Raw genomic sequence first — 56,137 nt, 5'->3', positions numbered from 1 at the left:
CGCCATTGACCAGCTGCGGCTGGACGCCGAAGAAGGGCCGCGTCGCCGAGCCGGCCTTGAGGTCGGTGGCGCCGGGCAGCGGCGTGATCAGGATGCCGCCGGTCTCGGTCTGCCACCAGGTGTCGACGATCGGCACCTTGGCGTTGCCGACGACGTTGTAATACCACTCCCAGGCTTCCGGATTGATCGGCTCGCCGACCGTACCAAGCACGCGCAGCGACTTGCGCGAGGTCTTCTTCACATGGCTGTCGCCGGCGCCCATCAGCGCGCGCAGCGCCGTCGGCGCGGTGTAGAAGATATTGACCTTATGCTTGTCGATCACTTCCCAGAAGCGCGACTGCGAGGGATAGTTAGGCACGCCTTCGAACATCAGCGTGGTGGCGCCGTTGGCCAAGGGCCCGTAGACGATGTAGCTGTGGCCGGTGACCCAGCCGACATCGGCGGTGCACCAGTAGATGTCGCCGTCATGGTAATCGAAGACATATTGGTGCGTCATCGAGACATAGACGAGATAGCCGGCGGTGGTGTGCAGCACGCCCTTCGGCTTGCCGGTCGAGCCCGAGGTGTAGAGGATGAACAGCGGGTCTTCCGCCTTCATCTTTTCCGGCTTGCAGTCGGCCTTAACGGTCGCCGCCTCGTCGTGGTACCAGACGTCGCGCCCTGGAACCCAGTGGACCTTGCCGCCGGTGCGGCGCACGACCACCACCTTCTCGACCTTGGTGCCGGCCCTGGCGGCGATGTCGACCGCCTTGTCGGTGTTGTCCTTGAGCGGGATCGGCTTGCCGCCGCGCAGGCCCTCGTCGGCGGTGATGACGATGGTCGACTTGCAGTCGTCGATGCGGCCGGCCAGCGCGTCGGGCGAGAAGCCGCCGAACACCACCGAATGGATGGCGCCGATGCGCGTGCAGGCCAGCATCGCGTAGGCCGTTTCCGGGATCATCGGCATGTAGATGGTGACGCGGTCGCCCTTCTTGACGCCATGCTTCTTCAGCACGTTGGCGAAGCGGCAGACATGCGCGTGGAGCTCGTTATAGGTGACCTTGCGGTCATCATAGGGATTGTCGCCTTCCCAGATGATGGCGGTCTGGTCGCCGCGCTTCTTCAGGTGGCGGTCGATGCAATTGTAGGAAACATTGGTCTGGCCGTCCTCGAACCACTTGATCGAGACCTTGCCGTCGAAGGAGGTGTTCTTGACCTTGGTGAAAGGCTTGAACCAGTCGATGCGCTTGCCGTGCTTGCCCCAGAACTTGTCCGGATTTTTGACGCTGTCGGCATACCATTTGAGATAGGTATCGTTGTCGATCAACGCGTTCTTCTTCCACGCCGGCTGAACGCGGTGGACATGCACATCGGACATTTCTTGCTTTCCTCCCGAACCATTCCGCCGGCTTGACGACCGGCGGCATCGCGGCGAAGCGGCCACGAATTCGCGGGCATTATTAACAGTTCCGCCGTGACGGCAACATTAGACGTTGGATTCGCGCGGCGGGATGACGCAGGGGCAAGCGCCAACCACTGTCAGCACTCGCCATACGTCGCTGCTAACTAACTGTTTTGGCGAAGGAAATGCCGGGAAGGATCAACAAAAATCAATAGACAGTTAAGCAACTAAGCGCAGAATCGACATCGGGAGGAAGGAGATCGACCCTAAGGGGGCTGCGATGCACGACCATTCCGAAATGGACCTGATGCTCAAAGGCTATGGGCTGACCACGGCCAAGATTCTCTACCATTACCCCGATCACCCGCATTTGCTGCAAAGCTATATCTGGCAGGACTACGACATCGCGCCGACGTTTCCGGTGCTGATCCGCTTCATCGAGTTCTGGAAGACGAAGCTCGACGGACCGCTGCATTCGATCACCTATACGCACCAGAAGCTGATCGCGCCGAATGAGTGGCACAAGGTCGATGGGGAGTTTTTGGTGCATTGAGGGCTGGTACAGCTGATCTCCCCCCTTGCGGGGGGAGATTGGCAGCTTCAGCGCTGGCGCTCACACCGCCGGCGGATTGAGCCGGGCGAAACCTTCCTGGCGTCGAGAAGGGAAATACGGGTAGGGCGCCGTCACCGCGCTTGCGTCATCGAGCGCCTTGATCTGCTCCGGCGTCAACGCCCAGCCGACGGCGCCGAGGTTCTGGCGGAGCTGCTCCTCGTTACGGGCGCCGATGATCACCGACGACACGGTCGGCCGCTGCAATAGCCAGTTGATGGCGACCTGCGGCACGGTCTTGCCGATCTCGGCGGCGACCACTTCCAGCGCGTCGACCACCTTGAAAAGATCTTCGTCCTCGACCGGCGGGCCGAAATCGGCGGTGTCGTGCAGCCGGCTGTTTTCCGGCAAGGGCTGTCCGCGGCGGATCTTGCCGGTCAGCCGGCCCCAGCCGAGCGGGCTCCAGACCAGCGCACCGATGCCCTGGTCGAGGCCGAGCGGCATCAGTTCCCATTCATAGTCGCGGCCGACCAGCGAATAGTAGACCTGATGCGCGACGTAGCGCGGGTAGCCGTGCTTTTCGGCCAGGCCGAGCGATTTCATCACCTGCCAGCCGGAGAAATTGGAGACGCCGACATAGCGCAGCTTGCCTGAGCGCACGAGCTGATCAAACGTCGAGAGCACTTCCTCGATCGGCGTCGAGGCATCGAAGGCGTGAAGCTGCAAGAGGTCGATATAGTCGGTGCCAAGGCGCTTCAGCGCCGCGTCGACGGAGCGGATCAGCCGCGAACGGGACGAACCCCAGTCGGCCGGCCCGTCGCCCATCGGCAGCGCGGTCTTGGTCGAGATCAGCACCGCGTCGCGGCGGCCCTTGATCGCCTCGCCAAGCACCTCCTCCGAGGCGCCGTTGGAATAGACGTCGGCCGTGTCGAACAGATTGACGCCCACTTCCAGGCAGATGTCGACAAGGCGGCGCGCTTCTCTCGCGTCGCTGTTGCCCCAGTGGCCGAACAGCGGGCCAGAGCCGCCGAAGGTTCCGGCGCCGAAGGAGAGTGCGGGCACTTTCAGGCCGGACGCGCCGAGAGGTCTATATTCCATGATTTTTCTCCTTGGGATGCCTAACGCGGAATTCAGCCGGTCAGCACTGCGCCGTGACCGGCTTGCCGATCGAGCGGCCGCGTTCGAGACGCAGCGCCATGAGCACCACAGCGAGCGCGGCGAGCGGCACCAGGGCGGCGACGAGGGGGACGGCACCGAGGCCGGGGCCGTGATCGATGACGAAGCCGCCGAGCCAGGCGCCGATGGCGTTGCCGAGATTGAAGGCGGCGATGTTGAAGGAGGAAGCGAGGCCCTGGCCGGCGCCTTGCGCCTTGTCAAGCACCCACATCTGAAGCGGCGCGACGGTGGCGAAGGCGGCAGCACCCAGCAGGCCGACGGCGACGATCGCGGCGATGGGCTGATGGATCGCGGCTGCCATGACGAACAGGACCGCCGACAGCGCGACCAGAGTGCCGATGACCGTCGGCACCAGATGGCGGTCGGCGAGGCGTCCGCCAAGCAGGTTGCCGGCGACCAGCCCGCCGCCGAAGACGAGCAGGATCGGCGACACTGCGGCCTCGGAAAAGCCGCTGACGCGGGTGAGGATCGGCGCCAGATAGGTGAAGGCGGCAAAGACGCCGACCCAGCTTAGCACCGTGGTCAAAAGGCCGAGCAGCACTGGCCGGCGGCCGAGCACGGCGAGCGTGCCTTCGGAGTTCTCCTCCTCGTCCACTGCTGCCGGCTCGTCGCGCGGCACCAGCAGCGCGATCACGGCAAAGGCGATGACGCCGACCAGCGTGACGGCAAGGAAGGCCGAGCGCCAGCCATAGGCCTGGCCGAGCCAGGTGCCGAAGGGCACGCCGAGGATGTTGGCGACGGTGAGGCCGGTGAACATCAGCGCGATGGCCGAAGCCTTCCTGTTGGGCGCGACAAGGCCGGTGGCGACGACCGAGCCGACACCGAAGAAGGACGCGTGGGCGAAAGCGGTGAGCACGCGCGCGACCATGAGTGTCCAGTAGCCGGGCGCCAGCGCGCAAGCGAGGTTGCCGACCGTGAAGACCACCATCAGGGCAAGCAGCAAAGTCTTGCGCGGCAGGCGGCCGGTCAGCGCGCCAAGCAGCGGCGCGCCGACGACGACGCCCAGCGCATAGCCGGAAATGAGCAGGCCCGCCGCCGAGATCGAGACGCCGAGATCGGCGCTGACATCGAGTAGCAGGCCCATGATGACGAATTCGGTGACACCGATGCCGAAGGCGCCGGCGGTGAGGGCATAAAGGGCAAGAGGCATGGCGATCGTCCGTTGGGTGCTGACGGGCGCTTCGGTCCCGCGACCCGGAAGATCGTGATCCGCCAAGCTGTGAACCAGCCTTGCATCAGGCATATTTTCTGTGAAATAGATTCACGAATGGCGAGACCCGAAACCAACCGTTCCGGCGAGATCGAAGTGTTTGTCCGCGTCGTCGAGGCGGGCAGTTTTTCCGCAGCGGCGCGGGCGTTGCGCATGACGCCGTCGGCGGTGAGCAAGCTGATGGCGCGGCTGGAGGCGCGGCTTGGCGCGCGGCTCATCAGCCGCTCGACGCGCCGGCTGCAACTGACACCCGAGGGAACCGCCTTTTACGACAGTGGCATGCGCATCCTTGCCGACCTCGACGCGGCCGAACGGGAAGCCGCGGCGGGTGCGGCGCCGCGCGGCAGGCTGAGGGTCAATTCCTATGTGCCGTTCGGCCAGCACCGGCTGATGCCGCTGTTGCCGCGCTTCCTCGAGCGCTACCCGGAAATCTCCATCGAGGCGGTGCTGACCGACAGCGTCATCGACCTGATGGAGGAGCGTGCCGACGTTGCGATCCGCGCCGGCCCGCTGCGCGAGTCACGGCTGGTGGCGCGCAAGCTCGGCCAGAGCCGGATGGTGGTCGTCGCCGCGCCCGCCTATCTCGAAGCGCGCGGCACGCCTCGGACGCCTGCCGATCTCAACCGTCACAATCTGCTCGCCTTCGGCTTCGTACGGCATATCGACGGCATGCCGTTCTTGGGTGGGAAAGGCACGTCGCTCATGATTCCGATTGCCGGCAATTCGACGGTGAGCGATGGCGAGGCCATGCGGCTGACCGCGCTGGCCGGCGCGGGCATCGCAAGGCTGGCACGCTGGCATGTCGAGCCCGACATCGCCGCCGGGCGGCTCGTGCAATTGCTGGAAGAGTTCAATCCCGGCGACGAAGAGCAGACGCATGCCGTCTATGTCGGCCAGGGCAAGCATCTGCCGGCCCGGGTGCGCGCCTTTCTCGATTTCCTCGCGGAGACCGTTCGTATTTGAAAGAAAAGCCGCGCGTCCAGGGACGAGCGGCTGTCGAAGGGGGTCGGCTTGCTTGCGAAGACGGATTACGCCTTCGGCACGAATGGCGCCGGACGCCGGCCGGCGTCCTGCCGCTCCAGCATCCAGCCGGGATATTCGGCAGGCAGCGCGCTCACCTCGTCGAGTCTGGCGAGGTCGTCGGCATCGAGCTCCAGACCGGTCGCGGCGAGGTTCTGCTCGAGCTGGTCCATGCGGCTGGCGCCGATGAGGACGCTCATGACAAAAGGTTTTGCGAGCACATAGCCCAGCGCCACGGTGGCGACGCTGACATCGTGTTTCTTCGCGACCTCGCGCATGACGGCGACCGCCGCCCAGGCGCGATCCTCATTGACCGGCGGGAAGTTGAAGGAAGCGCGGCGGCCCTCGCCATTGCCAGGCGCGCCGGGGCCGTATTTACCGGAGAGCAGGCCGCCGGCCATCGGCGACCAGACCATCAGGCCGAGCTTCTCTGCGTTGATGAGCGGCACGATCTCGCGCTCGAGATCGCGGCCGGCGATCGAGTAATAGGACTGGATGGTCTCGAAACGGGCAAACCCCTTGCGCTCGGCGATGCCCAGCGCCTTGGCTATCCGCCAGGCCTGCCAATTGGAGACGCCGACATAGCGCACCTTGCCGCTGGCGACGAGATCGTCGAGCGCGCGCAGTGTCTCGTCGATCGGCGTTACCGTGTCGGTGCCGTGCAACTGGTAGAGGTCGATATGTTCGAGCTGCAGCCGCTTCAGGCTGCCGTCGACCGAATCCATGATATGGCCGCGCGAGGAACCGCGCTCGTTCGGCCCGTTGCCCATGGCGCCATGCACCTTGGTGGCGATGATGACGTCCGAACGCTTGACGCCGAGGTCCCTGAGCGACTGTCCCAGCAGTTGCTCCGACTGGCCGAAGGAATAGACGTTCGCCGTGTCGAAGAAATTGACGCCGGCGGCAATCGAGCGGCCGACGATCTCGTTGACGCCTTTCTGGTCGAGGCTGGCGATGAGGCCCCATTGGGCATTCTCGCCGGCGGCGCCGAAGGTCATGGTGCCGAGGCAGAGTTCGGAAACGAACAAGCCGGTATTGCCAAGCTGGTTGTAGCGCACGTGGATTTCCCCAGGAGAAAGACTGAATGACACGAGGCAAATAGGAACGGCCCGTTTCGTTTCAAGCTTCGGCGAAACACTATTGGCGATTTTGGCAGGGCCGGTAACGGGATCGTGACAACGAGCCCGCGGCCGGATCGCTCAGCTTTCAACCATTGCGAGGATCGCAAATGCCATCATGCCGAAGGCGACAGCCGCCAGCGGCAGCAGGATCTCGATCGTCGCCGTGCTGGCCTTCACCGGGCGGTCGCCGGTGTCGAATTCGCCGGCCATCCAATCGGGAAAAGCCTTGGTTCTGCCAGGAGCGTTAATTCGGTGATGGCGCCAGACGCGACCGGCGATGGCCGGCAAAGCCACCGACATCACGATGAATCCGGTCACGACGAAAAGCAGGTAGTTGTCATAGTCGCTGCCTGCGAAGCCGACCCAGGCAGAGAGCGCATAGCAGACTGCAAGCCCCACCATGGCGAAATAGACCCATCGGTGCAGCCCGCGGGAGACTTGCCGGTTCTGTGAGATATGCTGGTCGTGGCGTGGGACGGTCATAGAGGCCTCCTTTGGCTTGAAGGAGCCGCTCGCTCGCTCGTTTCCTACGCCCGCAGCTAACGCGAAGTCCCTGCACGACAATGCGGTGGGATGACGCGCCCGCCCCAAGGAAAAGAGTGCTTACGCTTCATTGAAGCGTTCTATGTCCGGTTGCCGAAGATCGCCGAGCCGACCCTGACGCTGGTCGCGCCGAAGGCGATGGCGGTTTCGTAGTCGCCGGACATGCCCATCGAGAGTTTCGCGACGCCCGCTTCGCGCGCGATCTTCTCCAGCAGCGCGAAATGCGGGCCGGGGTTTTCATCGGCCGGAGGGATGCACATTAGGCCTTCTATGGCGAGGCCGTGCACGTCGCGGCAGCGTTCGACGAAACGAACCGCCTCGCGCGGCTCGATGCCGGCCTTCTGCGGCTCGGAGCCTGTGTTGACCTGAACATAGAGCTTCAGCGCCCGGCCCTGCCTGGCGATCTCCTTGGCGAGCTCGGCGGCGATCTTCTCGCGGTCTACGGTCTCGATGACATCGAACAGCGCCACCGCTTCCTTGGCCTTGTTGGACTGCAGCGGGCCGATCAGATGCAGCTCCAGATCGGGGAATGCCTGCTTCAGCGCCGGCCATTTGCCCTGCGCTTCCTGCACCCGGTTCTCGCCAAAGACGCGCTGGCCTGCCTCGACGACCGGGCGGATATCGTCTGCCGCGAAGGTTTTTGACACCGCGACCAGCGTGACGGCGCCGGGGTCGCGTTTGGCCTCGCGTTCAGCGCCTGCGATCTTTGCCTTGACCGCGTGAAGCTGCTCTACGGCGCTCGTCATGCCTATATCCTGCCTATAGTTTTCGTGGCCGGGCCGGCTCGCCGCAGTTGACGGGTCCGGCAATCCATGGTGAACACCGCGACGACATTTCCCAGGCTGCCGGCCATGTCCGGCGCCTTGTGCCAGCTTTTAAGTGAAAAACATCCGATGGCAACCGAACGTTACAATCCGCGCACGTCAGAGCCCAAATGGCAGAAGGCCTGGGCCGAAAAGAAGCTGTTCGAAGCCCAGAACGACGACCCGAAGCCGAAATACTACGTGCTCGAGATGTTCCCCTATCCGTCGGGCAAGATCCATATCGGCCACACCCGCAATTACACGATGGGCGACGTGGTGGCGCGCTACAAGCGCGCCAGGGGCTTCAACGTGCTGCACCCGATGGGCTGGGACGCTTTCGGCATGCCGGCTGAAAATGCCGCCATGCAGAACAAGGTCCACCCCAAGGACTGGACCTACGAAAATATCGCCGTCATGCGCGAGCAGCTCAAGATGATGGGCCTGTCGCTCGACTGGGCGCGCGAGTTCGCCACCTGCGACGTCGACTACTACCACCGCCAGCAGATGTTGTTCCTCGACTTCGTCGAGAAGGGGCTGGTGACGCGCAAATCCTCCAAGGTCAACTGGGATCCGGAGGACATGACCGTGCTCGCCAACGAGCAGGTCATCGACGGCCGCGGCTGGCGCTCGGGCGCGCTGGTCGAGCAGCGCGAGCTGACGCAGTGGTTCTTCAAGATCACCGAGTTCGCGCAGGATCTGCTGGACTCGCTCGACCGGCTCGACGAGTGGCCGGAAAAGGTCAAGCTGATGCAGCACAACTGGATCGGCCGCTCGGAAGGGCTGCTGATCCGCTGGCCGCTGGCCGTGGCAAGTTCCGACAAGATTGGTGGCGACACCCGCGAGTTGGAGGTCTACACGACAAGGCCCGACACCATCTTCGGCGCTTCCTTCATGGCGGTCGCGGCTGACCACCCGCTGGCCAGGAAGGCGGCCGAAAGCAATGTCGAGCTGGCGAAGTTCATCGAAGAGGTCCGCCACATGGGCACCTCGGTGGCCGCGCTGGAGACGGCCGAGAAGAAGGGCTTCGACACCGGCATCCGCGTCGTCCATCCGTTCGACGAGACCTGGACGCTGCCGGTCTATGTCGCCAATTTCGTGCTGATGGAATATGGCACCGGCGCCATTTTCGGCTGTCCGTCGGGCGACCAGCGCGACCTCGACTTCGCCAACAAATACGGTCTGCCGGTGATCCCGGTGGTGATGCCGGAGGACGCCGACGCAAAAACCTTCCAGGTCATCGAGGAGGCCTATGTCGACGACGGCGTGATGATCAATTCGCGCTTCCTCGACGGCATGAAGCCGGAGAAGGCCTTCAACGAAGTGGCGAAGCTTCTGGAAGAAAAGACGATCGGCGGCCGGCCGATGGCGGAGCGCAAGGTGAATTTCCGCCTGCGCGACTGGGGCATTTCGCGCCAACGCTACTGGGGCTGTCCGATCCCGATGATCCATTGCGAAGCCTGCGGCGTGGTGCCGGTGCCGAAGGCCGACCTGCCGGTGAAGCTGCCCGACGACATCGAGTTCGACCGTCCGGGCAATCCGCTCGACCGTCATCCGACCTGGCGGCATGTGAAATGCCCGCAATGCGGACGCGATGCGCGGCGCGAGACCGACACGATGGACACGTTCGTCGATTCGTCGTGGTATTTCGCGCGCTTCACCGCGCCGTGGGCGAACGAGCCGACCGAGCCGAAAGCGGCCGACGAATGGCTGGCGGTCGACCAGTATATCGGCGGCATCGAGCACGCGATCCTGCATCTGCTCTATTCGCGCTTCTTCACCCGCGCCATGCGCGAGACCGGTCACCTGAACCTTGCCGAGCCGTTCAAGGGCCTGTTCACGCAAGGCATGGTGGTGCACGAGACCTACCGTGTCGGCGGGCCGTCCAACAATGGACGCTGGCTGTCGCCGAGCGAGGTCAGGCTCGAGGACATCGACGGCAAGCGCCACGCCGTCGAGATCGCCACCGGCGAGGAAGCGACGATCGGCGCGCTGGAGAAGATGTCGAAGTCGAAGAAGAACACGGTGAGCCCTGAAGAAATCACCGACGGCTACGGCGCCGACACGGCGCGCTGGTTCATGCTGTCGGACTCGCCGCCGGAGCGCGACGTCGAATGGACCGACGAAGGCGCCGCCGGCGCGCATCGCTTCGTGCAGCGCGTCTGGCGCCTGGTGCAGATCGCGGCCGAGCAGCTTCCCGGCGTGAAGCCCGTGGCAGCCAAGGACGGCGAGGCGGGTGCCGTTTCCAAGTCCGCGCACAAGATCCTGAAGGCGGTTGGCGAGGACATCGAGAAGCTCGGTTTCAACCGTGCCATCGCCCGCATCTACGAGCTCGCCAATGTGCTGGCGACGCCGCTCAACGACGTTGCCGAAGGCAAGGCCGACGCCGCGCTGAAGGGCGCCTGCCGCGAGGCGGTGGAAATCATGGTGCACATCATCGCGCCGGTCATGCCGCACCTGGCGGAGGAATGCTGGCAGGCGCTGGGCGGCGCCGAGATGGTCGCCGAGCGGCCCTGGCCGGTCTTTGATCCGGCGCTGGTCGTCGACAACGAGATCGTGCTTCCGGTGCAGGTCAACGGCAAGAAGCGCGGGGATTTGACAATTGCCCGCGACGCGGATCAAGGTGCCGTCGAAAAAGCGGTGCTGGCCCTCGACTTCGTGCAAAAAGCACTGGAAGGTAAGGCTCCGCGCAAGGTGATCATCGTCCCGCAGAGGATCGTCAATGTCGTTGCCTGATCCGGTGAAGTCACAAGCGGCCCGCCTGCGCGGCCGCGTGGCGGTTTGCGGCATGGTCGCCGCGCTGGCGCTGGTCTCGGCCTGCACCGTGCGGCCGCTCTATTCCAACCAGCCGCTGTCGCCCGGATCGCAGCTCAGCGCGTCCGCCGAGCTCGCCTCGATCTCGATCAAGCCGGTCGGCACCCGCTACGGGCAACAGGTGCGCAACAACCTGATCTTCGCCTTCGGGCAAGGCTCGGGCGAACCCGCCTCGCCGGCCTACACGCTCGATCTCGGCGTCACCGAGCTGGTCGAATCGGCGGCCATCGTGCAGGTGCAGACCCAGGAAGACGAGCCGACCGCGGGCACGGTCACGCTGACCGCCAATTACGTGCTGCGCGATACCGCGACCAACACGGTGATTGCCGTCGGCAAGCGCTCGATTCCGTCGTCCTTCGACCGGCCGCGCCAGGAATACGCGGCCTACCGGGCGCAGATCGACGCCGAGAACCGCGCGGCGCGCGAACTGGCCGACCTGCTGCGGCTGTCGATAGCCCAGGACTTGGCCAAGCACGGCAAGAAAGCCTGAGGCGTGCCGATATTCAGGTGAGGCCGGCCTGCGAACGGCGGTTTCCTTCGCTTCCGGTGCTCACGTACTTTAAGTACGCTCCGCTCCGGTTCTCGGAAACCACCATTCTCGGCTTCGCCTGACCTGAATCTCGACGCGCCTCCCCGCATTGCTTGCATTCACAGAAAAAGGCCGGTCACCCGGCCTTTTTCTGTTTCTGACGAAGGGGTGTCAGCTGATCTTCTGGCCGGTCTTGGCCCAGTCGGCGAGGAAGGCGGCGAGGCCCTTGTCGGTCAGCGGATGATTGACCAGCGCCTTCAGCGTTGCTGGCGGCGCCGTGATGACGTCGGCGCCGATGAGCGCGGCCTGCTTGACGTGGTTCACCGTGCGCACCGATGCGGTCAGGATCTCGGTCTTGTAATCATAATTGTCGTAGATCTGCCGGATCTCCTGGATCAGCTCCATGCCGTCCGAGCCGGTGTCGTCGATGCGGCCGACGAAGGGCGAGATGAAGGAGGCGCCGGCCTTGGCGGCGAGCAGCGCCTGGTTGGCCGAGAAGCAGAGCGTGACGTTGACCATGCGGTTCATTTCGGTGCGGATCGTCTTGCAGGCCTTCAGGCCGTCCAGCGTGAGCGGCACCTTGATGCAGACGTTCGGTGCGATCTTGGCCAGCACCTCGGCCTCGGCCATCATATCCTTGAACTCGGTCGCCACGACCTCGGCCGAGACCGGGCCTTCGACGATATCGCAGATCTGCTTGGTGACTTCGGAAATCTTGCCGCCCGATTTCAGGATCAGCGACGGGTTGGTGGTGACGCCATCCAGCAGCCCCAAATCGTGCAGCTCCTTAATTTCCTTGATGTCAGCGGTGTCGACAAAAAACTTCATGGCTGTCTCCTTGGGGATCGCCTGGCGCCCGCCAGGCACATAAGAGGGTCCTCTTTGATCTAGAGCAAAGTCGGGGCAAGGTCACGCCTGATGATGGAAGATTCGCCCTTTGTCGCAGCCGCACCCGTGCTGGTGCCGATGCCCGCCGAACGACCCTACACCTATGCCGTGCCGCCCGGCATGCGCGTGGTGCCGGGCTCGATCGTGCGCGTGCCGCTGGGGCCGCGCCAGGTCGCGGGCATCGTCTGGGACGGCGTCGTCGAAACCGTCGATCCGAAGAAATTGCGGCCGATCGAGGAGGTCTTCGACTGCCCGCCGATCGACAGGGTGATGCGCCGCTTCGTCGACTGGATCGCGCAGTACACATTGTCGGCCCCCGGCATGGTTGCGCGCATGCTGTTGCGCGCGCCGGAGGCTTTCGATCCGGAACCCTGGATCGAAGGGCTGCACCGCACACTGGCCGAACCGGATCGGTTGACCGACGCGCGGCGGCGCGTGCTGGAGACGGCGGAAGGCGGGCTCGCCTGGACACGCTCGGGGCTGGCGCATGCGGCGGGCGTATCCTCCACCGTCATCGACGGGCTGCGCGCTCAGGGCGTGTTCGAGACGGTGATGATCCCGCCGCGACCGGTGGTGGCGGCGCCAGACCCCGATCATGCCGTGCCGGAGCTGATGCCCGACCAGAGGACCGCCGCCGAAAAGCTGCGCGCGGCGATTGCCGCCGATGCCTTCAACGTCACCCTGCTCGACGGCATCACCGGATCGGGCAAGACGGAAGTCTATTTCGAGGCGGTGGCGGCGGCGCTCGACAAGGGCAGGCAGGTGCTGATCCTTTTGCCGGAGATCGCGCTCACCCATGCCTTCCTCGAACGTTTCCAGGACCGGTTCGGCGCCAAGCCGGCGGAATGGCATTCCGACCTGCCGCCCCGGATGCGCGAACGCGTCTGGCGGCAGGTGGCCGAAGGCGGCGTGCGCGTCGTTACCGGCGCACGCTCGGCGCTGTTCCTGCCGTTCAAGGAACTCGGCCTGATCGTCGTCGACGAAGAGCATGACCCTGCCTACAAGCAGGAGGACCGCGTCTTCTACAATGCCCGCGACATGGCGGTGGTGCGCGGCCATATTGGCGGCTTCCCGGTCGTGCTCGCCTCGGCGACGCCGTCGGTGGAAAGCCGGGTCAACGCCAGCCAGGGCCGCTACGAGCGGGCCGTGCTGTCGTCGCGTTTCGCCGACGCCGCGCTACCCGACCTGAAGTCGATCGACATGCGGCGCTCGCCGCCGGCGCGCGGCGGCTTCCTGTCGCCGGTCCTGGTGGAACAGATGCAGCGCACGCTGGAGAGAAAAGAGCAGTCGCTGCTCTTCCTCAACCGGCGCGGCTACGCGCCGCTGACGCTGTGCCGCGTCTGCGGCCATCGCTTCGGCTGCCCGGTCTGCTCGGCCTGGCTGGTCGAGCATCGGTTTCGCGGCCAGCTCGTCTGCCATCATTGCGGCCACAATGAGCGACGGCCTGAGGCCTGCCCGGAATGCGGCACGCTCGATCACCTCGTCGCCTGCGGACCCGGCGTCGAGCGCATCGCCGAGGAGGTGGTGGGGCATTTTCCGGATGCCCGTACCATCGTGCTTTCCTCGGACCTCCTGGGCGGCGTGCGCCGGCTTCGACTCGAGCTTGAGGCCGTCGCCAATGGCGAGGCCGACATCGTCATCGGCACGCAACTGGTGGCAAAGGGACACAACTTCCCGGGCATGACGCTGGTCGGCGTGGTCGACGCGGATTTGGGATTGGCCAATGGCGATCCGCGCGCCGCCGAGCGCACCTTCCAACTGCTCAGCCAGGTGACGGGGCGCGCCGGCCGCACCGGCAAGAAGAGCCTCGGCCTCTTGCAGACCTATCAGCCCGACCATCCGGTGATGCGGGCGATCGTATCGGGCGATTCGGAAGCTTTTTACGAGCGCGAGATCACCGAGCGGGAACGAGCGGCGCTGCCGCCCTTCGGCCGACTCGCCGGCATCATCATCAGCGCCGCTACGCGGGGCGAGGCGGAAAGCCATGCGAGGGCCTTAAGGCGCGCGGCGCCGACGGCTTCCGATCTCTTCGTGCTCGGCCCGGCCGAGGCGCCGCTGTCGCTGATCGGCGGTCGCCACCGCTTCCGCCTGCTGGTGCAGGGCGAGCGGCGCGCCGACATGCAGGGCTTCATCCGCGCCATGCTGGCCGATGGGCCGAAGCTGCGCGGCTCGGTGCGGGTCCAGGTCGACATCGATCCGCAGAGCTTCCTATAAGCGTGAGAGACAGTCTCGACGGAGTGCCCACCATGAAAACCCTTGGCCTCATCGGCGGCATGAGCTGGGAATCGACGGCGATCTATTACCGGCTGCTCAACGAGATCGTGCGCGAGCGTCTGGGCGGTTTGCATTCAGCGAAGCTCTTGTTGTGGTCGTTCGATTTCGCCGAGATCGCCGAACGGCAGCACGCGGGCGACTGGGAAGGCGCCGGCGCTCTTCTGGTGGAAGCGGCGCGCAGGCTGGAGTCGGGCGGCGCCGAAGGATTGGTGATCTGCACCAACACCATGCACAAGCTGGCCGATTCGGTGCAGGCGGCCGTCTCTATCCCGCTCATCCACATCGCCGACGCAACCGGGCACGCCGTTGTCGGCGCAGGCGCGAAACGGCCGGCGCTGCTCGCGACACGCTTCACCATGGAGCAGGATTTCTACAAGGGCCGGCTCGCCGACAAATACGGCCTTGAGCCGATAGTGCCGAACCAGGCCGGCCGCGACATGGTGCACAAGGTGATCTATGACGAGCTCTGCCAGGGCATCGTCAAAGGCGAATCGAAATCCGCCTATCTCGATGAAGTCGGCCGGATGCGGCGCGACGAGAACGTGGATAGCGTCATCATGGGCTGCACCGAGATCACCATGCTGATCGGCCAGGACGATTTCGACGTTCCGGTATTCGACACCACGCGCATCCATGCCGAAGCCGCGGTCGATTTCGCGCTCTCCTGATGCGCGATCCCTAATGTGTGCGCCCTCCTCTGGCGAACTGCTTTTCCCTCGCTAGAATGCCGGCGTTTCAGAACAAGAAATAAGAGGGGGATTTTATGGACTTTGCGTTTCCATGGCCCGTGAGCCAGGGCGAATGGCTGGCCTGGTCAAGCGCCGTCGTGACTTTGCTCATCGGCCTGTTCCTGTTCCTGGCGCCGGCGCTTGCCTTTCGCGTGCTGCGCCTGCAGCCAAGGCCGGAGAAAGCGGCGGCGATCGCCGAGGGCCGCGGCCGCATGTCGGGCTTCTATCTCGGCGTCAGTCTGTGCTGCATCCTTTTGGCGCAGCCGCTGCTTTATATGGCGTTGGGCTTCTCCTGGCTGTTCACCGCGTTCGGCCGGCTCTTGTCGATGATGTCGGACGGCGCCAACACCCCTTTCAACTGGGCTTCCATCGTGGTTGAATTGGCGCTGGCGGCGCTGCCGCTGGCCTTTGCCTTCGGCTTCGTGCCGTGAATTCGTGACTAAAGCGCGTCGCGTTGAAACGGATCCCAAGCGACGCGCTTCAGGTCGTTGTTTTGATGCATGTCGTTCTCCCAAAACCGCTGCGCACTTTTGGGCGACATGCATTAATCCTGCGCTTAGGGTTGGTCTTCTTCGCCTGATGCGACAAAAGTGCCTGAAAAGCATGCCGGACGATGCATTGCGGTCTTAAAAAGCCTGTGCTAGACGGCAATCGACTTTCGACCGGGGATAGCGGAAGCCGCGCCTCCGTGCTTGGAAAAATGCAGTAAGGTCAAAGATTTAGCCAGAGTTTTCGCTCGCGCCAACAATCTGCGGCCTGTCAGACAAGAGAAAAGACGGTCCGTGGCCCAATCGTCATCGCCAATCTCAGCTGTCGCAGAGCGCTATGCAGGTTCGCTGTTCGAGCTCGCGCTGCAGGACAATTCGGTCGCCAAGGTCGAGGCCGACCTCGGCAGCTTCGAGGCGATGCTCAACGGCAGCGACGACCTTTCGCGGCTGATCAACAGCCCGGTGTTTTCCAGCGAGGACCAGGCAAGGGCCATCGCTGCCATCGCCGACAAGGCCAAGATCACCGGCCTGGTCGGCAATTTCCTGCGCGTCGTGGCCAAGAACCGCCGCCTGTTCGCGGTGCCCGGCATGATCAAGGCGTTCCGCCAGATCGCCGCCGACCATCGCGGCGAGACATCCGCCGAAGTCACTTCGGCGCATGCGCTGACGGCCGCGCAGCAAACTGAACTCAAGGCGGCGCTGACGGGCATCGCCGGCAAGGACGTGGCCATCGCCATGACCGTCGATCCGTCGCTGCTCGGCGGCCTGATCGTCAAGATGGGCTCGCGCCAGATCGATACGTCGCTCAAAACCAAACTCAATTCGCTCAAGCTTGCACTGAAAGAGGTCGGCTGATGGACATCCGCGCCGCGGAAATTTCCGCAATTCTGAAAGACCAGATCAAGAATTTCGGCAAGGAGGCCGAGGTCTCCGAAGTCGGCCAGGTTCTGTCCGTCGGTGACGGCATCGCCCGCGTCTACGGCCTTGACAATGTCCAGGCCGGCGAGATGGTCGAATTCCCCGGCGGCATCCGCGGCATGGCGCTGAACCTCGAAGCCGACAATGTCGGCGTCGTCATCTTCGGCGCCGACCGCGACATCAAGGAAGGCGACACCGTCAAGCGCACCGGCGCCATCGTCGACGCGCCTGTCGGCATGGGCCTGCTCGGTCGCGTCGTCGATGCCCTCGGCAACCCGATCGACGGCAAGGGTCCGATCAAGGCCACCGAACGCAAGCGCGTCGACGTCAAGGCGCCCGGTATCATCCCGCGCAAGTCGGTGAACGAGCCGATGTCGACGGGCCTCAAGGCTATCGATGCGCTGATCCCGGTCGGACGCGGCCAGCGCGAACTGGTCATCGGCGACCGCCAGACCGGCAAGACCGCCATCATCCTCGACACGATGCTGAACCAGAAGTCGGTGCACGACAACGGCCCGGAGAAGGAGAAGCTCTACTGCGTCTACGTCGCCGTCGGCCAGAAGCGCTCGACCGTCGCGCAGTTCGTGAAGGTGCTGGAAGAGCGCGGCGCGCTCGACTACTCCATCATCGTCGCCGCCACCGCCTCCGATCCGGCGCCGATGCAATTCCTGGCGCCGTTCACGGCGTGCACCATGGGCGAGTATTTCCGCGACAACGGCATGCATGCGCTGATCAGCTATGACGATCTGTCGAAGCAGGCCGTCGCCTATCGCCAGATGTCGCTCTTGCTGCGCCGCCCGCCGGGCCGCGAAGCCTATCCGGGCGACGTCTTCTACCTGCATTCGCGCCTGCTGGAGCGGGCCGCCAAGCTCAATGACGACAATGGAGGCGGCTCGCTGACCGCGCTGCCGATCATCGAGACCCAGGCCAACGACGTGTCGGCCTACATTCCGACCAACGTGATCTCGATCACCGACGGCCAGATCTTCCTGGAAACCAACCTGTTCTTCCAGGGTGTCCGCCCGGCGGTCAACGTCGGCCTGTCGGTGTCGCGCGTCGGCTCGTCGGCGCAGATCAAGGCGATGAAGCAGGTCGCCGGCTCGATCAAGGGCGAGCTCGCGCAGTACCGCGAGATGGCGGCCTTCGCGCAGTTCGGTTCCGATCTCGACGCCGCCACGCAGCGCCTGCTCAATCGCGGCTCGCGCCTGACGGAGCTTCTGAAGCAGCCGCAGTTCTCGCCGCTCAAGGTCGAGGAGCAGGTCGCGGTGATCTTCGCCGGCGTCAACGGCTATCTCGACAAGCTGGCGCTCGGTCAGGTCGGCAAGTTCGAGCATGGCCTGCTCAGCCACATGCGCTCGGCCGGCAAGGACGTGCTCGACGGCATCCGCAAGGAGAAGGCGCTGTCGGACGATTTGCGCGCCAAGCTCAAGGCCGAGATCGACGCCTTCGCCAAGACCTTCGCTTGAACGAAGTCGAACGGGATCGGGTTTGAAGCATGGCTTCGTTAAAAGACCTTCGTAACCGTATCGCCTCGGTCAAGGCGACGCAGAAGATCACCAAGGCGATGCAGATGGTCGCCGCGGCGAAGCTGCGTCGCGCGCAGGAAGCGGCGGAAGCAGCGCGTCCCTATTCCGAGCGCATGGGCGCGGTTCTGGCCAACATCACCCAGGCGATCGGCGGCGGCGGCGATGCCCCGGCGCTGATGACCGGCACCGGCAAGGACGACGTGCATCTGCTCATCGTCTGCACCGCCGAGCGCGGCCTGTGCGGCGGCTTCAACTCGCAGATCGCGCGTCTTGCTCGCGACCACATCCGCAGGCTTCTCGCCGACGGCAAGCAGGTGAAGATCATCTGCGTCGGCAAGAAGGGTTTCGACATCCTGCGCCGCGACTATGCCTCGCTGATCCTTGAGCGTGTCGACCTGCGCGAGGTCAAGACGCTCGGCTTCGTCAACGCCGATGCCATCGCGCGCAAGGTCATCCACCTCTTCAACGAGGGCAGCTTCGACATCTGCACGCTGTTCTATTCGCAGTTCAAGTCGGTGATCAGCCAGATTCCGACGGCGCAGCAGATCATTCCGGCGGGGCAGGCTTCGGCCACTGCCGAGACGGACAACGGCGCCGGCGGCGCTGTCTACGAATACGAGCCGGAGCCGGGCGAAATCCTCTCCGATCTCATCCCGCGCAACATAGCGGTGCAGATCTTCCGCGCGCTGCTGGAAAACGCGGCCGGCGAGATGGGCGCCAAGATGAGCGCGATGGACAATGCGACGCGCAACGCCGGCGACATGATCAACAAGCTGTCGATCACCTACAACCGCCAGCGGCAGGCGCAGATCACCAAGGAACTGATCGAAATCATTTCGGGCGCCGAGGCGCTCTAGGCGCGCCGCACGGGATCTCCCGGCGGGCAGCGTGAACAACGGATAGACGAGAAGGGCAAAGACGATGGCGAAAGCAGCTACCCCGAAGACCGCCGCCAAGGCGGCACCGGCCTCCAAGGCGGCACCGGCCGCGAAGGCCGCCGCTCCGGCGAAGAAGGCTGCGGCTCCGGCCAAGGCGGCGAGCGTTGCGACGAAGCGGGTCGGCGCCGCCGGCAAGGTCCGCCAAGTCATCGGCGCCGTCGTCGACGTGCAGTTCGAAGACCATCTGCCGGCCATTCTGAACGCGCTGGAAACCCAAAATGTCGGCAACCGCCTGGTGCTCGAGGTTGCCCAGCATCTCGGCGAGAACACGGTGCGCTGCATCGCCATGGACTCGACCGAAGGCCTGGTCCGCGGCCAGGACGTCTACGACACCGGCGCGCCGATCACCGTGCCGGTCGGCCCGGGCATGCTCGGCCGCATCATCAACGTCATCGGCGAACCGGTCGACGAGGAAGGCCCGGTCGACGGCATCGAAATGCGCGCCATCCACCAGCCAGCTCCGTCCTATGTCGAGCAGTCGACGGAAGCGCAGATCCTGGTCACCGGCATCAAGGTTCTCGACCTTCTGGCGCCTTACGCTCGCGGCGGCAAGATCGGCCTGTTCGGCGGCGCCGGCGTCGGCAAGACCGTGCTGATCCAGGAACTGATCAACAACGTCGCCAAGGCCCACGGCGGCTTCTCGGTGTTCGCCGGCGTCGGCGAGCGCACCCGCGAAGGCAACGATCTCTATCACGAGTTCATCGAGTCCGGCGTCAACAAGAAGGGCGGCGGCGAAGGCTCCAAGGCGGCACTGGTCTATGGCCAGATGAACGAGCCGCCAGGCGCGCGCGCCCGCGTCGGCCTGACCGGCCTGACGGTCGCCGAATATTTCCGCGACCAGGGCCAGGACGTGCTGTTCTTCGTCGACAACATCTTCCGCTTCACGCAGGCGGGCTCGGAAGTGTCGGCGCTGCTCGGCCGCATCCCCTCCGCCGTGGGCTATCAGCCGACGCTGGCCACCGACATGGGCGCGCTGCAGGAACGCATCACGACGACGACCAAGGGCTCGATCACCTCGGTGCAGGCCATCTACGTTCCGGCCGACGATTTGACCGACCCGGCGCCGGCGACGTCGTTCGCCCACCTCGACGCCACGACGGTGCTCAACCGCGCGATCTCGGAAAAAGGCATCTACCCGGCCGTCGATCCGCTCGATTCCACCTCGCGCATGCTTGACCCGATGGTCGTCGGCGAAGAGCACTACCAGGTCGCCCGCCAGGTGCAGTCGATCCTGCAGCGCTACAAGTCGCTGCAGGACATCATCGCCATCCTGGGCATGGACGAGCTTTCGGAAGAGGACAAGCAGACGGTGGCCCGCGCCCGCAAGATCGAGCGCTTCCTGTCGCAGCCGTTCTTCGTCGCCGAAGTCTTCACCGGCTCGCCGGGCAAGCTGGTCGACCTCGCCGACACGATCAAGGGCTTCAAGGGCCTTTGCGCCGGCGACTACGATCACCTGCCGGAAGCCGCCTTCTACATGGTCGGCGGCATCGACGAAGCGGTCGAAAAGGCGCAGCGCCTGGCGGCTGAAGCGGCGTAACGAAGCGAATAGCGAATAGGGAGTAGCGAATAGGGATCAGTGGGCCGGCCGAGTTTCTTACTACTCGCTACTCGCTATTCCCTACTCGCTAATTTGATCATGGCTGAAGCTTTCAAGTTCGAACTGGTCTCGCCGGAACGGCTGCTCGTTTCCGAGCAGGTCGAGTCTGTCGTCATTCCGGGCGCCGAAGGCGAAATGACGGTGATGGCGCAGCACGCGCCGGTCATGACCACGATCAAGCCCGGTGTCGTCGCAATCAAGGCCGCGTCCGGCAAGGAAGACCGCTATGTCGTGTTCGGCGGCTTCGCCGACATCCTGCCGTCCGGCTGCACGCTGCTCGCCGAATCGGCCGTGCATGTCAACGACATCGACCGCGCCGACCTTGCCCGCCGCATCCAGGACGCCAGGGAAGACGCCGCCGACGCCAAGGACGACGTGGCGCGCAGCCGCGCCGAGCAGTTCCTCAGCCAGCTCACCACGCTGGAAGCCGCGCTGCTGCCGGCCTGAAGTCACTCCTGACGATGGATTGAAAAGGCGGGGCTTGTCCCGCCTTTTTGTTTGCCCGTTTTCGGCTTGGGACAGTCCGCCCCGCTTTGCCAGAGCGCTCGCTGTTTGCGCTGAAAACGGCGAGCCGCTCCGTCTCGTTGTTTGGCCTCAAGTCCTACGGAAACCGCTACTCGGCTGTACCGTTCTTGTCGCCGATCCCTAGGGCCGCAAAGGCAAGCGCCGGGCCGCCCTGCTTGAAGCAAGCGAGGTGAGTGGCGACAAATTCGACCAATCTCTGTCGTTCCGCATGGCCCTTGGCAAAGCCGGCGAGGTCGAACACGGCCGCCGCCATCTCTGCCGTCGGCAGGTTGCGGCCGAGCAGGTCGTTAAGGGCGGCATCGAGCGGGTCGGTGAAGTGGCCCTCGGGCAGGGTTCCGCCGCGCGCGGCGCATGCGGCAATCCAGGCTGCGACAACCAGCGACAGATGTTCCGGCAGCAGGCCCGCCTCCAGCCGGGCAAGGGCGGAGGCAACGATGCGCTGCGGCAATTTCTGGCTGCCGTCATTGGCGATCTGCGCGGTGCGGTGGGCGAGCGCCGTGTTGGAAAAGCGCGCGGCGAGCTCGGCCGTGTAGGCGCTTGTGTCGAGCCCGGCATCCTGCGGCAGCGTTGGAACGGCCTCGGCCCAAAGCCTGTCCACGAACTGCCGGATCAACGGATCGGCAAAGGCACGGTCGACGGTGGCGTGGCCGCTGAGCAGGCCAAGATAGGCGATGCCCGAGTGCGCGCCGTTGAGCAGCCTGAGCTTCATGTCCTCGAAGGGACCGACATCCTCGACCATGGTGACGCCAAATTTTTCCCAGGCCGGCCGTCCGGCGGGAAATCTGTCTTCGACCACCCATTGCCGGAACGGCTCGGTCATCACCGGCCAGGCGTCCTCGATGCCGAGCTGTTGCGCAATGCGCGCCCGGTCGGCATCCGTGGTCGCCGGCACGATGCGGTCGACCATAGAAGACGGGAAGGCTACGTCGTCGGCGACATAGCTGGCTAAAGCCGGGTCGCCGGCGTTGGCAAGGGCGTCGCGCAGCTTCGCGAACTCGATCAGCAGCCGGTGCAGCGTGGCGCCGTTGGCCGGCAGGTTGTCGCAGCAGAGCACGGTGAAGGGGGGCGTGCCGGCAGCGCGGCGCCGCGCAAGCGCTTCGGCGAGAAAGCCATGCGCCGTCTTCGGCGATCCGCGATTGGCGAGGTCGTGGACGATATCGGGATGGGCGCCGTCCAGCGTGCCATCGGCGGCGCGAAGATATGCCTTTTCCGTAATGGTCAGTGTGACGATGCGGATGCGCGGATCGGTCAGGGCGGCGAGCACCGCGCCTGGGTCCTCGGGGGCGACGAGCAAGGACTGGATCGAGCCGACGACCTGCAACTGTTCGCCCGCGCCATCCCTGATTGCCAGCGTGTAGAGCCCATCCTGCGGCGCCAGCGCATCGCGCGTGTCGGGGCTGCGCAGCGACACGCCGATAATGCCCCAATCGGTTTCGTCGTCGGCTAGGCAAGCGTCGACATACGCCGCCTGGTGGGCGCGGTGAAAGGCACCGACGCCGAGATGGACGATGCCGGGCATCACGGTAGTGCGATCGTAGCGCGGTATGGCAATGGTGCCCGGCAGCTTCGCGATCGTGGTGCTGGAAAGACGGCTGTTCATCGGCGTGTGAGTCTCCGGTCGGCGCGTCAAACCGTTAGCCTGGCAGCAACGGGACGGCAGCGGGTTACCATCCGCGGTATTCTCGCACAATGGCCGGAGTTTATGCAAAAGTCATCATACAACAAACTAATTTTTGTATGTTGACATTATTTCGTGTGCAGCTACCAATAACGCAGCCTGGGAGGAGCTGAGTGGCATCACTGACCGATCCGGACCTGCTGTTCGCGCCGGAAACGCGATCATTGGCGCGCGCCCTTTACGCAGGTGTGAAGGATCTGCCGATCGTCAGCCCGCACGGCCACACCGACCCAAGCTGGTATGCTCTGAACGAGCCGTTCCCCGATCCGGCGCATTTGCTGATCGTGCCGGACCATTACATTTTCCGCATGCTGCTCAGCCAGGGCGTGCGGCTGGAAGAACTCGGCGTGCCCACGCAGGATGGGGCGCCGGTCGAAACAGACGGCCGGACGATCTGGCGGCGCTTCGCCGAGCATTATTATCTCTTCCGCGGCACGCCGACACGGCTGTGGCTCGACCATGTGTTCGAGCACCTGTTCGGCATCGAGGAGCCGCTCACCGCTGCGAGCGCCGACCGTACCTACGATACGATCGCGACGCTGCTGCAACGCGACGACTATCGCCCGCGTGCGCTGTTTGAGCGCTTCAACATCGAGGTGATCGCCACCACCGAGGGTGCGCTCGACGATTTGAAATGGCACCGGATCGTCCGCGACAGCGGCTGGAATGGCCGTGTCGTCACCGCTTACCGGCCGGATAGTGTGGTCGATCCCGATTTCGAGGGTTTTTCCGCCAATCTCGATCGCCTCGGCGAAATCACCGGGTACGATACCGGCACATGGGCCGGCTATCTCGAGGCGCATCGGAAGCGTCGCGCCTATTTCAAGGAATTCGGCGCGACTTCCACCGACCACGGCCATCCGACCGCCGAGACCGCCAATCTGTCCGACGCGGCTGCCGAGGAGCTGTTCAACCGCATCCGCCGCGGCTCCGACGATGAGCGCGAGCGGCGGCTGTTCCGCGCCCAGATGCTGACCGAGATGGCCAGGATGAGCCGCGACGACGGCCTGGTGATGCAGATCCATCCGGGCTCCTGGCGCAATCATTCGCCTTCTGTCTTCCAGAAGTTCGGCCGCGACAAGGGTTTCGATATCCCGACCAGGACCGATTATGTGACGGCGCTGAAGCCCCTGCTGGACTGCGTCGGGCTGGAGCGCGATCTTACGGTCATCCTGTTCACGCTGGACGAGACAAGCTATGCCCGCGAGCTGGCGCCGCTCGCCGGCGTCTATCCGGCGCTGAAGCTCGGGCCGGCCTGGTGGTTTCACGACAGCCCGGAAGGCATGCGCCGCTTCCGCGAAATGACCACCGAGACGGCGGGCTTCTACAACACTGTCGGTTTCAACGACGACACGCGCGCCTTTCCGTCGATCCCGGCGCGCCACGACGTCGCGCGCCGGGTCGACTGCGCCTTCCTGGCGCGGCTGGTCGCCGAGCATCGCCTCCGGGAGGAGGAGGCGCATGAAGTGGCGCGGGAGCTTGCCTACACGCTTGCCAAGCAGGCGTACCGGCTCTGAGCCGGGCGCCGTGAATTCAGAAGGGAGGAAGTTATGTTGCATCTTTCAAAGTTGGCGGCAGCCATATTGGCCTTCGGCTCGCTGCTGGTCGGGATCGCCAACGCCGAGACCGTATTGAGGTCGTCGGACACGCATCCCGACGGCTATCCGACCGTCGAGGCGGTCAAATACATGGGCGAACTGATCAAGCAGCGCACCGATGGCCGCTATTCGATCGAAGTCTATCACTCGGCCCAGCTCGGCGAGGAGAAGGACACGATCGAGCAGACGCAGTCGGGCGTCATCGACCTCGATCGCGTGTCGATGGGGCCGTTCAACGGCATCGTTCCGGAGACGGCGGTGCCGTCGCTGCCTTACATCTTCCGGTCGGTCGAGCACATGCGCCATGTCATGGACGGGCCGGTCGGCGACCAGATCCTCAAGGCCTTCGAGGCGCATGACCTCGTCGGGCTCGCCTTCTACGATTCCGGCGCGCGCTCCTTCTACAATACGAAGAAGGACATCACTTCGCTCGCCGACCTGAAGGGCATGAAGTTCCGCGTCATCCAGTCGGACGTGTTCGTCGACATGGTCAACGCGCTCGGCGCCAACGCCACGCCGATGGCTTACGGCGAAGTCTATTCGGCGCTGCAGACCGGCGTCATCGACGGCGCCGAGAACAACTGGCCGAGCTTCGAATCCGCCAAGCACTACGAGGTCGCCAAGCACTACACCATGGACCAGCACCAGATCGTGCCGGAAGTGCTGGTGATGTCGAAGGCAAGCTGGGACAAGCTGTCGCCGGAGGACCAGGCGATCGTGCGCCAGGCGGCCAAGGACAGCGTGGTCAAGATGCGCGAATTGTGGGACGCGCAGGAGAAGAAGTCGCGCGACATCGTCGAGAAGGCCGGCGTCAAGGTCAGCGAAATCGACAAGCAGCCGCTGATCGACGCGATGAAGCCAGTCTACGACAAGTATCTGGCGACGCCGGAGCTCAAGGATCTCGCCGCACGCATCCAGGCCGAGAAATGAGCAGGACGGACGAGACATCGGGTGGCGCGGGCATGTCCGCGCCGCCTGCCAGGGTGCTGAACGCCTTCTGGCGGCGCGTCGAGCGGATGCTGGCGGCTCTCGCCCGGCTGTCTCTATGGATCAGCGGCGCGGGGCTGACGCTGATGACGATCATCATCTTCTGGCAGGTGTTCTCGCGCTATCTGCTCAACCGCTCGCCAAGCTGGACCGAAGCCTTCTCGGTGCTGCTGATGGGCTGGTTCATCTTTCTGGGCGCCGCGGTCGGCGTGCGCGAGCGCACCCATCTCGGCTTCGACGTGCTGCTCTATTTCCTGCCGGGTTCGGCAAAGGCGGTGCTGCGCAGCATCTCCGACATCGTCGTGCTGGCGTTCGGCGCCGGCATGATCGTCTACGGCGTGCAGCTGGCGAGGCTGACCTGGAACACGGTGATGCCTTCGCTCTCGCTGCCCGGCGGCGTCAGCTTCCTGCCGGTCATCCTGGGCGGCGCGCTCGTCTGCCTGTTTTCGCTCGAGCGGCTGGCGGGGCGCTTTGCCGGCCTGCCGGTCGACGCCGACATTTACGCCACGGGCGAGGAGGTTTAGGCGATGGCCCTGATGGTCCTGTTCGGCGTCTTCGTCTTCCTGCTGATCATCGGCACGCCGATCGCCTTCTGCCTCGGCGTAGCGAGTTTCGCGACGATCATCGTGCTCGGCCTGCCGCCGGTGGTCGTGTTCCAGCGGCTGAATTCGGGCGTCAGCGTCTTCTCGCTGATGGCCATCCCGTTCTTCATCTTCGCCGGGGACCTGATGGTGCGCGGCGGTATCGCGGCGCGCCTGGTGGCGCTCGCCGGCTCGCTGGTCGGGCATCTGCGCGGCGGCCTCGGTCAGGTCAACATAGCGGCATCGACCATGTTCGGCGGCATTTCGGGCTCGGCCGTGGCCGATGCGTCCGCCGTCGGCGGGCTGATGATCCCGCAGATGAAAGCGCGCGGCTACGGCATCGACTATGCCGTCAACATCACCTCGGTCGGCGCCATCATCGCCCTGCTGATCCCGCCGTCGCACAACATGATCATCTATTCGATCTCGGCCGGCGGCCGCATCTCGATCGCCGATCTGTTTACCGCCGGCGTCATACCAGGCCTGCTGCTGGCGCTGTCGCTGATGATCACCGCCTACTGGGTTGCCAGCCGGCGCGGCTATCCCACCGAGCCCTTCGCCGGCTTCGGGCGCGCCTTGCAGCTACTCGTTGCCGCCGTTCCCGGTCTTATCCTGATCGCGATCATCTTCGGCGGCGTCCGGTCCGGCATCTTCACCGCCACGGAAAGCTCCTGCATCGCCATCGTCTACGCTTTCCTGGTGACGCTCATCATCTACCGCTCGATGAGCTGGAGCGACTTCGTGGCCGCAACCACCGCGGCCGTTCGCACGACGGCGATGGTGCTGATGATCATCGGTTGCGCGGCGGCCTTCGGCTGGCTGCTCGCCTATCTCAGGGTCCCGGCGGCGCTCGTGGCGTTCCTGCAATCGGTGTCGGACAACAGGCTGGTGATCCTGCTGTTAATCAACATCGTGCTTTTGATTCTCGGCACCTTCATGGACATGTCGCCGCTGATCATCATCACCACGCCTATCTTCCTGCCGGTGGTCATGGCTTATGGCGTCGACCCCGTGCATTTCGGCGTCATCCTGATCCTCAATCTCGGCATCGGCCTGTGCACGCCGCCGGTGGGAGCGGTGCTTTTCGTCAGCTGCGCCATCGGCCGCATTCCGATCTGGACGGCGATGCGATCGATCTGGCCATTTTACGGCGCGGCTTTCGCGGTGCTGATGCTTGTGACCTATGTGCCGGAAATATCATTGTGGCTGCCAAGCCTTTTCCACTAAGGGGCCTTTTCCATCAGGAGACATTCAGGTGGCCGATAGCACAACGGATCTCAGGGTCGAACGAAAGCCGAAACTGTCGGAGACGGTGGTGGCGGCGATCCGCAGGCAGCTGTTGGCGGGCGAGATCCCGCCCGGCAACAAGCTGCCGACCGAGGGCCAGCTGACCGAGACGTTCGGGGTCAGCCGCACCGTCATCCGCGAGGCGCTGGCCAAGCTCGCCGCCGATGGCCTGGTCGAAGCGCGGCAAGGCGCCGGCGTCTTCGTCACCGAGCATATCTCGACCACCTTCGGGGCTTTAGCCGCCGACATGGGCAGCAAGGATTCGATCGCGCTCAACGTGCTCGAGGTGCGGCTCGCCATCGAGATCGAATCGGCAGGGCTTGCCGCCATCCGCCGCAACGCCGCGCAGGAAGCTGCGATCCAGGAGGCCTTCTTCGAGTTCGAGCGGCTCCTGCTCGCCAGCCAGCCGACCGGCCCGGCCGATCTTGCCTTCCACCGGGCGATCGCCAGCGCCACCAACAACCCGTTCTATGTCGAGATGCTCGACGTGCTCGGACGCCGCGCCATTCCCTGCGACGTGACCTCGCCCTGGTCGACCGAGCTCGTCCAGTCGGACGATTACCAGCGCGGCCTGCAGCGCGAGCATCTCGTCATCCTCGATGCGATCTCGGCGGGAGATGCCGGTGCCGCGCGCGAGGCGATGCGCACGCATCTCACCCGCAGCCAGCAGCGCTATCGCGAGCGGCTGCAGGCACGACAGGCCTATTACGCCAAATCGGTGAAAGCCGCGGCGACCGAGTGATCATTCGAGCAAGGTAAAATGGCGAGCAAGGTAAAATGGACCACAAACACACCGAATTTTCGTCGCGCTTCGCCATCGATCCTACCGCCGCCGCAGCCATGGGCACCGACGAACTGCGCCACCATTTCCATATCGAAGGGCTGTTCCAGCCCGATGTCGTCAGCCTGACCTACACCCATTACGACCGCATGATCGTCGGCGGTGCCATGCCGGTCGACAAGGTCCTGCCGCTCGAAGCGATCAAGCCGACCGGCACCGAGGCATTCCTCGACCGCCGCGAGCTGATCGCCGTCAATATAGGCGGCGCGGGAACGGTGACGGCGGATGGCCTGCCTTATGAGATGGCGGCGCGCGACATGGTCTATCTCGGCATGGGCACGAAGGAAGTTTCGTTCGCCTCGGCGGATCCCGACAAGCCGGCAAAATTCTATCTGCTGAGCGCGCCGGCGCATCAGGCCTATCCCAGCCAGCTGATCCGCATCGGCGACGCAAAACGGCTCGACCTCGGCAGCCAGGCGACCAGCAACGAGCGCTCGATCTTCCAGTTCATCCATGCCGATGGCGTCAAGACGTGCCAGCTCGTCGTCGGCATGACGCAACTCGCGCCCGGCTCGGTGTGGAACACCATGCCTTGCCATGTGCATGACCGGCGCATGGAAGCCTATCTCTATTTCGATCTGGCGGAGGGCCAGCGCGTCTTCCATTTCATGGGCGAGCCGGACGAGACGCGGCATATCGTCATGCGCAACGAGGAGGCGGTGCTGTCGCCCGGCTGGTCGATCCATTCGGGCGCCGGCACGTCCAACTACGCCTTCATCTGGGCGATGGCCGGCGACAATGTCGACTACACCGACGTCGACCAAGTGACGATGGACCAGCTCCGGTGAGCGATCTTTCCGCCTTCAGCCTCACCGGAAAGCGCATCCTGGTCACGGGCGCCAACACCGGTATCGGGCAAGGCATCGCCGTGTCGGTTGCGCGCGCCGGCGGCCTGGTCGTCGGTGTCGGCCGCTCGGCGATGGACGATACAGCACAGAAAGTCGTGGCGGCGGGCGGCAGCTTCGAGGCGGTCAAGGCCGATCTTGGCGATCCGGCCGCGGCAGTCGCCATGCTCGACCGGGTCTGGGCGCAGAGCGGCCCGCTCGACGGATTGGTCAACAATGCCGGCATCATCCGACGCGCGGACGCGGTCGACCTTACCGAAGCCGATTGGGACGAGGTGATGGACATCAACCTGAAGACGGTGTTTCGCCTTTGCCAGGGTTTTGCCAGGCGCGTGCTGGCGCAACCAGGGCGGCGCGGCAAGATCGTCAACGTCGCCTCGGTCCTGAGCTTCCAGGGCGGCATCCGCGTCGCCTCCTATACGGCCTCGAAACATGGCGTGCTCGGCCTCACAAGGCTGCTCGCCTGCGAGTGGGCGGCGAAAGGCATCAATGTCAACGGGATCGCGCCGGGCTATATCGAGACCAACAACACCGAAGCCCTGCGCGCCGATCCCGATCGCAGCGCCGCCATCCTCGGGCGCATCCCGGCCGGGCGCTGGGGCCAGCCCGGCGATATAGGCGACGCGGCGGTGTTCCTGCTCGCGCCAGCGTCGGACTACGTGCACGGCACGGTGATACCGGTCGACGGCGGCTGGCTGGCGCGGTGACTGTTTCCCACCAAATCCAAACGGAAGCCAAGCGATGACCGAGATTTTTTCCCATGCAGGCGAGAAGGTCTGGGAGCCGACGCCGGACGGTAACCGACGGCGCGTGCTGGTGCATACAGATGAACTGATGATGGTCGAGTTCGCCTTCGAAAAGGGCGGCGTCGGCGCTCTGCATTCGCATCCGCATGTGCAGGCAAGCTATGTCGCCGAGGGCCGCTTCGAGGTCACTATCGACGGCCGATCGGAGGTGCTGGAAACAGGAAGCAGCTTCATCGTGCCGTCCAATCTCGTGCATGGCGTCAAGGCGCTGGAGGCCGGGCGGCTGGTCGACAGCTTTGCGCCTTGCCGGGTGGACTTCCTCGGTTGAGGGTCAGCCATTCAAAGGAAAACCCGCGCCGTTAAGCGCGGGTTTGTTGCCTGGGCGCTCATCGCGCCGCCGCGGTACTCAAACATCGCCGCCGCAGAAGGGCAACGGTGCCGCAGCAGGGTAAAGATAGGTTTAACGGCGGGGTATCGCCAAGCCGGCAAGATCAGCGGTGCTGCAGGGCAAGCCGAACGCCGAGCCCGCAATAAATGCCGCCGACCACCTTGCCCTGCCATTTCAGCACTGCCGGATTGCGGCGTAGGAAGGAACCCAGGCCGCCCGCGCTGACGGCGAAGACGACTGTGCTGAAGAGCCCGAGCAGGACAAAGATGGTGCCCAGCGCCATCAGCTGCAGCATCACGAAACCGCCTTGCGGGTGCACGAACTGTGGCAGGAAGGCCAGGAAGAACAAAGCGGTCTTCGGATTGAGCACTTCGGTCAGGATCGCCTGCCGGAAGGCCCTGCCGGCCGAGATGGGCAGCGACCTGCCCGCCAGATCTGCCGGCGCCTTTTCGACAATGGCGCGGATGCCGAGATAAACGAGATAGGCGGCGCCGATATATTTGATGATGCTGAACAGCATCGCCGAGGCGGCGATTATGGCGGAGATGCCGACAATGGCCATGATGGTGTGGATCACGTCGCCCGCGGCGACACCGGCACCGGTGGCAATGCCGACCTTCGTGCCCGAGCTGGTCGCGCGCGCGACCGTAAGCAGCGTGGCGGGTCCCGGAATGAAGACAAAGCCGAACACGACCGCGACGTAGGTGACGAGCGTGGCGGGGTCGATCATGCGAAGTCTCCTCTTGGCATTCGGCTGCCGCCGGCGGTGTCGGGTGGCTCGACGTTATAGCACTGCAGAATACGCCGGCGGAACTCTCAGGCCGATATGCCAGCGATGGCTTTCCGATGACGAACTAAAGCGTGTCGCGCTGAAATGGATTCAGGCGACACGCTTTAAGTTTTTGTTTTTATGCATGTCGTTGTCCCAGAACCGCTGCACACTTCTGGGCGACATGCATTAGGCGCGAGGCGACAGGTTCCCGCAAAGCGCGGTTGTGGCCGGATGACGGCTGCGCTACTCCAAGGCATCACGCGGTGAATCACTTGGCTGGTCTTAACATCCTCCCGAAAACGAACTCCTCGGCGTCAGCCTGATGCCGGCACAGGCAGCAGGCATGCGGGTGGAGGATCACGAGCGGCGCGTCCTGAAGGACGTGTTCGGTTTCGACGACTTCCGCCCTGGACAGGCCGCCGTCATCGAGGCGTTGCTCGCCGGGCGCCATGTGCTGGCGGTGATGCCGACCGGTGCCGGCAAATCGCTCTGCTATCAGGTTCCGGCGCTGGTCAAAGGCGGGCTGACCATCGTGGTTTCGCCGCTGGTGGCGCTGATGCAGGACCAGGTCGCCGCCTTGCGCCTTGCCGGCGTAGCCGCCGAGACGATCAATTCCGCGCTCGACCGCGAGGCCAATGTCGCGGCCTGGCGCCGCGTGGCGGCAGGGCAGACGCGGCTGCTCTACATGGCGCCGGAGCGGTTGATGACGGATCGGATGCTCGAGGCACTGTCGCGGCTCGACGTCGGCCTGATCGCCATCGACGAGGCGCATTGCATCTCGCAATGGGGGCCGGCCTTCCGGCGCGAGTATGAGGACCTGTCGCGATTGCGCGGGCTGTTTGCCGACGTGCCCATCATCGCGCTGACGGCGACGGCCGACGAGGCGACGCGCGCCGATATCGAGGCGCGGCTGTTTGCCGGGCGCGCCGAAACCCTGGTGCTGGGTTTCGACCGGCCCAACATCAAGTTGGCAATGGAGGCCAAGCAGGACAGCAAGCGCCAGCTGCTGCGCTTCGTCGAGCGTCACCAGGGCAAGAGCGGCATCATCTATTGCCTGTCGCGCCGCAAGACGGAGGAAATGGCGGCTTTCCTGGAGAAGAACGGCGTGCGGGCGCTTGCCTATCATGCCGGCATGAGCAAGGAGGCGCGTGAAGCGAACCAGAACGCGTTCATGACGCTCTCCGGCGTCGTCATGGTGGCGACCATCGCTTTCGGCATGGGCATCGACAAGCCCGATGTCGCCTATGTCTTCCATACCGACCTGCCGGGCAGCCTGGAGGCGTATTACCAGGAGATCGGCCGCGCCGGTCGCGACGGCCGGCCGGCGGAGGCGCATATGCTCTACGGCCCCGGCGACATCCGCACGCGCCGGATGTTCATCGACGACGAGGATACCTCACCCGAGCACAAACGGCGTGCGCATCGCCGGCTCGACACGCTGATCGGCTATTGCGAGACGGCGCAGTGCCGGCGCCAGGTGCTGCTCGGCTATTTCGGCGAGGAGGCGCAGGCCTGCGGCAATTGCGACAACTGCCTCGACCAGGCGCCGCGCGCGGATGGCGGGACGGAGGCGCGGATCATCCTTGCCGCGGTCGCGCAGAGCGGCGAGCGCTTCGGCGCCGCCCATGTCATCGACATCCTGCTTGGTCATGAGACCGAAAAGGTGCTTGCGAGAGGCCATCAGAAGCTCGCCAGCTTCAGAACCGGCATCGTGCACAGGAAGGCGGTGTGGATGTCGCTGATGAGGCAACTTGTCGCCGGCGGCTTCCTGGTGCCTGATCCCGACGGCCATGGCGGGCTCGCCATCTCCGAAAGCGGCCGCGCGCTCGGCCGTGGCGAGGTGGCGTTCCAGTATCGCGTCGAGACGCGGGATCCGCTGGCGCGCGGCAGGAAGCGCGCCGCGCAGGGCTCCACCACAGGTGGCGAGGGCGTGGACGCTTCCTTGCTGGCCGCGCTCAAGACGCTGCGGCTGCGGCTCGCCAAGGAGCGCCAGGTGCCGGCCTATGTGGTTTTCTCCGACCGCACGCTGATCGACATGGCCGAGCGCCGCCCGCGCGACCTCGACGATTTCGCCGAGGTGAACGGCGTGGGGGCGGCGAAGCTGAAGGAGTTCGGGGAGGTTTTTCTCGCAGCGATCGCGGCGCATCAGTCCGGGGGACCAGGCTAAGGCAGAAATCGGCCGGCGCAATGTACGAAGGATAGCACCCGTAGATTTTGACAAAATTTGTCAAAATATGCCATACTGTCTGCATGGAGGGCGATGTGGCGACGATGAACGTATCATTGCCCGATCCCATGAAGGAATGGGTAGAGGCTCAGACTGAAACGGGGCGCTATGCCAATGCGAGCGACTATGTGCGCGACCTGATCCGCAGGGATCAGGAGCGCAACGACAAGATCGCGGCTATGCAGCGCTTTGTTGATGACGGCCTGAAGAGCGGAGTCGGCAGGCGCTCCAAGGACACGCTTTTTGCAGAGGCGGTCAAACGGGCAGAGGCATCGCGCGGCGATCGATAATGGGGTTCCGCCTTTCAATAGCGGCGGAAGAGGACGTTATCGGGATTGCCGAGCAGGGTGTCCGCCTGTTCAGCCCAAAGCAGGCCAGACAATATCATGATGAATTATTTGCCATCTTCGATCTGATCGCCGCCAGTCCGCGCATCGCGCGGGAGCGATTTGAGTTGTCGCCGCCGATGCGAGTCCATCCGTGTAAGGCCCATCTCGTCGTCTACCGGATCGAGGAAGATGGTGACATCCTCATTATCCGCGTGCGCAATGGACACGAGGATTGGGCGAGAAACTGATGGGCCGGAACGGTTCTGGGGGATTCCGCAGTCCGCCACGGCTTTCAATAATGCGCGTAGCCGCTCAACGGACATCTCTGCGACGCGGGGACCTCGAAGGTGCCGTCTATGCCGCTGCAGGTGCGGAACCTGGACTTTCGTGCAGTCTTTGATTTCGGCGCCGGTCTTGGATTGGCTGCCTCGCGTTGTTGTCTCGGCTTCGCACGGACGGCGGGCTGCGGCTTCTCGGTCTTTTGCGATGCGGCGCTTTCCGGTTGCTTCGCTTCCGGCGCCGGCTGGGCGCGGTAGCTCTTCAGGGCATCGTCCGTGTCGAGTTTCAGGCGAGCGTATTGCCTCGGGGTCAGAAAGGTGGTCGGGGGCAACCGGTTTTCTTCCTGCCAACCGCGGATGGCGCGGCGCGTCTTGACGCCGAAGTCGCCGTCGGCCTCGTCCAGGTCGTAACCGATCGCCAGCAGCCTTTCCTGCACATCGATCTTTTCCTGACGATCAAGGCCGATCAAGCCTTCCGTCAGCTCGGTCCCGACGTCGGTTTCCGGATTGCTGGCCGCGGCAGGAGGTTGCGCCGCGGTGGCCGATCCCGCCGCGTCGCTCTCAGTATTGGCGACAACGATCGGTGTATTGCCGATGGGGGGCTTCTTGAGCTGATCGATGTTGAGGCGGGCGAGATCGGCGAACGCGCCCTTCGGAAATTGCTGCAGATAGGCCTCGTAATGCGCCAGCGTGTTGCGCTTCGAGGCCTCGTCCCAGACGCGCTGCTCGATTTCCCATCCGCGCGCGTCTGAGCTTGGGGGCTGGGTCGGATTCTCCGTGGCCGACGGTTGCGGAGCCGGGGTGGCCGGTGGCGGCGCTTGCGGGCCGACAAAGACCTCGCGGCCGAGCGAGGCATTGTGCCAAGGTCGCTGGCGCCCGTCCGTTTCAGCCGTCACTTCACCGCGAACTCGGGTCAGAGCGCTCTGGATCTCCACGCCCGGTTCGGCAAGATGCCTGGCCAGCGACATCGTGTAGGGGCTGTTGGCGCCATTGCCGTCGTAGGACACGGCTCCAGGATCTGTCGCAAAGGCGATCAGCACGCCGCCGGTGCCGACATCCGCAGTGACGTCGATGGGCGCCAGGCCCGGCGCGGTGGTCGAGCGGCTCTTCGGCAACGAAGCCGCCAGGGTCCTCGCCAGCGGATTGTCCCGGCAGGCATCGAGGATGACGATGCCGACGGCCGGGTCCGGCGGGAGAGCTGAGAGCAACTCGTCGATCTGGATGGTGCGGGTTTTGAGATGCGCGGGCGCCGTGAGCTCCGCATCGACGGGAATCAGATAATTCTTGCCGTTCACCTGCATGCCGTGGCCGGCGTAGTAGATCAGTGCCGTGTTCGCGTCGTACGAGGCTTCGGTGAACTTGTTCAACCGATCACGCATTCCGGCATAGTCGAGATCGACGCCTTCGATGACGTTGAACCCCGCCTTGCGCAAGACTTCGGCCATCAGGCGAGCATCGCCGGCGGGATTGGGAAGGGCCGGAGCGTAGACATATTTGCTGTTGCCGATGACCAGGGCGACTCGGTTGTTGCCGGCGGCAAGGGCACCTGCCTGCAGCAGATCGGCTGCAGCCAGGAAAAACAAACCGACAATGGCGGCCCAGAACCTCATCGCGCGCACTCTCAATGCACTCTCAATTCAATCAAGTCGCGGCTTTCCCTGCCAGTCGCAATTCCATGTGGCCCCTTCCATGAAATACATAACACATTAGCGCCGTCGAATGCGCAAACCGTCGCGCTTTGAGCCGTTGCCAGATTGCCCGGCGAGCCGGCCCAGCGGGATGCGCTCGGAAGGCAGCGTACTCGTCAAACGAAGGCCGCCGCCGAAGGTGTGGCTGCTGTCTCAAATCCCGCGCCGGGTCATCGCCGTCGCTGTGGGAACATTCCTTATTGCAATCATCGAGAGAAGAGGGTTCGAATAAGTCTCCGGGAGAGACGCAATAAGTGAACAGGGGTGTGGGGTACGGCTTATTCCAAAGCCGAAAGCTTCCATATTTATCTGTGGTGTGGCCATACCGGCTCGACCTTGCTCGCCCGGATATTGGCCGCCCATCCCGATGTCTTCATCGTGCCACGGGAGACAAGCGCTTTGTCTCGGACAAAGGCGCCAGATGGACGAAGCTAGGCTTGCTTTTGCTGGAGGCGGCCATTTCGAGCCGGAGCGGGGGCTGCTGGAGATCGAAGCTGCCCGGGGCGAGTTCTCGGGCAATGTCCAGAGCTATGCCGGCAAGGCGAAGGTCGGGATCAACTGGCAACGATCGGGATCAGTAGAAAGGTCGTCGCCACCACGGGTCGCCCTCCTTCGCCGAGCTTCGGAGGGCATCCTGCTTCGCGCGACCGCTGCACCAAATCCTGCGAAGCTCGAAGAGCGAAGCAGGATGGCGGAGAGGGAGGGATTCGAACCCCCGATACCCTTGCGAGTATGCCGCATTTCGAGTGCGGTGCATTCGACCACTCTGCCACCTCTCCGCAAGGTCATGGTCGGCCGTTGCCGGCGCGGCGCACTAGATAACGGCTGGCTGCTTCGGTTACAAGGCCCTATTCGTGCGATTCCCGGCTTCTTCGAAATGCGGTCGCGACGTGATGGCCGGAGCCTCGCCGGCTTACGGCTCACAATGCGGCCCGGTGGTGGCGGCGAACGGCTGACAAGCGGCGCGGTTCGTTCCTGCACCAGTCGTGAAACCCGGGCTTGCCTTGACTCCAAAGCAACCTTCGGTTAGGGACAGCCCGCATTCGGCGTGGAGGGCTCTTCCGCGCCGCTTGTTTATTGAACCCGCAGACTGACAAAAAGACGGCCGAACCGCCCTGAAGCGGCTCATCGAGGCCGACCGAACAGCGAAAGGCAAAAAATGTTCGCAGTCATCAAAACGGGCGGCAAGCAGTATCGCGTCGCCGCCAATGATCTGTTGAAGATCGAGAAAGTCGAAGCCAAGGTCGGCGATATCGTCGAGATCGGCAATGTGCTCGCGCATGGCGAGGGCGAGAATGTCACCTTCGGCGCACCGTTCGTCGATGGCGCCATGGTCACGGCGGAAGTCGTCGAGCAGGGCAAGAACCGCACCGTCATCGCATTCAAGAAGCGCCGGCGCCAGAATTCGCGCCGCAAGATCGGCCACCGCCAGCTTCTGACCACCGTCAGGATCGCCGAGATCCTGCTGGGTGGCGCCAAGCCGGCGAAGAAGGCAGCCGCGAAGCCGGAAGCCAAGGCTGAGGCCAAGGCGCCCGAAGCCAAGGCGGAAGTCGCCGCCGAGGCGAAGGCCGAGGCCGCGCCGAAGGAGGCCAAGGCCAAGAAGGAACCCAAGGCAGAGGCCGCCCCCAAGGAGGCCGCTGCCAGCGAAGAGGCAAAGGCCGCGCCGCTGTTCAAGGCGCCGAAGGGCGAGCCGGACGACCTGACCGTGATCAAGGGCATCGGCCCGGTCGCGGCGAAGGACCTTGCCGAGCAGGGCATCGTCACCTTCGCGCAGCTCGCCAAGCTGACCGACAAGGACGTCGCCAAGATCGACGAGCACATGCCGTTCAGCGCCGACCAGATCAAGGACTGGCGCGAGCAGGCCAAGGAACTGGCGAAGAAGTAAAAACGAACCGGCGACAAGGTCGCCGGATCGGACTTGAAACGGAACGCGAACGCGTTCATAAGACCATTCAAGCGCCCCTAGGGCGCATCGGAGTTAGTTAGATGGCACACAAGAAAGCTGGCGGCTCGTCGCGCAACGGTCGCGACTCGCATTCCAAGCGTCTGGGCGTGAAGAAGTTCGGCGGCGAAGCCGTCATCCCGGGCAACATCATCATCCGTCAACGCGGCACGACCTGGCATCCCGGCGTCAATGTCGGCATGGGCACGGACCACACCCTTTTTGCGCTCGAGACCGGCGCGGTCACCTTCAACAAAAAAGCCAACGGCCGAACCTACGTATCGGTCAACCCGATTACCAAAGCCGCGGAGTAGCCGGTTCCGCACCATAACACCGGCGCCCATCTCGGGAACCGGTGTCTGGCCAGGCCAGGAAAAGGATCAGGAGAGATGGGCTTGCCCTCTCTCCTTTTTCATTTTTCTTTGCCCTGGAGGACTAAAATGGTTGCCGAAGCGGAAGATACCGACGACGAAAGTTACGCGATCGATTGCCCTGTGCTTGCCACCGAGCGTCTGATCATGCGCGCCCCGCGCCACGACGATCTCGAGCAGCTCGTTGCGCTTGCCGACAACCGTCACGTTGCCGAGATGCTGGCCCGCATGCCGCATCCCTATGGCGAAGCCGAAGCCAGAGCCTTCCTGGCCATGGCAGCCTCGCGCCGCGCCGGCATCGTCTATGCGCTGACGCTTGCCGGCACCGGCACCTTCGTCGGCTGCGCGGGGCTCAACACCACCGATCGCGGGCTGGAACTGGGCTACTGGATCGGCGAACCCTACTGGAAGCGCGGCTACGCCACCGAGGCCGCGCATGCGCTGGTCGACCTCGCCTTTCAGAAGACCTCGATCCAGGTGCTGCATGCCTCGACCAGGGTGATCAACCCGGCCTCGCGCCGCGTCATCCACAAATGCGGCTTCCAGTATGCCGGCCAGGGCATGCTGAACTCGATCGTCGCCGGCCAGGTGCCGGTCGAGCGCTATCGCCTGGATCGCAAGACCTGGACGAGCCTGCGCAACTGGGTGCATTTTTGATGGTTGGCGGCGGTCAAGCTAATGGTTGATGAGAGCAGCCGTATTAAGACGATCGAGATCGAGATCGAGCCGTTGACGTTGGCGCATGTTGAAAGCTTTCATCGCGCGCTCGATCTCGTTTCGCGTGAGCGAAAATACCTGTCCTTCCTCGAGGCGCCGCCGCTGGATCAAACCCAAAGATTTGTGGAGGAACGTATCGCGAGAGGCGACCCAGGGTTCGTGGCCGTTGTTCGTGGCGACGTTGTCGGCTGGTGCGATATCACCCGCCATGATCGGCCCATACATGCTCATCGCGGCGCGCTCGGAATGGGGATTGTTCACACTTACCGGGGGCGTGGCCTCGGGCTGCGGCTTATCGATGCTACCTTGACGCAAGCGCGCAAGGCCGGCTTTGTCCGTGTCGAGCTTTCGGTGCATTCTGACAATGCGCGCGCCATCTCTCTTTACGACAAGGTCGGGTTCGTAAGGGAAGGTGTGCAGCGCGACGCCGTCTATATCGATGGGGAATACCGCGATGCGATCATGATGGCGATCGTCGAACGCAAAAACGTCGATAGATAGCCATCAGCCCATCTCGACCCACACCGGCAGGTGGTCCGAGCCTACCGCCTGCCGATCAACCCACAGGCGCTTTAGCGATCCGGCGAGCGAGGCTGAGGTAAAGATATAGTCGATGCGTTTGTGGCGACTCACATCGCCAGGCTGTTTCGGATCGACCCAGGTGATCAGATCAGCGATGTCGAGCCGCTGGGCGACATCGACGGCGAGATCGGCGGTCAAGGGCATGCCGAACTCATGGTCGGGGCGGCCGGCGAGCTCGACATATTCGGGCGAGCCCGGCAGCATGTTGAAGTCGCCCATGACGATGAAGGCTTCCGGATAGGGCAGGTCCGGCAGGCCGATTTCGGGAATGCCCGACAGGCCGCCGCCTTCCAGCGCGTAGTTCAACAGGCGCTGGCGCAGGAAGCGGATCTGGCCCTGACGCTCGACCGGGCTGCGGTGGTCGAGATGGGTCGAGTAGAAGCGGATGAAGCCGAGCGGCGTTTCGATCAGCGCTTCGAGCGCGCCGCGCTGGAAGTTCATGGTCTCGAGGCTGCGGCTGCGCGGCAAAAGGAGATTGCGCGACAAATGAATGGGCGTCTTCGACAGCACCATGTTGCCGAGCTGGAAACTGGTCGAGATGGCGCGGCCGTTCTCCAGCCGCGAGCCGATATTGACCTCGAAATTGCTGCCGTAGGCGGCAAAATAATCGGGCAGCGCCTCGCCGATCTCGGCCACCATGTCGTGGTCGCCATTGCGCGGGTTGTTGCGGGTGACTTCCTGCAGCGCGATGACGTCGGCGTCGCGCACGGCGTCGGCGATGCGGCCGACATCGTATCTGCCGTCGAGGCCTATGCCGTACTGGATGTTGTAGGAAACGATCTTCATTGCCGTGCCCCTTCAGTCACGCCCGCGCAGTGCTACCGCGTCCCCGGCAAAAGGGCATCCGGCGCTTTAGTCGCAAATCGGCCTCGCCCCAGGCTCCGCCTTGGTTTAAGGCATGTCGAGATTCAGGTGATGCCGGCCTGACGTGAATCTCAACCTGCCTTAGAGCAATCGCGCAAGTGCAATAGCAGAAACCGAAACGCCGATGAAATTCCTCGACCAAGCCAAAGTCTATATCCGTTCCGGCGACGGCGGCGCCGGATCGGTGTCGTTCCGGCGCGAGAAGTTCATCGAGTTCGGCGGCCCGGACGGCGGCGATGGCGGCCGCGGCGGCGATGTCTGGGCGGAAGCGGTCAATGGGCTCAACACGCTGATCGACTACCGCTACCAGCAGCATTTCAAGGCCAAGACCGGCACGCACGGCATGGGCCGCAACATGACCGGCGCCAAAGGCGCCGACATCACGCTGAAAGTGCCTGCCGGCACCCAGATCTTTGCCGAGGACAATGAGACGCTGATCTGCGACCTGACCGTCGTCGGCCAGCGCTTCCTGCTCGCCAAGGGCGGCAATGGCGGCTTCGGCAACCAGCATTTCAAGACCTCGACCAACCAGGCGCCGCGCCGCGCCAACCCCGGCCTGCCGGGCGAAGAACTGAGCATCTGGCTGAGACTGAAGCTGATCGCAGATGCCGGCCTGGTCGGCCTGCCCAATGCCGGCAAGTCGACCTTCCTTGCTGCCGTGACCGCCGCGAAGCCGAAGATCGCCGATTATCCGTTCACGACGCTCTATCCCGGACTGGGCGTCGCCCGCATTGACGGCCGCGAATTCGTGCTCGCCGATATCCCGGGCCTGATCGAGGGCGCGCACGAGGGCGTCGGCATCGGCGATCGCTTCCTCGGCCATGTCGAGCGCACGCGCGTGCTGCTGCATCTGGTCTCAGCCCAGGAGGAAAATCCCGGCAAGGCCTACAAGACTGTGCGCGCCGAGCTCGACGCCTACGGCAATGGCCTGACCGACAAGGTCGAGATCGTCGCGCTCAGCCAGATCGACATCCTCGACGTGGATGAACGCAAGAAGAAGGCGGCGTCGCTGAAGCGCGCCGCCGGCCGCACGCCGATGCTCGTCTCGGCCGTCACCGGCGAAGGCGTCGAGGCGGTGCTGCGGGCGCTGATGGCGGTGGTCGCGGAAGCGCGCGATGCCGTTCCGGCGCCCGTCGACACGCGCTGGCGGTAAGACCCATGAAATCGCTGAAATCATACCGGCGCATCACCGTGAAGATCGGTTCGGCGCTGCTCGTCGACCGCGCGACCGGCCTCAAGCGCGACTGGCTGAGCTCTCTGGCCGACGACATCGCGGTGCTCGCCAATGCCGGCGCGGAAGTGCTCGTCGTCTCGTCGGGCGCGATCGCGCTCGGCCGCACCATTCTCGGCCTCGGCAAGCGCGCGCTGAAGCTCGAGGAAAGCCAGGCGGCGGCGGCCGTCGGCCAGATCGCGCTTGCCGGCGCCTGGTCGGACGCGCTCGGCAAGGACGGGCTGAAATCGGGCCAGATCCTTTTGACCCTCGGCGACACCGAGGAGCGCCGCCGCTACCTCAACGCGCGCGCGACGATCTCGACCCTGCTCAAGATGAAGGCGGTGCCGGTCATCAACGAAAACGACACGGTGGCGACGTCGGAAATCCGCTACGGCGACAACGACCGGCTGGCGGCGCGGGTGGCGACGATGATGGGCGCCGATCTGCTGGTGCTGTTATCCGACATTGACGGGCTCTACACGGCGCCGCCGGCCAAGGATCCGCAGGCAAAGTTCATCCCGGTGGTCGACCGCATCAGCCCCGATATCGAGGCGATGGCGGGAGCGGCGGCTTCAGAGCTGTCGCGCGGCGGCATGCGCACGAAGCTCGATGCCGGCAAGATCGCCAATGCCGCCGGCACCGCCATGATCATCACGTCCGGCACCAGGCTGTCGCCGCTGATGGCGATCGAGCGCGGCGAGCGCGCGACCTTCTTCAAGCCGAGCGCCAATCCGGTGAAGGGCTACAAGACCTGGATCGCCGGGCAGCTCGAGCCGGCCGGCCGGCTCACCGTCGATGCCGGCGCCGTCGGTGCGCTGAAATCGGGCAAGTCGCTGCTGCCGGCCGGGGTGAAGCTGGTCAGCGGCAATTTCTCGCGCGGCGACACGGTGGCGATCCTGTCGCCGGAGGGCCGCGAGATCGCGCGCGGCCTGGTTGCCTATGATGCCGCCGATGCCGTAAGGATCGCGGGCTTGAAGACGGCCGAGATCGAGAACGTGCTCGGCTACGAGGCGCGTTCGGCGATGATCCATCGCGACGACCTTGTGGTAAGCGTTGCCGGCGACCACGTATTGGCCGACGACTAGAGCAATTCCAGGAAAAGTGTGGAAACGGTTTTCCATTCGGAATTGCATAGGAACAACAGGTAGGGCGGAGGATCAACCATGCTGAAGCTGCATGAAAAATCCGGCGAAGACACCGTGGCGCTGATGGCCGATATCGGCCGCCGCGCCCGCGCCGCCGCCCGACCGTTGGCCGTCGCTTCCACCAGGGCCAAGAACGACGCGCTTGCCGCCATGGCCGATGCAATCCTGCGCAACGAGCAGGCCATCCTCGACGCCAACGCCGTCGACATGTCGAATGGCGAGGAAGCCGGGCTGTCGGGCTCCTTCAAGGACCGGCTGAAACTCACCCCGTCGCGCATCAAGGCGATGGCCGACGGCATTCGCGAGATCGCCGCGCTCAAGGACCCGGTCGGCGACGTCATTGCCGAGTGGGACCGGCCGAACGGTCTCCATATCGAGCGCGTGCGCACGCCGCTCGGCGTGATCGGCGTCATCTACGAAAGCCGCCCGAATGTGACGGCGGACGCCGGCGCGCTTTGTCTCAAGGCGGGCAATCCGGTCATCTTGCGCGGCGGGTCGGATTCGATCAATTCGTCGTCGGCGATCCATGCCTGCATGGTCGAGGGGCTGAAGACGGCCGGCCTGCCGCAAGACGCCATCCAGTTGGTGCCGACCACCGACCGCGCCGCTGTCGGCGAGATGCTCAAAGGTCTTAGCGGCAATCTCGACGTCATCATCCCGCGCGGCGGCAAAAGCCTGGTCGGGCGCGTGCAGACCGAGGCGCGGGTGCCTGTCTTCGCGCATCTCGAAGGCATCTGCCATCTCTATGTCGACCGCTCGGCAAGGCTCGACATGGCGGTGGAGATCGCCGTCAACGCCAAGATGCGGCGCACGGGCGTTTGCGGCTCCGCCGAGACCTTGCTGGTCGATCGCGCCGTGGCTTCCACGCATCTGGTGCCGATCCTGGAAGCGCTGCGCGCCGCCGGCTGCGAGATCCATGCCGACGCCGAGGTGATGAAAGCTTTCGCCGCGGCCCTCCCGGCGACCGATGCGGACTGGGTGACGGAATATCTCGACGCCATCATCGCGGTGAAGTTGGTCGACGGCGTCGCCGGCGCGATCGAGCATATCGAGACCTTCTCCTCGCATCACACCGAGGCGATCATCGCCGAGGATCAGCAAGCGGTCGAGAAATTCTTCAACGAGATCGACTCGGCGATCCTGCTGCACAACGCCTCGACGCAGTTCGCCGATGGTGGCGAGTTCGGCATGGGCGCCGAGATCGGCATCGCCACCGGCAAGATGCATGCGCGCGGGCCGGTCGGCGTCGAACAGCTCACCTCGTTCAAATACCGCGTGCGCGGGTCGGGACAGGTGCGGCCTTGACGTTGTTTGCCTTAAGGGGTTGACGTTTGCGCCCAGGCCCCCCTCTCTGGCCTGCCGGCCATCTCCCCCTCAAGGGGGGAGATTGGATGTCGCCTTGGCTTTCGCCAATCGCCGACGTTGAAGATTGGGTGCCGTCGGCGCAACTGCTAATCTCCCCCCTTGAGGGGGAGATGCCCGGCAGGGCAGAGAGGGGGGCCTAGCACCATGCTTTCGTCCCTTCAGCCCACCGTCCCCGCCTCCTATCTCCGCATGCCGCACGCCGCCAAGGGCCTGACCGTTGGCCTGTTCGGCGGCTCGTTCAATCCGCCGCATGCCGGTCATGCGCTGGTCGCCGAAATTGCGCTGAGAAGGCTTGCGCTCGACCAGCTCTGGTGGATGGTGACGCCCGGCAACCCGCTGAAAAGCGTGAGGGAACTGGCGCCGCTCGCCGAGCGTATCGAATTGTCCGAAAAGATCGCCAGGAACCCAAAGATCAAGGTCACCGCTTTCGAGGCGGCTCAGCATGCGCGCTACACCGCCGACACGCTTGCCCTGGTCAAGGCGCGCAACCCGGGCGTCGATTTCGTCTGGATCATGGGCGCGGATAGTTTGCGCGACTTCCACCGCTGGCAGCGCTGGCGCGAGATCGTGCTGACCTTCCCGATCGCGATCATCGACCGTCCGGGCGCCACGCTCTCCTTCCTGTCGTCGGTGGTCGCCAAGACCTTCGACTATGCCCGGGTCGACGAGGGCGACGCGCCGCTGCTTGCCCGCATGCAGGCGCCTGCCTGGACCTTCATCCACGGCCCGCGCTCCTCGCTGTCCTCCACCGCGATCCGCAAGGCGGCGAAGGGATAAGCATGTTCCTTTCCCCCACAAGAGGGGAAGGGAAGTCTGGCCATGTCGCTTTTACGGCGGCTTTTTGCCCGCCTGTGCGTCAAGCTGCGAATGCATGCTGGAGAAGAACCCCACCACGATCGACCCTGGCCGCGCCGCGCAATCGGCGCCGTTGGTCGCCATTGCCAGCGTCATCGTGTCGATGGCGCTGATCGCGATCGGCAACGGGCTGATGTTCGCTTATATCCCGGTGCGCCTCGGCGCCGACGGTTTCGACCCCACCTGGGCCGGGCTGATCGTCACCGGGCTTTCGGCCGGCGGACTGGCCGGCTGCATCCTGACCGGGCCGCTCGTCAAAAGAGTGGGCCACGCCCGCGCCTTCATGGTGCTCTCGGCGCTGATCGCGCTTTCCAACGCCGCGATCGGCGCCAGCCCGATCCCGCTGCTGTGGATCGCCGCGCGCGCGCTTTACGGTTTCGCCATATGCGGCCTGTTCATCGTCGCGCAGAGCTGGCTGAACGACGCCTTGCCGAATGCGATACGCGGCCGGGTGATGGCGGTGTTCTATGTCGCCTATATCGGCGGGCTGGGCGTCGGCTATGCCACGCTCGCCGCGATCGACATCCACACGGCCGCCGCGGCGCTGATCGGCATCGCCTTCACCGCGCTGTCGATCCTGCCGGTGGGGATGACGCGGCTTGCCCAGCCGCCAGCGCCGCAGGCTGCGTCGGTCGCGCTCCGCCGAGCCTGGCGAATCTCGCCGGTCGGCGTCGCCGGCATGCTGGCCGTCGGCGGCCTGTCGATGATCGTCTCCGGTTTCGCGCCGATCCACGCCACGGCCAAGGGCTACAGCCAAACGGATGTGGCGCTGCTGTTGTCGGCGATGCCGGTCGGCACGCTGATCCTGCAGATACCGCTCGGCTGGATCTCGGACCGCACCGACCGGCGCTATGTGCTGGCGGGCGCGGCGGCGCTCGCGACCCTTGCCAGCGTGCTCGCCATCGTCTTCGACGGCGGTGCGCTGATGGTGCTGCTGGTGATCTACCTGATCTGGGACGGAGCGTCGGAATCGATCTATGCGCTTTCCAGCGCCCATGCCGCCGACCGCGCCGGCAAGGACGAGCTTTTGGCGCTGTCGAGCTCGATGCTGTTTGCCTGGTCGCTGGCCGGCTTCATCGTGCCCGGCATCGTGACGGCGCTTTCGGCCGTCTTCGGCACCGCGACCTTCATCTATGTCGGCATCGTCATCGCTTCGGCCTTCTGCCTGTTCGTGCTGTGGCGGGTGACGGCGGGCCGGCCCACACCTGCCGTCACAAGCGGCAATTTCGCGCCGATGTCGGCGCAGACGCCTTTGCCGGTGGAGCTTGCCTTCGCGCCGGACGATCAGCAGCGCCACGCGAAGGACTGACAAGGTAAGAATCCAAGATGGCGAAAAGCTATGATCCCCCAACGGTGTGGAAGCCTTTCGGCGCGTTCTGCATGGTGAAAATCAACGAGGATGGGCAACTCGTTCATCTCAAGGGTCAGGTTTCGCTCGATCGCGAGGGGCAGGTTGTCGGCAAGGGCGATATGCGGGCCCAGGTCCGGCAAACGCTCGAAAACATCAAGGCTGTGCTGGCGGCCATCGGCGGTGAGATGGCCGATATCGTGTCGCTGACCCAATATGCGACCGATATCGAGCGCTTCATGGCATCGGGCGATATCCGCAAGGAATTCTTTTCGGAACCCTATCCCGTGACGACAACCGTCCAGATCGTGCGCCTTTATCATCCGGACTTGCAGATCGAAATCACAGCGATAGCCGAGATACCCCGAGACCGGTTCAGAATGCCGGCTGATTGAAACCGCTGGCGCGACGGGCCCGCTACTGCTTGCGCGCCTCAGGCGCCGGCACTTCGGGCGGCGGCAGCGGGATCGAGATGCCTTCGCTGTCGAAAGCCTGCTTGGCGCGCTTGGTCATGTCGATCTGGGTAGAGAAGTAGTCGGCGGCCGAGGTCCAGTAGCGCAAGGTAAGCGAAACGGTCGTGTCGCCGAGATTGGCCACGAAGGCGATCGGCCCGGGTTCGCGCCGGATCCGCTTTTCGGCGCCGGCAATTGAAAGCAGCGTCTTTTGCGCGCGGTCGATATCGTTCCAGGAGCCGATGCTCAAGGTGACGTCGGTGCGGCGCACGCCGTTGCGGGTGAAGTTGCGCACCGGCTGGTTCCACAGTGTCGAATTGGGCGCCAGCACATAGACGCCGTCGACGGAGCGCAGCTTGGTGGCGAACAGGCCGATCTCCTCGATCGTGCCGGCAATCGAGCCGACCTCGACATATTCGCCGATGCGGAAGGGCCTGAGCGCCAGAAGCATGATGCCGGCGGCGATGTTCTGCAGCGTGCCCTGCAGCGCCAGCCCGATAGCCAGGCCAATGGCGCCTATTGCCGCGATGATGGAGGCGGTCTGCACCCCGAACTGGCCAAGCACCATGATGGTGACCAGGATCAGGATGGCGTAGCGGACGATCTTGGAGAAGAAGTGGCGCAAGGTCGCATCGAAGCCGTGGATATGGCCGAGGCCGGCGGAGATCGAGCGCTCGGCGACACCGGCGACGAAATAACCGACAACCAGGAGGATGATGGCGCCGATGGCCGAGAAGGAATAGGAAACGATCAAGGTGCTGAGCTGCGCGAGCCCGGCCTGGATGGTGATGAGGGCGCTTTGCGGGTCGGTTGGCATGGTTGTCCCCTTTGTCCGGTGAGCCGATAACCCATGCCGCGAGCATCAGTTCCCATCTTTTCCAGCCTGTTTCCGGCTTACCGCAGAGCCATCCGGGCGACCATTCCGCAACCGGTCTTTGGGCCCTCGTCTTGAAACTGCAATGGAACTCTGCCTATCTAAGTGGTGTCACCTGATTTGCCTGGTGATTTGGTTGTTCTTGTTTGGAAAGGAAACACACTGAGAACAGCACTGCGGAAGAAGGCTGACGTCATGCCTTCGCCGGCAGGGATCAGCGGAAACGTTGCCGCGTCTCTCGCCATCGACACAGTCCTTGCCAGTCTGGAAGACTCCAAGGCCGAAAACATCGTCTCAATCGACATCCAGGGAAAATCGAGCCTAGGCGACTATATGGTCATCGCCTCGGGCCGATCGCACCGTCATGTCTCGGCTGTCGCCGATCATCTCCTCAAGGCGCTGAAGGATGCCGGCCTCGGCACGGCGCGCGTCGAGGGGCTGGCAGGCGCCGACTGGGTCCTGATCGATTCCGGCGACATCATCGTCCATGTCTTCCGCCCCGAAGTCCGCGAATTCTACAATCTCGAAAAGATGTGGCAGGCGCCGGATCTCGAGGAAGAGACCTTGCACTGAGCCTTGATCCGTATGCCGTGAACCGTCACGGTATGCGTTAGGACAAGCTCGTCGGGGCGAGGATGAAGATCACCGTTCATGCCGTGGGCCGGATGAAGACCGGCCCCGAGAGAGAACTCGCCGACCGCTATTTCGAGCGCTTCGCCAAGAGCGGGCCGGCGGTCGGGCTGGAGTTTGCCGGCATTGTCGAAATCCCCGAGAGCCGCGGACAGAGCGTCGATGAGCGCCGCCGCGAGGAAGCCCAGAAGCTGCAGGCCCAGTTGCAGTCGGGCACTGTTCTCATCCTGCTCGACGAACGCGGCAAGTCGCTCACCTCGGAGGATCTGGCCGCCCGCATTGGCCAGTTGCGCGACAGCGGCCGCAAGGCGCTGGTCGTCGCCATCGGCGGCGCCGACGGCCATGACAAACCCCTGCGCGAGCAGGCGGAGCTGGTGCTGTCGTTCGGCGCGCTGACCTGGCCGCACCAGCTGGCGCGCGTCATGCTGGGCGAGCAGCTCTACCGGATCGCCACGATCCTTTCCGGTCATCCCTACCATCGCTCGTGAATGACGGCTCGTCGTCATCCGAAAAGCTGGGGGATTGCGGCTTGCGCAAGGATTCCCGCCTCAATCGCGTAGCGACCGGTTATAGTGGCGCTTCCAACATGGTTGATGGTTCGTTAACGAAGCGGCGGATAGAGTCTGGGCCTGATGTCTGAAGGCTGGAATTCGAGAATGCGCGCCTGGCGCAGCCGCTGCGGTTTGACCCTCGTCGCCGCTCTGGTCGCGCTCGGTCCGGTCCGGGCGGCCGAAAACATGCTCGATACGACGCCAGATCCAGATCAGAGCCGGGCCGAATACCAGCAGGTTTCCAAGGAAATCACCCTGTCGTCGGAGCGGCTGGCCAAGCTTGCCGCCGACATCGCTTCGGTCCGCAAGGATTATGCCTCGATCACCGCCGCGCTCATCCAGTCGGCGATGACGGAACAGAAGCTCGGCCAGGACATCGAAGACATCGGCGCCAAGCTCGAAGGGCTGAAGACCGAGGAAAAGAAGCTGCGCGCCTCGCTCATGGCGCGGCGCGACGTGCTGGCCGAGGTGCTCGGCGCGCTGCAGCGCATGGGGCTCAATCCGCCGCCGGCGATCCTGGTCAAGCCGGAAGATGCGCTGTCGTCGGTGCGCAGCGCCATCCTGCTGGGGGCCGTGGTGCCGGAACTGCGCCAGCAGACCGACAGGCTGATGGCCGACCTCAAGGAGCAGACCCGGGTGACGGCCTCGATCGAGGCCGAACGGGCCAGGCTTACCGCCGCCGTCACCGACCAAACGGCGGAGAAGAAGCGGCTCACCATGCTGCTCGAGGCCAAGAAAAAGCTGCAGGCCGATACCCAAACGGCGATCGCGGCCGAGCAGCAGCGCTCGCAGCAGCTGGCGGCGAAGGCCAGCAGCCTCAAGGACCTGATCGCCTCGCTCGAAGCCGACAAGGCGCGCAAGGCGCAGGACCAGGTCAAGGGGGGCGACCAGAAATCGACCGATGGCGACACGACGGCCTCGACGACGGAACTTGCCGCATTGCCGGTGCCTGAGGCCAATCGCCTCACGGGGTCGGCCCCGTTTTCGGCGTTGCAAGGCCAGATCGCCCTACCGGTCATCGGCAAGATCAAACGGCGTTTCGGCACCGACGACGGCAACGGCGCGGCGATGCAGGGCGACATGGTTGCGACACAATCGGGAGCCATCGTCACCGCACCGGCGGATGGAAACGTGCTTTATGCGGGGCCGTTTCGCTCGTATGGTCAGCTCTTGATCCTCAATGCGGGCGACGGGTATCATGTCGTTCTCGCGGGGATGAGCAGAATCAGCGTCGCGACCGGACAGTCGGTGCTCGCAGGAGAGCCGATCGGCGCGATGGGAGAGGCCCGGGTGGCAAGCACCTCGGCCTCGCGGAATGAAAATTCGACGTCGGAACTCTATGTCGAGTTCCGCAAGGATGGAAAACCCGTCGATCCGGCCCCATGGTGGGCGGACCGATTTTCTGGAAGGACGTGAAATGATGCGGAAACTGTCGCTTCTGTTTGCCGGCGCGCTGATGGGCGCATCGGCAATGAGCCTGGTCTACGGCGCACCGGGTTCGGCGGCGAATGCTGCGGGTTCGGAAACTTACAAGCAGCTGGCGATCTTCGGTGACATCTTCGAGCGCGTGCGCGCGAACTATGTGACGCCGCCGGACGACAAGTCGCTGGTCGAGAACGCCATCAACGGCATGCTGGCCTCGCTTGATCCGCACTCCTCCTACATGAACGCCGAGCAGGCGCAGGACATGCGCGTGCAGACCAAGGGCGAGTTCGGCGGCCTCGGCATCGAGGTCACCATGGAGAACGACCTCGTCAAGGTGATCACGCCGATCGACGACACCCCGGCCGCCAAGGCGGGCGTGCTCGCCGGCGACTATATCGCCAAGATCGACGGCGAGGAGGTTCGCGGCCTCACCCTCAACGACGCGGTCGAGAAGATGCGCGGGCCGGTCAACACGCCGATCAAGCTGACCATCCTGCGCCAGGGCGCCGACAAGCCGATCGAGCTGTCGGTGGTGCGCGACATCATCAAGGTCAAGGCGGTGAAGTACCGGGTCGAGAACGACATCGGCTATATGAAGATCACCTCGTTCACCGAAAAGACCTATGACGATCTCGAGAGCGCCATCGAGAACATCAAGAAGCAGGTGCCGAACGACAAGCTGAAGGGCTATGTGCTCGATCTGCGCCTCAATCCGGGCGGCCTGCTCGATCAGGCGGTGAGCGTGTCGGACGCCTTCCTCAAGCGCGGCGAGATCGTTTCGACCCGCGGCCGCGACCCGAAGGACGTCACCCGCTTCGACGCCAAGCCGAAGCAGATCGACGACATCAACGGCAAGCCGATGATCGTGCTGGTCAACGGTGGTTCGGCGAGCGCCTCGGAAATCGTCGCCGGCGCGCTGCAGGACCTGCGCCGCGTCACGGTGGTCGGCACGCAGTCCTTCGGCAAGGGCTCGGTGCAGACTATCATCCCGCTCGGCGAGAATGGCGCGCTGAGGCTGACGACGGCGCTCTATTACACGCCGTCGGGCAAGTCGATCCAGGGCAAGGGCATCACGCCTGACATCAAGGTCGACCAGCCGCTGCCGCCGGATCTGCAGGGCCGCGACCTGACCCGCGGCGAATCCGATCTCAAGGGCCACATCAAGGGCGCCGACGAGGGCGCCAATGGTTCGGGCTCGGCCGCCTATGTCCCGCCGGAGCCGAAGGACGACCTGCAGCTGATCTATGCCGAGCAGCTGCTGCGCGGCCAAAAAACCGATCCGTCGTTCCCGCCGAATCCGGACAAGGCAGTGATGAACCAGTAATGCGGCTTGGCCGGAGCGAAGCTCTGGCCGACCGGACGAAGCAATGCAATGCTGCCGGGACCGCGAGGTTCCGGCAGTTTGATTCGGGACCGAGGCTGGGGCGCCACGCGTCTGGGGTATAGCGCCGACGATTGCGAAGTTTGCGCGGGATTTCACGTAAGACGTGACATTCGCTTAGGCGGCGTGCTGGGAACATAAGTTGGCTGACATCGGCAAGGACATCGAACGCCCGCTGGGACAGAAGCTCCAGCCCAAGCGGCCTGCTCGGCGTGGCGTCAGTGGCGGTGCGCTTGCCGCGGTGGTCGCCGTGCTTGCCGTGATCGGCGTTTCCGGTGCGATCGCCTTTCGTGAAAAGCCGTTCCGCAAGCCGGAAGAGGTGGCGGTTTCGACGCCAAAGGTCACTACCGCGCCTGCCACGCCCGCGCCTGCTCTGGCCCCGGTGAAGGCCGCACCACAGGCCGGAACGCCGATGAAGGGCGGCGGCCCGCAGATCATCCACGTCCAGACCGAAGAGGGCGACGGCCCGCCGAAAGCGGCGATCGTGATTCGCGATCCGTCGACGCTCGGCCAGAATTTGAAGGTCGCTCACATCCCCGACAGGGCGCTGATCGAGGCCAGCGACACCGGTCCGCTGCCGATGCGCTCCGCTGACGGCAGGCGACCCTTCGACGTCTATGCGCGGCCGTGGTCCGGGGCGCGCGGCGCGCGCGTGGCGATCGTCATCGGCGGGCTCGCCGTCTCGCAAACCGGCACGCAAGCCGCCATCGCCAAGTTGCCCGCCGAAGTGACGCTGGCGTTCGCGCCGCAAGGCAACAGCATCGGCCGCTGGATGCAGGCGGCAAGGCAGAGCGGGCATGAGGTCGTCATGCAGGTGCCGCTCGAGCCGTTCGACTATCCGAACGTCAATCCCGGCCGCAACACGCTGACGGTCTCGGCCAGCCCGGACGAGAACCTGAAGAACCTGCACTGGGCGCTCTCGCGCACCACCAACTATACCGGGGTCATGAACTATATGGGGGCGCGGTTCTCGGCCGACGCCTCGGCGATGGAGCCGTTCATGGCCGAGCTCGGCAAGCGAGGGCTCGCCTATATCGACGACGGTTCTTCGGCACGCAGCGTCGCCCCCGACCTCGCGCTGAAGGACGGCGTGCCGTTCGCCGCCGGCGACATGGCGATCGATGCCGTGCAGGACCGCGGCGAAATCCTCAAGAAGCTGGACAGCCTGGAAGCGACGGCGCGGGCCAAGGGCAGCGCGGTCGGTATCGGCTCGGCCTTCGACATCACCGTCGACACGGTGACGTCCTGGATTGCCGAGGCAAAGAAACGCGGCATCGAGATCGTGCCGATCTCGGCGGTGGCCATAGATCCGCAAAAAGGCTAACGCTACCTGCCTCGCCGGAGCGAATTCCCTAACGGCTGGACACCTTCATTTATGGCTAAAAAGATCGACCCTGAAACGCTGCCTTACCGTCCCTGCGTCGGGCTGATGATCCTCAACAAGGCAGGCCTGGTCTGGGTCGGGCACCGCATCGCCGAACCGGACAGCGAATTCGCGGGCACGACGCAGCTTTGGCAGATGCCGCAGGGCGGCATCGACAAGGGCGAAGAGCCGGTCGCGGCCGCAGGCCGCGAGCTCTATGAGGAAACCGGCATGCGCAGCGTGTCGCTGCTTGCCGAAGCGCCGCACTGGATCAACTACGATCTGCCGCCGCATCTGGTCGGCGTCGCCTTCAAGGGCCGCTATCGCGGCCAGACGCAGAAATGGTTCGCCTACCGCTTCGAGGGCGATGAAGGTGAGATCGAGATCAATCCGCCGCCCGGCGGCCACACGGCCGAATTCGATCAATGGGCATGGCGGCCGATGCGGGATCTGCCGGACCTAATCGTCCCGTTCAAGCGCAAGGTCTACGAGCAGGTTGTCGCGGCATTCCAGCACCTGGCTCGCTAATGGCGCCATCCGTCCCGGTTGTCTCGGCCGCCCCATGGCCGTATTGATTGCCGATGCAATAAGCGGGGGTCGCCATGGACGACGACACCGGACGCGGGTTTCCGGCAAATGATGTGGACAGCAGCTCGCCTGTGAGCGAGGCGGCCGCCGGCGCGGTCCTGACGATCGACCTTGGCGCCGTCCGGGAAAACTACCGCCGGCTGAAGGCGCGGCTGAACGGCCTGCGCTGCGCCGGCGTGCTCAAGGCAGACGGCTATGGGCTTGGCGCCGCCCAGGTGGCGGCGGCGCTGGCGAAACAGGGCTGCGATATCTTCTTTGTCGCGCTGCTTGGCGAGGGCATCGCGCTGCGCAAGGCGGTCGGCCCCGGGCTCGACATTTTCGTGCTGAACGGACTGCCTCCGGGCTCGGAGCCGGAAGCCGCAGCGGCCGGGCTTTGCCCGGTCATCAACAGCGCCAGTCAGCTGAAGGCCTGGCGCGAGACGGCGCGAGGGATGGGGCGGAGCCTGCCCGCCGCCATCCAGGTCGACAGCGGCATGGCCAGGCTTGGCATGGCACCGGCGGAAGTCGAGGCGGTCGCGGGCGAGGCCGGCGCCTTCGACGGCATCGATATCCGTTTCGTGATGAGCCACCTCGCCCGTGCCGACGAGCCGCAGCAGGCGGCGAACGAAAAGCAGCGGCGCGAATTCGACCGACTGCGCGGGATGCTGCCCGCGGCGCCCGCCTCTTTAGCCAACTCGTCCGGCATCTTTCTCGGACCGGCCTATCACTACGACCTTGCCCGCCCCGGAGCAGCGCTCTACGGCGTCAATCCGACGCCCCACGAACCCAACCCGATGCTGCCGGTGATAGGGCTGCAAGCCAAGGTGGCGCAGACGCGGCGGGTCGGCCCTGGCGCCGGCATCGGCTATGGCCACGCCCACCATGCGGACGGGCCGCTCGATCTCGCGACCATTTCGCTGGGCTATGGCGACGGCTGGCACCGGCGCGCGGCCTCGGCCGCCTGGTTCGAAGGTGTACGACTGCCCTTCATCGGGCGCGTGTCGATGGACTCGATCATCCTCGACATCTCGGCGCTCCCGGCCGGCAGGCTCAGCGAGGGCGACCTCGTCGAGCTCATCGGTCCGTCGCAAAGCGTCGATGACGCGGCCGGCCACGCCGGCACCATCGGCTATGAAATATTGACCAGCCTGGGTGCGCGCTTTCACCGCCGCTACGTTGATAGCTGAACCGGGCCGCCTTGCCGCCGGAGGCCGCGCGGCGCAGGATCGTGCCGCCGAAAGGCAAGGCCACGGCCTCGAGCTGGTCCACAGCGCCCCCGCCGATGACTGGCCCCTTGGCGGGCGCGGCAGAATCCGGCAGACAGAGGGGGACGATCCAGGCCCTTCGGCGGCATGATCGGCGTTTGAGGGAGCATAGAATGAAAGTCATCGTGCTGGGCGGCGGCGTGATCGGGGTCACCACCGCCTACTTCCTCGCCGAGGCCGGTCATGAAGTGACCGTCTACGATCGCCAGCCCGGGCCGGCGCTCGAAACCAGCTTCGCCAATGCCGGCGAAGTATCGCCCGGCTATGCCTCGCCCTGGGCCGGGCCCGGCATTCCGGTCAAAGCCGTCAAATGGTTGTTGATGAAATACGGCCCGCTGGTCGTGCGGCCGGCCTTCGATCCAAATATGTGGACGTGGCTCCTCAAGATGCTGCGCAACTGCACGGCCGAGCGCTACGCGCTCAACAAGTCGCGCATGGTGCCGCTTGCCGAATACAGCCGCGACACGCTGAAGGCGCTACGCGAGGCGACCGGCATCACCTACGACGAACGGACCAAAGGCACGCTGCAGCTTTTCCGCAAACAGAAGCAGCTCGACGGTACCGGCGGCGACGTCGAGGTGTTGAAGAAATACGGCGTGCCTTACGAGATCCTCGACCGCGACGGCTGTATCGCGGCCGAGCCGGCCCTTGCGGCGGTGCGTGAAAAATTCGTCGGCGGCCTCAGGCTTCCCGGCGACGAGACCGGCGATTGCAAGATGTTCACCGACAAGCTCGCCGAACTCTGCGTGGCACGCGGCGTGACCTTCGAATACGGCTCGACCATCCGGCGCATCGTCAGGAACCGCAATCGCCTCACCAATGTGCTGACGGATCACGGGTGGAAATCCGCGGACGCCTTCGTGATGGCGATGGGCAGCTATTCGGCGCAATTCATGCGCGAGTTGGGGCGGCCAATTCCGGTCTATCCGGTGAAGGGATATTCGATCACGGTGCCGATCAGCAATGCCGACGCGGCGCCGGTGTCGACGGTCATGGACGAGACCTACAAGGTGGCGATCACCCGGCTCGGCGACCGCATCCGTGTCGGCGGCACCGCGGAGATTTCAGGCTACGATCTTCGCCTGCATGAATCGCGGCGCCGCACCCTCGAATATTCGGTCGGCGATCTCTTCCCCGGCAGCGGCGACCTCAAGGCGGCAAGCTTCTGGTGCGGCTTGCGGCCGATGACGCCGGACGGGCCGCCCTTGATCGGGCAAAGCGAGGTTGCCAACCTCTATCTCAACACCGGCCACGGCACGCTCGGCTGGACCATGGCCTGCGGCTCGGCCAAGGTGCTTGCCGACATCATGTCGAACCGGGTGCCCGAGATCAACGCGCGCGACCTCAGCCCGGAACGGTATCTGAAGCCCGTTTAAGGTGTGCTGATATTCAGGTGATGCCGGCCTGCAAATGCCGATCTCCTGCGCTTCCGGTGCTCACGTACTTCAAGTACGCTCCGCTCCGGTTCTCGGAGATCGTCATTTTCGACTCGGCCTGACCTGAATCTCAACACACCTCAATGTCGAGAGCGGCGGCTTTTAAAACGCCTCCCTGACCCAGGTGTCGCTGAACAGCAGCCGGTAGGCCCAGCCGATCGTGACATTGGTGGCGACCGGGCGCGAATGGGCGAGGTAATCGTCATAGACCGGCTTCATGCGGCGGTAGAAAGCCGGGTCGAGCACGACCATGCCGTTCTCCGAGTCATGGAAGAAGCTGCGGTTGTTGAGGTTGACCGAGGATATGGCGACAAGCCTTTCGTCGATCATCATGATCTTGGAATGCAGCACGACGTCAGGCGCCTTGAACTCGCGGATGTCGATGCGGTCGCCGTATTTCTCGACGAACAGCTTGTTGAGCGCGGTGAGGAACCGGCCGCCGATATCGCCCTTGAGGTCGATGCGGCCGACGACGTCGATCTTCACGCCCCTGGCCAGCGCCCGGTCGAAGGCCCGGGCG

The 56,137-nt window shown here is 64.5% G+C and carries 54 protein-coding genes and 1 tRNA gene (2 of these 55 cut by a window edge); 41 read left to right on the top strand and 14 right to left on the bottom strand.

Annotated features, from left to right (window positions below):
* Positions 1–1,357, bottom strand: partial view of an acetate--CoA ligase gene (gene acs / locus YU3_RS0113915; protein ID WP_027166830.1) — the 5' portion only. Its footprint begins 599 nt before the window's first position; only the first 1,357 of its 1,956 coding nucleotides appear in the window; the start codon lies at positions 1,355–1,357; the stop codon falls past the left edge of the window.
* A gap of 304 nt (positions 1,358–1,661) precedes the next feature.
* Here acs and YU3_RS0113910 point away from each other — a divergent pair, with 304 nt between their 5' ends.
* Positions 1,662–1,934: an aspartate-semialdehyde dehydrogenase gene (locus tag YU3_RS0113910; protein WP_027166829.1), complete on the top strand. Its 273-nt coding sequence runs from the start codon at positions 1,662–1,664 to the stop codon at positions 1,932–1,934.
* 60 nt (positions 1,935–1,994) lie between these two features.
* On the opposite strand, the gene YU3_RS0113905 is transcribed toward YU3_RS0113910, so the two are convergent.
* A complete protein-coding gene (locus tag YU3_RS0113905) occupies positions 1,995–3,029 on the bottom strand; it encodes an aldo/keto reductase (RefSeq protein ID WP_027166828.1) in 1,035 nt (344 codons plus the stop codon).
* A 40-nt stretch (positions 3,030–3,069) separates the two neighbouring features.
* Complete coding sequence (locus YU3_RS0113900; protein WP_027166827.1) at positions 3,070–4,257, bottom strand: MFS transporter; 1,188 nt, start codon at positions 4,255–4,257, stop codon at positions 3,070–3,072.
* Positions 4,258–4,374: 117 nt separating this feature from the next.
* Here YU3_RS0113900 and YU3_RS0113895 point away from each other — a divergent pair, with 117 nt between their 5' ends.
* A complete protein-coding gene (locus YU3_RS0113895) occupies positions 4,375–5,280 on the top strand; it encodes a LysR family transcriptional regulator (RefSeq protein WP_027166826.1) in 906 nt (301 codons plus the stop codon).
* Between the two features lie 65 nt (positions 5,281–5,345).
* Here YU3_RS0113895 and YU3_RS0113890 read toward each other — a convergent pair whose 3' ends face one another.
* The 3 genes from YU3_RS0113890 to YU3_RS0113880 form a co-directional block, all read right to left on the bottom strand.
* Complete coding sequence (locus YU3_RS0113890) at positions 5,346–6,395, bottom strand: aldo/keto reductase (RefSeq protein ID WP_027166825.1); 1,050 nt, start codon at positions 6,393–6,395, stop codon at positions 5,346–5,348.
* Positions 6,396–6,536: 141 nt separating this feature from the next.
* A complete protein-coding gene (locus tag YU3_RS36505) occupies positions 6,537–6,941 on the bottom strand; it encodes a hypothetical protein (RefSeq protein ID WP_027166824.1) in 405 nt (134 codons plus the stop codon).
* A gap of 140 nt (positions 6,942–7,081) precedes the next feature.
* On the bottom strand, positions 7,082–7,747 hold the full coding sequence (locus YU3_RS0113880; protein ID WP_027166823.1) for a YggS family pyridoxal phosphate-dependent enzyme: 666 nt from the start codon (positions 7,745–7,747) through the stop codon (positions 7,082–7,084).
* Between the two features lie 147 nt (positions 7,748–7,894).
* Between YU3_RS0113880 and leuS the strand changes: the two genes are divergently transcribed.
* Positions 7,895–10,537 carry a leucine--tRNA ligase gene (leuS, locus tag YU3_RS0113875; protein WP_027166822.1) on the top strand — a complete coding sequence of 881 codons (2,643 nt, stop codon included), beginning with the start codon at positions 7,895–7,897 and terminating at the stop codon, positions 10,535–10,537.
* Complete coding sequence (lptE, locus tag YU3_RS0113870; protein WP_027166821.1) at positions 10,524–11,105, top strand: LPS assembly lipoprotein LptE; 582 nt, start codon at positions 10,524–10,526, stop codon at positions 11,103–11,105. The genes leuS and lptE overlap by 14 nt, the downstream gene beginning before the upstream one ends.
* Positions 11,106–11,315: 210 nt before the next feature.
* On the opposite strand, the gene fsa is transcribed toward lptE, so the two are convergent.
* On the bottom strand, positions 11,316–11,972 hold the full coding sequence (gene fsa, locus YU3_RS0113865) for a fructose-6-phosphate aldolase (RefSeq protein WP_027166820.1): 657 nt from the start codon (positions 11,970–11,972) through the stop codon (positions 11,316–11,318).
* A 90-nt stretch (positions 11,973–12,062) separates the two neighbouring features.
* Between fsa and YU3_RS0113860 the strand changes: the two genes are divergently transcribed.
* From YU3_RS0113860 to YU3_RS0113820, 8 genes are all read left to right on the top strand, one after another.
* Positions 12,063–14,246, top strand: coding sequence for a primosomal protein N' (locus YU3_RS0113860; protein ID WP_027166819.1), 2,184 nt, complete (start codon positions 12,063–12,065; stop codon positions 14,244–14,246).
* A gap of 32 nt (positions 14,247–14,278) precedes the next feature.
* Positions 14,279–14,974, top strand: coding sequence for an aspartate/glutamate racemase family protein (locus YU3_RS0113855; RefSeq protein ID WP_027166818.1), 696 nt, complete (start codon positions 14,279–14,281; stop codon positions 14,972–14,974).
* Between the two features lie 95 nt (positions 14,975–15,069).
* A complete protein-coding gene (locus YU3_RS0113850; RefSeq protein ID WP_027166817.1) occupies positions 15,070–15,465 on the top strand; it encodes a DUF4345 family protein in 396 nt (131 codons plus the stop codon).
* Positions 15,466–15,816: 351 nt separating this feature from the next.
* Positions 15,817–16,377: a F0F1 ATP synthase subunit delta gene (locus YU3_RS0113840; protein WP_027166816.1), complete on the top strand. Its 561-nt coding sequence runs from the start codon at positions 15,817–15,819 to the stop codon at positions 16,375–16,377.
* On the top strand, positions 16,377–17,906 hold the full coding sequence (atpA, locus tag YU3_RS0113835; RefSeq protein ID WP_027166815.1) for a F0F1 ATP synthase subunit alpha: 1,530 nt from the start codon (positions 16,377–16,379) through the stop codon (positions 17,904–17,906). The genes YU3_RS0113840 and atpA overlap by 1 nt, the downstream gene beginning before the upstream one ends.
* A gap of 29 nt (positions 17,907–17,935) precedes the next feature.
* Positions 17,936–18,823, top strand: coding sequence for a F0F1 ATP synthase subunit gamma (locus YU3_RS0113830; protein ID WP_027166814.1), 888 nt, complete (start codon positions 17,936–17,938; stop codon positions 18,821–18,823).
* Positions 18,824–18,887: 64 nt separating this feature from the next.
* Entirely contained in the window at positions 18,888–20,441 is a 1,554-nt protein-coding gene (gene atpD / locus YU3_RS0113825; protein WP_027166813.1) for a F0F1 ATP synthase subunit beta, read from the top strand.
* Between the two features lie 99 nt (positions 20,442–20,540).
* Positions 20,541–20,948 (top strand): F0F1 ATP synthase subunit epsilon, encoded by a 408-nt coding sequence (locus tag YU3_RS0113820; protein ID WP_027166812.1) that lies wholly within the window; start codon positions 20,541–20,543, stop codon positions 20,946–20,948.
* Positions 20,949–21,114: 166 nt separating this feature from the next.
* On the opposite strand, the gene YU3_RS0113815 is transcribed toward YU3_RS0113820, so the two are convergent.
* The gene (locus tag YU3_RS0113815; protein ID WP_027166811.1) at positions 21,115–22,626 is read right to left on the bottom strand and encodes a mannitol dehydrogenase family protein; all 1,512 of its coding nucleotides are present in this window, start codon (positions 22,624–22,626) and stop codon (positions 21,115–21,117) included.
* Between the two features lie 191 nt (positions 22,627–22,817).
* Between YU3_RS0113815 and uxaC the strand changes: the two genes are divergently transcribed.
* The 8 genes from uxaC to YU3_RS0113775 all read left to right on the top strand — a co-directional run bounded on the left by uxaC (position 22,818) and on the right by YU3_RS0113775 (position 29,917).
* A complete protein-coding gene (gene uxaC, locus YU3_RS0113810; protein WP_027166810.1) occupies positions 22,818–24,221 on the top strand; it encodes a glucuronate isomerase in 1,404 nt (467 codons plus the stop codon).
* Between the two features lie 33 nt (positions 24,222–24,254).
* On the top strand, positions 24,255–25,232 hold the full coding sequence (locus YU3_RS0113805; protein WP_027166809.1) for a TRAP transporter substrate-binding protein: 978 nt from the start codon (positions 24,255–24,257) through the stop codon (positions 25,230–25,232).
* Positions 25,233–25,318: 86 nt separating this feature from the next.
* Positions 25,319–25,813, top strand: coding sequence for a TRAP transporter small permease (locus YU3_RS36500; protein ID WP_245273502.1), 495 nt, complete (start codon positions 25,319–25,321; stop codon positions 25,811–25,813).
* A 3-nt stretch (positions 25,814–25,816) separates the two neighbouring features.
* A complete protein-coding gene (locus YU3_RS0113795) occupies positions 25,817–27,097 on the top strand; it encodes a TRAP transporter large permease (RefSeq protein ID WP_027166808.1) in 1,281 nt (426 codons plus the stop codon).
* Between the two features lie 28 nt (positions 27,098–27,125).
* Complete coding sequence (locus tag YU3_RS0113790; RefSeq protein ID WP_027166807.1) at positions 27,126–27,899, top strand: FadR/GntR family transcriptional regulator; 774 nt, start codon at positions 27,126–27,128, stop codon at positions 27,897–27,899.
* Between the two features lie 35 nt (positions 27,900–27,934).
* A complete protein-coding gene (gene kduI / locus YU3_RS0113785; RefSeq protein ID WP_027166806.1) occupies positions 27,935–28,786 on the top strand; it encodes a 5-dehydro-4-deoxy-D-glucuronate isomerase in 852 nt (283 codons plus the stop codon).
* Positions 28,783–29,550 (top strand): 2-dehydro-3-deoxy-D-gluconate 5-dehydrogenase KduD, encoded by a 768-nt coding sequence (kduD, locus tag YU3_RS0113780; RefSeq protein WP_027166805.1) that lies wholly within the window; start codon positions 28,783–28,785, stop codon positions 29,548–29,550. Before kduI ends, kduD begins: the two co-directional genes overlap by 4 nt.
* Positions 29,551–29,584: 34 nt before the next feature.
* Entirely contained in the window at positions 29,585–29,917 is a 333-nt protein-coding gene (locus YU3_RS0113775) for a cupin domain-containing protein (RefSeq protein ID WP_027166804.1), read from the top strand.
* Positions 29,918–30,080: 163 nt separating this feature from the next.
* Here YU3_RS0113775 and YU3_RS0113770 read toward each other — a convergent pair whose 3' ends face one another.
* Complete coding sequence (locus tag YU3_RS0113770; protein WP_027166803.1) at positions 30,081–30,707, bottom strand: LysE family translocator; 627 nt, start codon at positions 30,705–30,707, stop codon at positions 30,081–30,083.
* Positions 30,708–31,071: 364 nt separating this feature from the next.
* Between YU3_RS0113770 and recQ the strand changes: the two genes are divergently transcribed.
* The 3 genes from recQ to YU3_RS0113755 all read left to right on the top strand — a co-directional run bounded on the left by recQ (position 31,072) and on the right by YU3_RS0113755 (position 33,553).
* The gene (gene recQ, locus YU3_RS0113765) at positions 31,072–32,916 is read left to right on the top strand and encodes a DNA helicase RecQ (protein ID WP_027166802.1); all 1,845 of its coding nucleotides are present in this window, start codon (positions 31,072–31,074) and stop codon (positions 32,914–32,916) included.
* A 95-nt stretch (positions 32,917–33,011) separates the two neighbouring features.
* Positions 33,012–33,266: a type II toxin-antitoxin system ParD family antitoxin gene (locus YU3_RS0113760; RefSeq protein WP_027166801.1), complete on the top strand. Its 255-nt coding sequence runs from the start codon at positions 33,012–33,014 to the stop codon at positions 33,264–33,266.
* The gene (locus YU3_RS0113755; RefSeq protein ID WP_027166800.1) at positions 33,266–33,553 is read left to right on the top strand and encodes a type II toxin-antitoxin system RelE/ParE family toxin; all 288 of its coding nucleotides are present in this window, start codon (positions 33,266–33,268) and stop codon (positions 33,551–33,553) included. The genes YU3_RS0113760 and YU3_RS0113755 overlap by 1 nt, the downstream gene beginning before the upstream one ends.
* Before the next feature lie 44 nt (positions 33,554–33,597).
* On the opposite strand, the gene YU3_RS36495 is transcribed toward YU3_RS0113755, so the two are convergent.
* Both YU3_RS36495 and YU3_RS0113745 read right to left on the bottom strand, forming a co-directional pair.
* Complete coding sequence (locus YU3_RS36495; protein ID WP_051333936.1) at positions 33,598–35,193, bottom strand: caspase family protein; 1,596 nt, start codon at positions 35,191–35,193, stop codon at positions 33,598–33,600.
* 767 nt (positions 35,194–35,960) lie between these two features.
* Positions 35,961–36,050: transfer RNA gene (locus YU3_RS0113745), tRNA-Ser, on the bottom strand.
* Between the two features lie 380 nt (positions 36,051–36,430).
* On the opposite strand from YU3_RS0113745, the gene rplU reads away from it, so the two are divergent.
* From rplU to YU3_RS0113725, 4 genes are all read left to right on the top strand, one after another.
* Positions 36,431–37,156 (top strand): 50S ribosomal protein L21, encoded by a 726-nt coding sequence (gene rplU, locus YU3_RS0113740; RefSeq protein ID WP_027166799.1) that lies wholly within the window; start codon positions 36,431–36,433, stop codon positions 37,154–37,156.
* 101 nt (positions 37,157–37,257) lie between these two features.
* Positions 37,258–37,527 (top strand): 50S ribosomal protein L27, encoded by a 270-nt coding sequence (gene rpmA / locus YU3_RS0113735; RefSeq protein ID WP_015315190.1) that lies wholly within the window; start codon positions 37,258–37,260, stop codon positions 37,525–37,527.
* Between the two features lie 126 nt (positions 37,528–37,653).
* Complete coding sequence (locus YU3_RS0113730) at positions 37,654–38,241, top strand: GNAT family protein (protein ID WP_027166798.1); 588 nt, start codon at positions 37,654–37,656, stop codon at positions 38,239–38,241.
* A gap of 21 nt (positions 38,242–38,262) precedes the next feature.
* Positions 38,263–38,802 (top strand): GNAT family protein, encoded by a 540-nt coding sequence (locus YU3_RS0113725; protein ID WP_027166797.1) that lies wholly within the window; start codon positions 38,263–38,265, stop codon positions 38,800–38,802.
* Between the two features lie 3 nt (positions 38,803–38,805).
* Here the strand turns inward: YU3_RS0113725 and YU3_RS0113720 are convergent, their stop codons facing one another.
* A complete protein-coding gene (locus YU3_RS0113720; protein WP_027166796.1) occupies positions 38,806–39,669 on the bottom strand; it encodes an endonuclease/exonuclease/phosphatase family protein in 864 nt (287 codons plus the stop codon).
* 202 nt (positions 39,670–39,871) lie between these two features.
* Here YU3_RS0113720 and obgE point away from each other — a divergent pair, with 202 nt between their 5' ends.
* The 6 genes from obgE (at position 39,872) to YU3_RS0113690 (ending at position 46,068) form a co-directional block, all read left to right on the top strand.
* A complete protein-coding gene (gene obgE / locus YU3_RS0113715) occupies positions 39,872–40,900 on the top strand; it encodes a GTPase ObgE (RefSeq protein ID WP_027166795.1) in 1,029 nt (342 codons plus the stop codon).
* Between the two features lie 5 nt (positions 40,901–40,905).
* On the top strand, positions 40,906–42,045 hold the full coding sequence (gene proB, locus YU3_RS0113710) for a glutamate 5-kinase (protein WP_027166794.1): 1,140 nt from the start codon (positions 40,906–40,908) through the stop codon (positions 42,043–42,045).
* 78 nt (positions 42,046–42,123) lie between these two features.
* Positions 42,124–43,410, top strand: a complete 1,287-nt coding sequence (locus YU3_RS0113705; protein ID WP_027166793.1) for a glutamate-5-semialdehyde dehydrogenase — start codon at positions 42,124–42,126, stop codon at positions 43,408–43,410.
* A gap of 249 nt (positions 43,411–43,659) precedes the next feature.
* The gene (locus YU3_RS0113700; protein ID WP_027166792.1) at positions 43,660–44,247 is read left to right on the top strand and encodes a nicotinate-nucleotide adenylyltransferase; all 588 of its coding nucleotides are present in this window, start codon (positions 43,660–43,662) and stop codon (positions 44,245–44,247) included.
* A gap of 94 nt (positions 44,248–44,341) precedes the next feature.
* Positions 44,342–45,634 (top strand): MFS transporter, encoded by a 1,293-nt coding sequence (locus YU3_RS0113695; protein ID WP_036258400.1) that lies wholly within the window; start codon positions 44,342–44,344, stop codon positions 45,632–45,634.
* A 17-nt stretch (positions 45,635–45,651) separates the two neighbouring features.
* Complete coding sequence (locus YU3_RS0113690) at positions 45,652–46,068, top strand: RidA family protein (RefSeq protein WP_027166790.1); 417 nt, start codon at positions 45,652–45,654, stop codon at positions 46,066–46,068.
* A 22-nt stretch (positions 46,069–46,090) separates the two neighbouring features.
* Here the strand turns inward: YU3_RS0113690 and YU3_RS0113685 are convergent, their stop codons facing one another.
* Positions 46,091–46,942, bottom strand: a complete 852-nt coding sequence (locus YU3_RS0113685) for a mechanosensitive ion channel domain-containing protein (protein WP_027166789.1) — start codon at positions 46,940–46,942, stop codon at positions 46,091–46,093.
* A 252-nt stretch (positions 46,943–47,194) separates the two neighbouring features.
* Here YU3_RS0113685 and rsfS point away from each other — a divergent pair, with 252 nt between their 5' ends.
* The 8 genes from rsfS to YU3_RS0113645 all read left to right on the top strand — a co-directional run bounded on the left by rsfS (position 47,195) and on the right by YU3_RS0113645 (position 55,557).
* Positions 47,195–47,572, top strand: coding sequence for a ribosome silencing factor (rsfS, locus tag YU3_RS0113680; protein WP_027166788.1), 378 nt, complete (start codon positions 47,195–47,197; stop codon positions 47,570–47,572).
* Positions 47,573–47,634: 62 nt separating this feature from the next.
* On the top strand, positions 47,635–48,117 hold the full coding sequence (gene rlmH, locus YU3_RS0113675) for a 23S rRNA (pseudouridine(1915)-N(3))-methyltransferase RlmH (RefSeq protein WP_027166787.1): 483 nt from the start codon (positions 47,635–47,637) through the stop codon (positions 48,115–48,117).
* Positions 48,118–48,261: 144 nt separating this feature from the next.
* Positions 48,262–49,596, top strand: coding sequence for a murein hydrolase activator EnvC (locus tag YU3_RS0113670; RefSeq protein WP_027166786.1), 1,335 nt, complete (start codon positions 48,262–48,264; stop codon positions 49,594–49,596).
* Between the two features lies 1 nt (position 49,597).
* Positions 49,598–50,929, top strand: coding sequence for a S41 family peptidase (locus tag YU3_RS0113665; RefSeq protein ID WP_027166785.1), 1,332 nt, complete (start codon positions 49,598–49,600; stop codon positions 50,927–50,929).
* Between the two features lie 199 nt (positions 50,930–51,128).
* Positions 51,129–52,310, top strand: a complete 1,182-nt coding sequence (locus YU3_RS0113660) for a divergent polysaccharide deacetylase family protein (protein WP_027166784.1) — start codon at positions 51,129–51,131, stop codon at positions 52,308–52,310.
* Positions 52,311–52,361: 51 nt separating this feature from the next.
* The gene (locus YU3_RS0113655) at positions 52,362–52,877 is read left to right on the top strand and encodes an RNA pyrophosphohydrolase (protein WP_027166783.1); all 516 of its coding nucleotides are present in this window, start codon (positions 52,362–52,364) and stop codon (positions 52,875–52,877) included.
* Between the two features lie 74 nt (positions 52,878–52,951).
* Entirely contained in the window at positions 52,952–54,103 is a 1,152-nt protein-coding gene (gene alr, locus YU3_RS0113650; RefSeq protein ID WP_051333935.1) for an alanine racemase, read from the top strand.
* A 95-nt stretch (positions 54,104–54,198) separates the two neighbouring features.
* On the top strand, positions 54,199–55,557 hold the full coding sequence (locus YU3_RS0113645) for a D-amino acid dehydrogenase (protein ID WP_348631172.1): 1,359 nt from the start codon (positions 54,199–54,201) through the stop codon (positions 55,555–55,557).
* 162 nt (positions 55,558–55,719) lie between these two features.
* Here YU3_RS0113645 and YU3_RS0113640 read toward each other — a convergent pair whose 3' ends face one another.
* Positions 55,720–56,137 carry the final stretch of a phosphatidylserine/phosphatidylglycerophosphate/cardiolipin synthase family protein gene (locus tag YU3_RS0113640; RefSeq protein WP_027166780.1) on the bottom strand. Its footprint extends 1,748 nt past the window's final position, so only the last 418 of its 2,166 coding nucleotides appear in the window; its start codon lies off the right edge, out of view; it ends in the stop codon at positions 55,720–55,722.

Origin of the sequence: Mesorhizobium sp. WSM3224 (genome assembly GCF_000427725.1) — a bacterium.
In the GTDB taxonomy this organism is placed as follows: domain Bacteria; phylum Pseudomonadota; class Alphaproteobacteria; order Rhizobiales; family Rhizobiaceae; genus Mesorhizobium.
The sequence above is the reverse complement of the archived record's forward strand: the minus strand, read 5'-3'. Positions and strand labels throughout refer to the sequence as shown.

Excerpts from the sequence above, each read along its gene's own strand:
- YU3_RS0113910 (WP_027166829.1), top strand. The coding sequence starts at position 1,662 with ATGCACGACCATTCCGAAATGGACCTGATGCTCAAAGGCTATGGGCTG.
- YU3_RS0113905 (WP_027166828.1), bottom strand. The coding sequence starts at position 3,029 with ATGGAATATAGACCTCTCGGCGCGTCCGGCCTGAAAGTGCCCGCACTC.
- YU3_RS0113900 (WP_027166827.1), bottom strand. The coding sequence starts at position 4,257 with ATGCCTCTTGCCCTTTATGCCCTCACCGCCGGCGCCTTCGGCATCGGT.
- YU3_RS0113895 (WP_027166826.1), top strand. The coding sequence starts at position 4,375 with ATGGCGAGACCCGAAACCAACCGTTCCGGCGAGATCGAAGTGTTTGTC.
- YU3_RS36505 (WP_027166824.1), bottom strand. The coding sequence starts at position 6,941 with ATGACCGTCCCACGCCACGACCAGCATATCTCACAGAACCGGCAAGTC.
- YU3_RS0113880 (WP_027166823.1), bottom strand. The coding sequence starts at position 7,747 with ATGACGAGCGCCGTAGAGCAGCTTCACGCGGTCAAGGCAAAGATCGCA.
- leuS (WP_027166822.1), top strand. The coding sequence starts at position 7,895 with ATGGCAACCGAACGTTACAATCCGCGCACGTCAGAGCCCAAATGGCAG.
- lptE (WP_027166821.1), top strand. The coding sequence starts at position 10,524 with ATGTCGTTGCCTGATCCGGTGAAGTCACAAGCGGCCCGCCTGCGCGGC.
- fsa (WP_027166820.1), bottom strand. The coding sequence starts at position 11,972 with ATGAAGTTTTTTGTCGACACCGCTGACATCAAGGAAATTAAGGAGCTG.
- YU3_RS0113860 (WP_027166819.1), top strand. The coding sequence starts at position 12,063 with ATGATGGAAGATTCGCCCTTTGTCGCAGCCGCACCCGTGCTGGTGCCG.
- YU3_RS0113855 (WP_027166818.1), top strand. The coding sequence starts at position 14,279 with ATGAAAACCCTTGGCCTCATCGGCGGCATGAGCTGGGAATCGACGGCG.
- YU3_RS0113850 (WP_027166817.1), top strand. The coding sequence starts at position 15,070 with ATGGACTTTGCGTTTCCATGGCCCGTGAGCCAGGGCGAATGGCTGGCC.
- atpA (WP_027166815.1), top strand. The coding sequence starts at position 16,377 with ATGGACATCCGCGCCGCGGAAATTTCCGCAATTCTGAAAGACCAGATC.
- YU3_RS0113830 (WP_027166814.1), top strand. The coding sequence starts at position 17,936 with ATGGCTTCGTTAAAAGACCTTCGTAACCGTATCGCCTCGGTCAAGGCG.
- atpD (WP_027166813.1), top strand. The coding sequence starts at position 18,888 with ATGGCGAAAGCAGCTACCCCGAAGACCGCCGCCAAGGCGGCACCGGCC.
- YU3_RS0113820 (WP_027166812.1), top strand. The coding sequence starts at position 20,541 with ATGGCTGAAGCTTTCAAGTTCGAACTGGTCTCGCCGGAACGGCTGCTC.
- YU3_RS0113815 (WP_027166811.1), bottom strand. The coding sequence starts at position 22,626 with ATGAACAGCCGTCTTTCCAGCACCACGATCGCGAAGCTGCCGGGCACC.
- YU3_RS0113805 (WP_027166809.1), top strand. The coding sequence starts at position 24,255 with ATGTTGCATCTTTCAAAGTTGGCGGCAGCCATATTGGCCTTCGGCTCG.
- YU3_RS36500 (WP_245273502.1), top strand. The coding sequence starts at position 25,319 with ATGCTGGCGGCTCTCGCCCGGCTGTCTCTATGGATCAGCGGCGCGGGG.
- YU3_RS0113795 (WP_027166808.1), top strand. The coding sequence starts at position 25,817 with ATGGCCCTGATGGTCCTGTTCGGCGTCTTCGTCTTCCTGCTGATCATC.
- kduI (WP_027166806.1), top strand. The coding sequence starts at position 27,935 with ATGGACCACAAACACACCGAATTTTCGTCGCGCTTCGCCATCGATCCT.
- YU3_RS0113775 (WP_027166804.1), top strand. The coding sequence starts at position 29,585 with ATGACCGAGATTTTTTCCCATGCAGGCGAGAAGGTCTGGGAGCCGACG.
- YU3_RS0113770 (WP_027166803.1), bottom strand. The coding sequence starts at position 30,707 with ATGATCGACCCCGCCACGCTCGTCACCTACGTCGCGGTCGTGTTCGGC.
- recQ (WP_027166802.1), top strand. The coding sequence starts at position 31,072 with ATGCCGGCACAGGCAGCAGGCATGCGGGTGGAGGATCACGAGCGGCGC.
- YU3_RS0113755 (WP_027166800.1), top strand. The coding sequence starts at position 33,266 with ATGGGGTTCCGCCTTTCAATAGCGGCGGAAGAGGACGTTATCGGGATT.
- YU3_RS36495 (WP_051333936.1), bottom strand. The coding sequence starts at position 35,193 with ATGAGGTTCTGGGCCGCCATTGTCGGTTTGTTTTTCCTGGCTGCAGCC.
- rplU (WP_027166799.1), top strand. The coding sequence starts at position 36,431 with ATGTTCGCAGTCATCAAAACGGGCGGCAAGCAGTATCGCGTCGCCGCC.
- rpmA (WP_015315190.1), top strand. The coding sequence starts at position 37,258 with ATGGCACACAAGAAAGCTGGCGGCTCGTCGCGCAACGGTCGCGACTCG.
- YU3_RS0113730 (WP_027166798.1), top strand. The coding sequence starts at position 37,654 with ATGGTTGCCGAAGCGGAAGATACCGACGACGAAAGTTACGCGATCGAT.
- YU3_RS0113725 (WP_027166797.1), top strand. The coding sequence starts at position 38,263 with ATGGTTGATGAGAGCAGCCGTATTAAGACGATCGAGATCGAGATCGAG.
- YU3_RS0113720 (WP_027166796.1), bottom strand. The coding sequence starts at position 39,669 with ATGAAGATCGTTTCCTACAACATCCAGTACGGCATAGGCCTCGACGGC.
- obgE (WP_027166795.1), top strand. The coding sequence starts at position 39,872 with ATGAAATTCCTCGACCAAGCCAAAGTCTATATCCGTTCCGGCGACGGC.
- proB (WP_027166794.1), top strand. The coding sequence starts at position 40,906 with ATGAAATCGCTGAAATCATACCGGCGCATCACCGTGAAGATCGGTTCG.
- YU3_RS0113705 (WP_027166793.1), top strand. The coding sequence starts at position 42,124 with ATGCTGAAGCTGCATGAAAAATCCGGCGAAGACACCGTGGCGCTGATG.
- YU3_RS0113700 (WP_027166792.1), top strand. The coding sequence starts at position 43,660 with ATGCCGCACGCCGCCAAGGGCCTGACCGTTGGCCTGTTCGGCGGCTCG.
- YU3_RS0113695 (WP_036258400.1), top strand. The coding sequence starts at position 44,342 with ATGCTGGAGAAGAACCCCACCACGATCGACCCTGGCCGCGCCGCGCAA.
- YU3_RS0113690 (WP_027166790.1), top strand. The coding sequence starts at position 45,652 with ATGGCGAAAAGCTATGATCCCCCAACGGTGTGGAAGCCTTTCGGCGCG.
- YU3_RS0113685 (WP_027166789.1), bottom strand. The coding sequence starts at position 46,942 with ATGCCAACCGACCCGCAAAGCGCCCTCATCACCATCCAGGCCGGGCTC.
- rsfS (WP_027166788.1), top strand. The coding sequence starts at position 47,195 with ATGCCTTCGCCGGCAGGGATCAGCGGAAACGTTGCCGCGTCTCTCGCC.
- rlmH (WP_027166787.1), top strand. The coding sequence starts at position 47,635 with ATGAAGATCACCGTTCATGCCGTGGGCCGGATGAAGACCGGCCCCGAG.
- YU3_RS0113670 (WP_027166786.1), top strand. The coding sequence starts at position 48,262 with ATGTCTGAAGGCTGGAATTCGAGAATGCGCGCCTGGCGCAGCCGCTGC.
- YU3_RS0113665 (WP_027166785.1), top strand. The coding sequence starts at position 49,598 with ATGATGCGGAAACTGTCGCTTCTGTTTGCCGGCGCGCTGATGGGCGCA.
- YU3_RS0113655 (WP_027166783.1), top strand. The coding sequence starts at position 52,362 with ATGGCTAAAAAGATCGACCCTGAAACGCTGCCTTACCGTCCCTGCGTC.
- alr (WP_051333935.1), top strand. The coding sequence starts at position 52,952 with ATGGACGACGACACCGGACGCGGGTTTCCGGCAAATGATGTGGACAGC.
- YU3_RS0113645 (WP_348631172.1), top strand. The coding sequence starts at position 54,199 with ATGACTGGCCCCTTGGCGGGCGCGGCAGAATCCGGCAGACAGAGGGGG.